Annotated in this window: 53 protein-coding genes, 3 pseudogenes and 1 CRISPR repeat array (1 of these 57 running past the window's edge); of the genes and pseudogenes, 33 read left to right on the forward strand and 23 right to left on the reverse strand. The window is 59.2% G+C overall.

From position 1 onward, the window contains the following. Positions 1-100 precede the first annotated feature (100 nt). The 3 genes from cas3u to E0L29_RS08850 all read left to right on the forward strand — a co-directional run bounded on the left by cas3u (position 101) and on the right by E0L29_RS08850 (position 5,882). Positions 101-2,194: a type I-U CRISPR-associated helicase/endonuclease Cas3 gene (gene cas3u / locus E0L29_RS08835; RefSeq protein WP_131357885.1), complete on the forward strand. Its 2,094-nt coding sequence runs from the start codon at positions 101-103 to the stop codon at positions 2,192-2,194. A gap of 1 nt (position 2,195) precedes the next feature. Next, positions 2,196-2,954 (forward strand): hypothetical protein, encoded by a 759-nt coding sequence (locus E0L29_RS08840; RefSeq protein WP_131357888.1) that lies wholly within the window; start codon positions 2,196-2,198, stop codon positions 2,952-2,954. 81 nt (positions 2,955-3,035) lie between these two features. Then, positions 3,036-4,281: a CRISPR direct-repeat array (repeat unit 33 nt; unit sequence GTTGCAACCCGCGCATGCGGGCTACATTGAAAG). 1,157 nt (positions 4,282-5,438) lie between these two features. Further along, positions 5,439-5,882 (forward strand): JAB domain-containing protein, encoded by a 444-nt coding sequence (locus E0L29_RS08850; RefSeq protein WP_242664344.1) that lies wholly within the window; start codon positions 5,439-5,441, stop codon positions 5,880-5,882. A 48-nt stretch (positions 5,883-5,930) separates the two neighbouring features. Here E0L29_RS08850 and E0L29_RS08855 read toward each other — a convergent pair whose 3' ends face one another. Both E0L29_RS08855 and E0L29_RS08860 read right to left on the reverse strand, forming a co-directional pair. Further along, positions 5,931-6,743, reverse strand: a complete 813-nt coding sequence (locus E0L29_RS08855) for a hypothetical protein (RefSeq protein ID WP_165498866.1) — start codon at positions 6,741-6,743, stop codon at positions 5,931-5,933. Beyond that, entirely contained in the window at positions 6,637-7,407 is a 771-nt protein-coding gene (locus tag E0L29_RS08860; protein ID WP_131357897.1) for a hypothetical protein, read from the reverse strand. The genes E0L29_RS08855 and E0L29_RS08860 overlap by 107 nt, the downstream gene beginning before the upstream one ends. Before the next feature lie 202 nt (positions 7,408-7,609). On the opposite strand from E0L29_RS08860, the gene E0L29_RS11635 reads away from it, so the two are divergent. Next, positions 7,610-7,966, forward strand: a complete 357-nt coding sequence (locus E0L29_RS11635; protein WP_242664345.1) for a hypothetical protein — start codon at positions 7,610-7,612, stop codon at positions 7,964-7,966. A 14-nt stretch (positions 7,967-7,980) separates the two neighbouring features. Then, the gene (locus E0L29_RS08870; RefSeq protein ID WP_131357902.1) at positions 7,981-8,373 is read left to right on the forward strand and encodes a helix-turn-helix transcriptional regulator; all 393 of its coding nucleotides are present in this window, start codon (positions 7,981-7,983) and stop codon (positions 8,371-8,373) included. Here E0L29_RS08870 and E0L29_RS08875 read toward each other — a convergent pair. Both E0L29_RS08875 and E0L29_RS11535 read right to left on the reverse strand, forming a co-directional pair. Then, positions 8,354-8,569 (reverse strand): hypothetical protein, encoded by a 216-nt coding sequence (locus E0L29_RS08875; RefSeq protein ID WP_131357905.1) that lies wholly within the window; start codon positions 8,567-8,569, stop codon positions 8,354-8,356. The genes E0L29_RS08870 and E0L29_RS08875 overlap by 20 nt on opposite strands. Positions 8,570-8,637: 68 nt before the next feature. Then, positions 8,638-8,805, reverse strand: a complete 168-nt coding sequence (locus E0L29_RS11535) for a hypothetical protein (RefSeq protein ID WP_165498867.1) — start codon at positions 8,803-8,805, stop codon at positions 8,638-8,640. Between the two features lie 425 nt (positions 8,806-9,230). Between E0L29_RS11535 and E0L29_RS08880 the strand changes: the two genes are divergently transcribed. After that, positions 9,231-10,583, forward strand: coding sequence for an ATP-binding protein (locus tag E0L29_RS08880; RefSeq protein ID WP_131357908.1), 1,353 nt, complete (start codon positions 9,231-9,233; stop codon positions 10,581-10,583). Next, the gene (locus tag E0L29_RS08885) at positions 10,580-11,179 is read left to right on the forward strand and encodes a hypothetical protein (protein ID WP_131357912.1); all 600 of its coding nucleotides are present in this window, start codon (positions 10,580-10,582) and stop codon (positions 11,177-11,179) included. The genes E0L29_RS08880 and E0L29_RS08885 overlap by 4 nt, the downstream gene beginning before the upstream one ends. A 443-nt stretch (positions 11,180-11,622) precedes the next feature. On the opposite strand, the gene E0L29_RS08890 is transcribed toward E0L29_RS08885, so the two are convergent. Next, positions 11,623-12,735, reverse strand: coding sequence for a DUF4236 domain-containing protein (locus E0L29_RS08890; RefSeq protein ID WP_207387770.1), 1,113 nt, complete (start codon positions 12,733-12,735; stop codon positions 11,623-11,625). Between the two features lie 222 nt (positions 12,736-12,957). On the opposite strand from E0L29_RS08890, the gene E0L29_RS11570 reads away from it, so the two are divergent. The 3 genes from E0L29_RS11570 to E0L29_RS08900 all read left to right on the forward strand — a co-directional run bounded on the left by E0L29_RS11570 (position 12,958) and on the right by E0L29_RS08900 (position 15,807). After that, entirely contained in the window at positions 12,958-13,269 is a 312-nt protein-coding gene (locus E0L29_RS11570; protein ID WP_207387771.1) for an ATP-binding protein, read from the forward strand. 30 nt (positions 13,270-13,299) lie between these two features. After that, positions 13,300-14,538, forward strand: a complete 1,239-nt coding sequence (locus E0L29_RS08895; protein ID WP_207387772.1) for a Fic family protein — start codon at positions 13,300-13,302, stop codon at positions 14,536-14,538. Between the two features lie 486 nt (positions 14,539-15,024). Then, a complete protein-coding gene (locus E0L29_RS08900) occupies positions 15,025-15,807 on the forward strand; it encodes a type IV toxin-antitoxin system AbiEi family antitoxin (protein ID WP_131357914.1) in 783 nt (260 codons plus the stop codon). Between the two features lie 189 nt (positions 15,808-15,996). Here E0L29_RS08900 and E0L29_RS11740 read toward each other — a convergent pair. Beyond that, positions 15,997-16,086 (reverse strand): annotated as a pseudogene (locus E0L29_RS11740) (transcriptional regulator); the annotation flags it as partial. A gap of 9 nt (positions 16,087-16,095) precedes the next feature. On the opposite strand from E0L29_RS11740, the gene E0L29_RS08915 reads away from it, so the two are divergent. Beyond that, a complete protein-coding gene (locus tag E0L29_RS08915) occupies positions 16,096-16,194 on the forward strand; it encodes a type II toxin-antitoxin system RelE/ParE family toxin (RefSeq protein WP_242664350.1) in 99 nt (32 codons plus the stop codon). Continuing rightward, entirely contained in the window at positions 16,169-16,462 is a 294-nt protein-coding gene (locus tag E0L29_RS08920) for a helix-turn-helix transcriptional regulator (protein ID WP_131357917.1), read from the forward strand. Before E0L29_RS08915 ends, E0L29_RS08920 begins: the two co-directional genes overlap by 26 nt. A gap of 393 nt (positions 16,463-16,855) precedes the next feature. Here the strand turns inward: E0L29_RS08920 and E0L29_RS08925 are convergent, their stop codons facing one another. From E0L29_RS08925 to E0L29_RS08935, 3 genes are all read right to left on the reverse strand, one after another. Then, positions 16,856-17,644 (reverse strand): metallophosphoesterase, encoded by a 789-nt coding sequence (locus E0L29_RS08925; protein WP_131357920.1) that lies wholly within the window; start codon positions 17,642-17,644, stop codon positions 16,856-16,858. Between the two features lie 119 nt (positions 17,645-17,763). Continuing rightward, positions 17,764-18,090: a DNA-binding transcriptional regulator gene (locus E0L29_RS08930; RefSeq protein WP_131357923.1), complete on the reverse strand. Its 327-nt coding sequence runs from the start codon at positions 18,088-18,090 to the stop codon at positions 17,764-17,766. A gap of 6 nt (positions 18,091-18,096) precedes the next feature. Further along, positions 18,097-18,339 (reverse strand): type II toxin-antitoxin system RelE/ParE family toxin, encoded by a 243-nt coding sequence (locus tag E0L29_RS08935; RefSeq protein ID WP_131357926.1) that lies wholly within the window; start codon positions 18,337-18,339, stop codon positions 18,097-18,099. Between the two features lie 98 nt (positions 18,340-18,437). Between E0L29_RS08935 and E0L29_RS11640 the strand changes: the two are divergent. Next, a pseudogene (locus E0L29_RS11640) lies at positions 18,438-18,557 on the forward strand (IS3 family transposase); the annotation flags it as partial. A gap of 32 nt (positions 18,558-18,589) precedes the next feature. Here the strand turns inward: E0L29_RS11640 and E0L29_RS11645 are convergent. Both E0L29_RS11645 and E0L29_RS11745 read right to left on the reverse strand, forming a co-directional pair. Then, on the reverse strand, positions 18,590-19,753 hold the full coding sequence (locus tag E0L29_RS11645) for an ABC transporter substrate-binding protein (RefSeq protein WP_242664346.1): 1,164 nt from the start codon (positions 19,751-19,753) through the stop codon (positions 18,590-18,592). Between the two features lie 59 nt (positions 19,754-19,812). Beyond that, a pseudogene (locus tag E0L29_RS11745) lies at positions 19,813-20,358 on the reverse strand (radical SAM protein); the annotation flags it as partial. A gap of 273 nt (positions 20,359-20,631) precedes the next feature. On the opposite strand from E0L29_RS11745, the gene E0L29_RS08945 reads away from it, so the two are divergent. From E0L29_RS08945 to E0L29_RS09000, 11 genes are all read left to right on the forward strand, one after another. Next, on the forward strand, positions 20,632-21,426 hold the full coding sequence (locus E0L29_RS08945; RefSeq protein ID WP_131357929.1) for an SAM-dependent methyltransferase: 795 nt from the start codon (positions 20,632-20,634) through the stop codon (positions 21,424-21,426). A 54-nt stretch (positions 21,427-21,480) separates the two neighbouring features. Beyond that, positions 21,481-23,475, forward strand: coding sequence for a TonB-dependent receptor (locus E0L29_RS08950; protein WP_131357932.1), 1,995 nt, complete (start codon positions 21,481-21,483; stop codon positions 23,473-23,475). Between the two features lie 67 nt (positions 23,476-23,542). Further along, positions 23,543-24,541 (forward strand): iron ABC transporter permease, encoded by a 999-nt coding sequence (locus E0L29_RS08955; protein WP_131357935.1) that lies wholly within the window; start codon positions 23,543-23,545, stop codon positions 24,539-24,541. Beyond that, the gene (locus tag E0L29_RS08960; RefSeq protein WP_131357938.1) at positions 24,532-25,332 is read left to right on the forward strand and encodes an ABC transporter ATP-binding protein; all 801 of its coding nucleotides are present in this window, start codon (positions 24,532-24,534) and stop codon (positions 25,330-25,332) included. Before E0L29_RS08955 ends, E0L29_RS08960 begins: the two co-directional genes overlap by 10 nt. Before the next feature lie 27 nt (positions 25,333-25,359). Further along, positions 25,360-25,983, forward strand: coding sequence for a class I SAM-dependent methyltransferase (locus tag E0L29_RS08965; protein ID WP_242664347.1), 624 nt, complete (start codon positions 25,360-25,362; stop codon positions 25,981-25,983). Further along, a complete protein-coding gene (locus E0L29_RS08970) occupies positions 25,980-27,062 on the forward strand; it encodes an ABC transporter substrate-binding protein (RefSeq protein WP_131357944.1) in 1,083 nt (360 codons plus the stop codon). Before E0L29_RS08965 ends, E0L29_RS08970 begins: the two co-directional genes overlap by 4 nt. A gap of 215 nt (positions 27,063-27,277) precedes the next feature. Continuing rightward, entirely contained in the window at positions 27,278-27,658 is a 381-nt protein-coding gene (locus E0L29_RS08975) for a hypothetical protein (protein WP_131357947.1), read from the forward strand. Positions 27,659-27,669: 11 nt separating this feature from the next. Continuing rightward, positions 27,670-28,593, forward strand: coding sequence for a LysR family transcriptional regulator (locus E0L29_RS08980; protein ID WP_131357950.1), 924 nt, complete (start codon positions 27,670-27,672; stop codon positions 28,591-28,593). A 124-nt stretch (positions 28,594-28,717) separates the two neighbouring features. Beyond that, positions 28,718-29,722 carry a putative sulfate exporter family transporter gene (locus E0L29_RS08985; RefSeq protein ID WP_131357953.1) on the forward strand — a complete coding sequence of 335 codons (1,005 nt, stop codon included), beginning with the start codon at positions 28,718-28,720 and terminating at the stop codon, positions 29,720-29,722. Between the two features lie 914 nt (positions 29,723-30,636). Continuing rightward, positions 30,637-33,684, forward strand: coding sequence for a DEAD/DEAH box helicase (locus E0L29_RS08995; protein WP_131357956.1), 3,048 nt, complete (start codon positions 30,637-30,639; stop codon positions 33,682-33,684). Between the two features lie 4 nt (positions 33,685-33,688). Then, entirely contained in the window at positions 33,689-34,537 is an 849-nt protein-coding gene (locus E0L29_RS09000; RefSeq protein ID WP_131357958.1) for an SWIM zinc finger family protein, read from the forward strand. A 92-nt stretch (positions 34,538-34,629) separates the two neighbouring features. Here the strand turns inward: E0L29_RS09000 and E0L29_RS09005 are convergent, their stop codons facing one another. Together E0L29_RS09005 and E0L29_RS09010 are read right to left on the reverse strand one after the other, a co-directional pair. Continuing rightward, entirely contained in the window at positions 34,630-36,150 is a 1,521-nt protein-coding gene (locus E0L29_RS09005; protein ID WP_131357961.1) for a Fic family protein, read from the reverse strand. A gap of 300 nt (positions 36,151-36,450) precedes the next feature. Then, positions 36,451-36,876, reverse strand: coding sequence for a hypothetical protein (locus tag E0L29_RS09010; RefSeq protein ID WP_131357964.1), 426 nt, complete (start codon positions 36,874-36,876; stop codon positions 36,451-36,453). Between the two features lie 88 nt (positions 36,877-36,964). Here E0L29_RS09010 and E0L29_RS09015 point away from each other — a divergent pair, with 88 nt between their 5' ends. Next, positions 36,965-38,146: an ATP-binding protein gene (locus E0L29_RS09015; protein WP_131357966.1), complete on the forward strand. Its 1,182-nt coding sequence runs from the start codon at positions 36,965-36,967 to the stop codon at positions 38,144-38,146. Positions 38,147-38,222: 76 nt separating this feature from the next. Here E0L29_RS09015 and E0L29_RS09020 read toward each other — a convergent pair whose 3' ends face one another. The 10 genes from E0L29_RS09020 to E0L29_RS09065 are packed head-to-tail and all read right to left on the reverse strand — an operon-like array spanning position 38,223 to position 47,247. After that, a complete protein-coding gene (locus E0L29_RS09020) occupies positions 38,223-38,927 on the reverse strand; it encodes an A24 family peptidase (RefSeq protein ID WP_131357969.1) in 705 nt (234 codons plus the stop codon). Further along, on the reverse strand, positions 38,924-39,853 hold the full coding sequence (locus tag E0L29_RS09025; protein ID WP_131357971.1) for a type II secretion system F family protein: 930 nt from the start codon (positions 39,851-39,853) through the stop codon (positions 38,924-38,926). The genes E0L29_RS09020 and E0L29_RS09025 overlap by 4 nt, the downstream gene beginning before the upstream one ends. A 5-nt stretch (positions 39,854-39,858) precedes the next feature. Beyond that, entirely contained in the window at positions 39,859-40,827 is a 969-nt protein-coding gene (locus E0L29_RS09030; RefSeq protein WP_165498869.1) for a type II secretion system F family protein, read from the reverse strand. Further along, on the reverse strand, positions 40,824-42,293 hold the full coding sequence (locus E0L29_RS09035; protein ID WP_131357974.1) for a CpaF family protein: 1,470 nt from the start codon (positions 42,291-42,293) through the stop codon (positions 40,824-40,826). The genes E0L29_RS09030 and E0L29_RS09035 overlap by 4 nt, the downstream gene beginning before the upstream one ends. Then, on the reverse strand, positions 42,269-43,414 hold the full coding sequence (locus tag E0L29_RS09040; RefSeq protein WP_131357977.1) for an AAA family ATPase: 1,146 nt from the start codon (positions 43,412-43,414) through the stop codon (positions 42,269-42,271). The genes E0L29_RS09035 and E0L29_RS09040 overlap by 25 nt, the downstream gene beginning before the upstream one ends. Before the next feature lie 6 nt (positions 43,415-43,420). After that, positions 43,421-44,458, reverse strand: a complete 1,038-nt coding sequence (locus tag E0L29_RS09045) for a pilus assembly protein TadG-related protein (protein WP_242664348.1) — start codon at positions 44,456-44,458, stop codon at positions 43,421-43,423. Then, positions 44,455-44,856, reverse strand: a complete 402-nt coding sequence (locus E0L29_RS09050) for a TadE/TadG family type IV pilus assembly protein (protein ID WP_131357980.1) — start codon at positions 44,854-44,856, stop codon at positions 44,455-44,457. Before E0L29_RS09050 ends, E0L29_RS09045 begins: the two co-directional genes overlap by 4 nt. Then, entirely contained in the window at positions 44,853-46,256 is a 1,404-nt protein-coding gene (locus E0L29_RS09055) for a pilus assembly protein N-terminal domain-containing protein (RefSeq protein ID WP_131357983.1), read from the reverse strand. Before E0L29_RS09055 ends, E0L29_RS09050 begins: the two co-directional genes overlap by 4 nt. Next, positions 46,253-47,041 (reverse strand): Flp pilus assembly protein CpaB, encoded by a 789-nt coding sequence (gene cpaB, locus E0L29_RS09060; RefSeq protein ID WP_131357986.1) that lies wholly within the window; start codon positions 47,039-47,041, stop codon positions 46,253-46,255. Before cpaB (E0L29_RS09060) ends, E0L29_RS09055 begins: the two co-directional genes overlap by 4 nt. 20 nt (positions 47,042-47,061) lie before the next feature. After that, on the reverse strand, positions 47,062-47,247 hold the full coding sequence (locus E0L29_RS09065) for a Flp family type IVb pilin (protein WP_165498871.1): 186 nt from the start codon (positions 47,245-47,247) through the stop codon (positions 47,062-47,064). A gap of 1,005 nt (positions 47,248-48,252) precedes the next feature. On the opposite strand from E0L29_RS09065, the gene E0L29_RS09070 reads away from it, so the two are divergent. The 8 genes in view from E0L29_RS09070 to E0L29_RS09105 are tightly spaced (at most 46 nt apart) and all read left to right on the forward strand, a layout consistent with a single transcriptional unit that may run on beyond the window. After that, a complete protein-coding gene (locus E0L29_RS09070; protein WP_207387775.1) occupies positions 48,253-48,450 on the forward strand; it encodes a Flp family type IVb pilin in 198 nt (65 codons plus the stop codon). A 46-nt stretch (positions 48,451-48,496) separates the two neighbouring features. Then, positions 48,497-49,282, forward strand: coding sequence for a Flp pilus assembly protein CpaB (gene cpaB, locus E0L29_RS09075; protein WP_131357989.1), 786 nt, complete (start codon positions 48,497-48,499; stop codon positions 49,280-49,282). An 11-nt stretch (positions 49,283-49,293) separates the two neighbouring features. After that, a complete protein-coding gene (locus E0L29_RS09080; RefSeq protein ID WP_131357992.1) occupies positions 49,294-50,742 on the forward strand; it encodes a pilus assembly protein N-terminal domain-containing protein in 1,449 nt (482 codons plus the stop codon). Next, positions 50,739-51,167 carry a TadE family protein gene (locus tag E0L29_RS09085; RefSeq protein ID WP_131357995.1) on the forward strand — a complete coding sequence of 143 codons (429 nt, stop codon included), beginning with the start codon at positions 50,739-50,741 and terminating at the stop codon, positions 51,165-51,167. The genes E0L29_RS09080 and E0L29_RS09085 overlap by 4 nt, the downstream gene beginning before the upstream one ends. Beyond that, a complete protein-coding gene (locus E0L29_RS09090; RefSeq protein ID WP_131357998.1) occupies positions 51,164-52,201 on the forward strand; it encodes a TadG family pilus assembly protein in 1,038 nt (345 codons plus the stop codon). Before E0L29_RS09085 ends, E0L29_RS09090 begins: the two co-directional genes overlap by 4 nt. Positions 52,202-52,208: 7 nt before the next feature. Then, complete coding sequence (locus tag E0L29_RS09095; RefSeq protein ID WP_131358001.1) at positions 52,209-53,357, forward strand: AAA family ATPase; 1,149 nt, start codon at positions 52,209-52,211, stop codon at positions 53,355-53,357. Further along, positions 53,333-54,787, forward strand: coding sequence for a CpaF family protein (locus E0L29_RS09100; RefSeq protein ID WP_131358003.1), 1,455 nt, complete (start codon positions 53,333-53,335; stop codon positions 54,785-54,787). The genes E0L29_RS09095 and E0L29_RS09100 overlap by 25 nt, the downstream gene beginning before the upstream one ends. Positions 54,788-54,801: 14 nt before the next feature. After that, positions 54,802-55,403, forward strand: partial view of a type II secretion system F family protein gene (locus E0L29_RS09105; RefSeq protein ID WP_131358006.1) — the 5' portion only. The gene runs 367 nt beyond the window's last position; 602 of the gene's 969 nt are visible here — the first part of the coding sequence; the start codon lies at positions 54,802-54,804; the stop codon falls past the right edge of the window.

Raw genomic sequence — 55,403 nt, forward strand, 5'->3', positions numbered from 1 at the left:
ACATGAATCGGCGGTATCGAGGTGCAAGGTTTTTGGGGCTTTTTAAGGCTTTTCCTTGCACTCAAGATACGGAAAATACCGCTTAATTCATTGCTATAGAATGATTTGGCCATTATTCAGCAAGCCCTATGTGATTGACCGTCGCCTCATAGTCGATAGTGCAACCGACTATGCCGAGCGGATTGGTGCGCACGTCATCAAAATGCGAGGTGGCATCACCGTTGATAACAGCTGGTTGATGGAGCCGAACAAACCGACGGTGATTGTATCGACGGTCGACCAGGTAGGATCCAGGCTGCTTTGGAGAGGTTACGGTGTGTCGCCGAACGCGGTACCGATTCATGCTGCACTTGTTGGCAATGACGCCTTGATCGTTCTTGATGAGGCGCACCTGTCGACTCCTTTTGCTTCCACCTTGGACGATGTGGCTCGCTTGCGTGGTGCTGGTGGCCGACCATGGCGGGTGGTGTTGATGACGGCAACGCCAAAGGACCGGACCAACTGCTTATTGCCCGATGAAGAAGATCTGCGTCATCCCCTGCTGGTACGTAGACTCAACAACAATAAGCGCGCAACGCTGGCTAAGGCTTCTCCTGAATCGTTTGTGACCCAGGTTGCAGGCAAGGCTAGGTCCTTGCGTCGTTCAGGGAACGATGTTGTCGGTATTGTCGTCAATACGACCAAGGACGCGCAGGAGGTGTTTGCCGCTCTGGATGGGGAGAAAATTCTGTTGACGGGGCGGGTCCGCCCCTACGATAAGGATCGGATACTCGCCGATGCGATCCCACGTATGGAATGCGGGAGCCGGAACCGGCGGGAGGCGCTTTACATTGTGGCGACCCAAACCATTGAAGTTGGGGCGGATCTTGATTTCGATGCCCTGGTGACGCAGTCAGCCCCAATGGATGCCCTCCGTCAGCGATTCGGTCGTCTGGACAGGCTCGGAGAACTTGGCGAGAGTTCAGCGGTGATTGTTCACAAGGATTTAGGTAAGGATGAGGACTGCCCAATTTACGGCAAGCAATTGCTCAAGGAGACATGGCAGTGGTTGAACAAGCAGCAGCAGGGGAAAGGGAAGGACAAGCATGTCGATTTCGGCCCTGCTGCGATGGATGCGACGCTGGCAATGAACCTACCGCCAGAACGCGACGTCGAACCTGTACGCGAGCTGACGGCAGCAGATTTGCTCGTATTGCGCCAGACGCAGCCAATGCCGATGATAGATGTTTCTTCCTGGCTACACGGTGAGCGTACTCAGTTGTCGACGGTGAGTGTCGTGTGGCGGGCGGATCTGGACGATTTAGAGCGGAAAGAATGGGTAACGGCTGTGCAGGCATCGTACCCGGTTGTTTCAGAAGCCTGTCCAGTTCCGCTCTATGCCGCTCGGTCTTGGATGCGAAAACGCCCTGCGGTTGCGGCGGATCGCGTGGTATCGGGGATGGCCCTGCGTCCTGGCGACATGATCGTCGTTCCCGCTTCTTACGGTGGTTACGGGCCCTGGGGGTGGGATGAATCGTCAATGGAACCAGTCGCCGATATCGGCAATGTTGCCGGTGCGTGCGTGCGTTTGCTGGGTGCCGACGAGAAAACGGAGATTGTGGAGGAGTTGGAACGGTTGGGCCTCAAGATTGAAAATCCGGTGGCTACTCCTTATCCGGGCGGTCTGGTCGTTTCGCCATCCAATCGTCGAGTCAGAGCACGCGCGGTAAGGTTGCGCGATCACCTGGAGGAGATCGTTGCCGTTGCCCACGAACTGACAGACGATCCGGTGGTTATTGAGGCGGCGCAACTTCATGATATCGGCAAGCAGGACGCGCGGTTCCAAGTGATGCTGGGCGCTCGGGAAGAGCTTCTTGCCAAGTCGGGGCATGCATCACCGTATATGGCCTCTCAGGCGTGGGCGTGGTCCGGGTTGCCGGCTGGATGGCGGCATGAGGTCGCATCCTTGACGATGCTGCCTGATGCGGCGTCTGATCTCCTGAAGTATCTGGTTGCTACCCACCACGGATATGGGCGTACGATCTTGCCGGTGGGTGGCGATATCGATCTATGGTATCGGGCGGGGGGCCCGCGATGGGGAAAAATGACTGATGCTCTGAATGCTGCTCATGGCGCCTGGGCTCTTGCTTATCTTGAGGCTTTGGTCCGTTTGGCCGATTGGATCCAAAGCCGGCGTGAACAGGAGGATGTGTAACATGGATGAGGTTTTTTTGATCGGCCTGAGGGCCGACAACCTTCAGGGTTGGCTGGCTGCGGTCGGAACGCTGATGATTCTTGACCGACAGGGGTTGGCGGCCACGATGCATTGGTCCGGTGTTACTCCCGTCTTGCGGAGCGCGTCGAAAAATGAGGTTATCGATGTTCTCTGGGATTACCATCCTTGTAGCGATATCCTCACGAACCTGCCTGCCGGCTACGGTGGGGAAAAAACTAGTCTGGATGTCACGGGGGGGACTGTGATTTTTGACAAGGTCATTGAAAAAACGCATGCCGCTGTGACCAAGGAGAGCATCTCTCAAGCTTTGGTGCATCCTTGGCGCAATGGGGATGACGTCACCTCGCTCGGCTGGGATATCAATGCATTGAAGCAGGGATCACGCTTGGCTGGAAACAAACCGCCGGACAAGGCCCGACACCAGGGTGTTGTTGCGGGTCAATGGCTGGCAGCGGAATCCCTTCCTCTCACCAGTTATCTGCGCCGTGATCGCCGTAAACAGCCTTATCGATGGACGACATGGGGTTTGCCTTTGGACCAGGCTGGCGTACGTGCGGTTGTATTGGCACAGCCGGGTGAGTTTGAGGGAGTCCAATACGAGGCCGATGTGTATCGGAACGGGCAGGTTGGTTACTTTGGACTTGCGCGAACCTTAAGCGGTACTCAAAATCCCGGGAGGCTCGCGCAGGAGGGAACTGCTTATTTTCAATCAGTTTACAGTGGGCATCATCCTGTGTGATTGATAAAGATCTGCTGGCCGAGGAAGGTTCGCGCAAATGGGCCGACTGAGCCAGTAATGACAACTGCTTGGAAAGCAAGAGTTGCAACCCGCGCATGCGGGCTACATTGAAAGGTGCTACCAAACTGTGCGTAGTTTGTCGTGGTAGTTGCAACCCGCGCATGCGGGCTACATTGAAAGAAAGGTCTTGGATTTCAGCGCAAGCCTACTTCTCGGTTGCAACCCGCGCATGCGGGCTACATTGAAAGAGGCTGTCAGCAAACCACCTGGCGAAGCGGTCAGCCGTTGCAACCCGCGCATGCGGGCTACATTGAAAGCTACTATGACTGCTCCTGCTGGTGGATATGTTTCCGTTGCAACCCGCGCATGCGGGCTACATTGAAAGACGAAAGCCTCCGCGAAAGACAGGTCAAGCCCGAGTTGCAACCCGCGCATGCGGGCTACATTGAAAGAACAAGAGCCCAGGCAGACTTTTCATCGCGACCCTCGTTGCAACCCGCGCATGCGGGCTACATTGAAAGCTGGGAACTCCATGATATTAGGACCAGTGCTTAGAGTTGCAACCCGCGCATGCGGGCTACATTGAAAGAGGTCGTTATGCTTGGTCTGCTTATCTCTATGGCTGTTGCAACCCGCGCATGCGGGCTACATTGAAAGTCGTCTCCAGAGGCCCGAATATCTTGGCGGTGGTAGTTGCAACCCGCGCATGCGGGCTACATTGAAAGTGACCGTTATCATTGTGTCGGCATTCAATGCGCGTTGCAACCCGCGCATGCGGGCTACATTGAAAGAAGGGCATCGGGAGCTTCGAGCTCGACGTCGACGGCGTTGCAACCCGCGCATGCGGGCTACATTGAAAGTTGGTGCCATGCATCCTCACCACTGGGTGAAACAGTTGCAACCCGCGCATGCGGGCTACATTGAAAGACCGTGTCTGACCTCGGCACGGCATCGGCTGGTGTTGCAACCCGCGCATGCGGGCTACATTGAAAGAGGGTGGGAGGGCTTGCGTGATGAAGTCTGTCACCGTTGCAACCCGCGCATGCGGGCTACATTGAAAGATTGAAGATCGTCCCCCTGTTGAGCGTGTCGTTGTTGCAACCCGCGCATGCGGGCTACATTGAAAGTACCCAGAGACCATCAACGAAGCACTGGATAAGGTTGCAACCCGCGCATGCGGGCTACATTGAAAGCGCGACTGGCTCAAGGATACCATCCAGGTCAACAGTTGCAACCGGCGCATGCGGGCTACATTGAAAGACAGCTTGATGAAATTGCTCTACATCACGAAGTAGTTGCAACCCGCGCATGCGGGCTACATTGAAAGCTTGAGACGTAGGGGAATCATGAGCCGGCCCGTCGGCTTGAGCCAGCTGTCACGCTCCATGCGGGGGCTTCCCCATATCCTCTGGCGTCACCCAATTGATGTCGCCACCCCAGTACTCATCAACACCACTAGACGGAGCGGCACCCGATTTCGTGTCAAAACAGAAGTCGGAGTCGTCGAGTCTCAGGACTTCGTGTCTTCGTGCTTTCGTGTGAGGCCATTATTTTACCCCGGATTCATCGTTTTTCCTTCTTCTGTTTAAGGAGTTTTTCAGTTTGCTCTAACTCCGAGATCTTCTTGGTATCGGCATGCCTGCCTCGGCGATGCGGCGGTTTTCGTTGTGTCGAACTGACAAGGATTCCTTGACAGTTGCTGTCTCGGACAGTTTCAGCGACAACCTCATGGCTCGCGTTTTCGCCGTTTGTGCTTTGCTAGTCAAGCAACGGTCAAACAAAACTCGCTTTGTCATCATGCCGGCATCGGCAAGTATTTTCTAGCCCTGCTTCCGACGGTTTAGTCATGGCTGCGAATCAGACCGGCTTCGACAGTATCCCTGATTGATGCGGGAGACCGTGGAACTATTTTTCTCGTCGATTCCGAAACGTTCGCGTAGGGTGGCGTTGGTCACGTTGTCCCGCTCCCGCTCATTCCTGATCCAGTCTACCTGTTCGGCAAAGAGTCGATATCGAACATCAAATCAGCATAACCCAATACCACAACCATTTACGTCCATTTCCAAGCAGTGGCCAACGGGCCCTCCTTGGGTGTGTGGCGGTTCCGTTTTGTGCGAATACTCTGTCGTCATGAAGACAGGTATGCCTGCTGTCATGTTGACCTGACGACATGCCTACATGTAAACATGTTTGCGTGAAAGCATCAAGAGGCGTGATGTCATGCCGCTTCGCGGATTGAGAATGCACCCATCCCCGGAGGGGGGCCGGCAAGATAGGCCAGTTTGCCTTTTTGCTCAAGGGCCGTTCGCTTCCGCTCTTCGTTTGTGCAGCTCTCTTCCTCCCTTGCCCAAAAAGTTTGCCTGTCCTCGGGGAAGCCTCTGTCCCCCCGGGGAATGATGTTCAAAGACAAACTCCAGGCAACTCTCAACGATGACGACCATGACACACTCTACCACTCTTCCGCTGTTCACCGCAGAGGCTCCAATGGTGACAATTCCCCAGTACGGGGTAAGGCTGGTTAAGGAAAGCGAGTTCAAGTATTTCAGCAACAAAGTCACGGGGGCGCCTGCGGTCTGCGACCTGCTTCGGGCCATCGGGCTCGATGAGAAGGCGAACGAGGAGTTCTACAGCGTCTATCTCAACACGAAGAACCATGTGCTTGGTATCGAGATGATCAGCCGGGGAACCCTGAACTCTTCGCTGGTGCATCCGCGTGAGGTGTTCAAGGGTGCGTTGCTTGCCAATGCAAACTCGATCATCCTGGCCCACAACCATCCCTCGGGGAGTGTTGAGCCGAGCGTGGCCGACAGGAGCGTGACGAAGATTCTGGCCAATGCGGGCAACCTCCTTGACGTGAAGGTGCTCGACCATGTGATTATCGGGAGCAAGGGCGGGTTTTTCAGCTTTGCCGAGAGCGGCCTCTTATGAGGCCGTTCCGGTAAGGTGCGGCGGGCCCGGCTGAGCCGGGCCTCTGTTTTACTGTTCGGTGGTGAGCGGAGAAGTGGTGCGGGGGGCAGTGGCAGTGGTATCCTGCTTGTTTTGCGAGTAGAGGCGTGCATATGCGTCAGAAGTTGCCTTTTCGCGCTCCATAGGGCCGCGTAGAGTCATTATCTCGGCTTTTTGAGTCTCGGGTAGGCTGGCGAAGAATTCGAGTCTCAGGGCCTTCGGAAGCTCGTTCCAGCCGAGGACCGAAAGGACCTCCTGGCGGAGTTCCCCGTCGAGCAGGTTCCACATGCCGAGCTCGATGGCCGTTTTGGCTGCTTTGGGGGTTATCCTGGTCGAAGGCTGGGGGAGGAGCTGCCGGCGGTGGAGCGAGAGCAGGTCCTGGGCAGCGAAACTCATGGGAGTGAGTTTCTGGCGGACGACCAGGAAGAGCGACCATGCATCGGCTTTGTCAGGCAGGGGCTGGAAGATGTGCCCTTCGAACCGCTTCTTCTCGGCCTCCTCGAACCAGAGCTCCAGTTCCGCATGGGTCATGCGGTTCTTTCGGAGCATGAGCCCGATGCCGATGTCGAAGGAGACGTCGTTGAGGATCTTTCCGTTCTCCTTCAGGAGGGCTTTGGCATAGGTTTTACCCTTGATGACCTGCAGGGTGCGTATGGCTCGCTCGATTTCAAGCTCCTCTGCCTGGGAGAGTAGTCCTGTCGCCTTTTGGATGGCGTCGTCGAGGTTGCGGCCAAGTTTACGGACGGCCTGGTCGAGCATGAAGTTCGAGCCATCGGATGTTGTCGGCGCCAAAGTGCTCGTTGCTTTCTGCAGGGCGGCTTTGATGGTTGACGGATCGGTCATGGCTCTGGGGTTGACGGTTGTCTAAGGATTTGAAGCACCATGAAAAGCTTTGTGCCTGGGCGGCTATGGCTGCCCTCAGGCCGTTGGCCGCGATGGCCTCGTCGCCGAGTGAGAGGGCGTGCAGTTCCTCCAGGGCGATCGATTCGATTTCGGGACTCCGGTAGGGTCCGCCCTTTTTCAGGCGCGTCCATCGCTCCCAATGTTCCTTCATGAAGGAGTCGGAAAACACTCTTACATTTTTCGTCTCAGTATGGGTATCAGTATCAGTATCTATAGTAGTGTCCCTCGATCTGTCCCTCATCTGCTCCCTATCTGTTCCCGGTCTGCTCCTCTTGGCTGGTAAGTCCTTATTATTTATGAAGCTGATCTGCTCCTTATCTGCGCCTGATCTGTCCCTTATCTGTACCCCGATCTGTCCCTTCTGATTCTGCTGGATTGCCGTGCTGGTTGCGTAGTTTATGGCGATGCCGAGCTCGTTGAAAAAGTTGATCACCTTCTTCCTTCCCCAACTCCATTGCTTTGCATAGCCGGCAATCGATACCGCCCTCTCGTTGTCGAAATCGACCTGCAGGGCGAACGCCGCCTCGACCTTTGAATAGGGTCGGTCGAGCGGCAGCTCTTTGGTCAGGGCTTTGGAAAGAGGGATCCAGTTACCGTGTTTCATGAGGGGGGGATGGCTGATTCCCTGAATGGCGGGGCTGGATTTTTTTACGGCCAGGGAGCGTTTATAACAAAAATCTTTCTATTCGTGATGTAGGATTGTGCGGGTTTTATTATTAAGTTGTTATATTAGAACCCAGTAAGTATTTGCTACCATGTGAACGTATCTGGCTTGAACTGGATGGCGAGGCAGGTTTTGGGTATCGGTGAGCGAAAATCTCCTGAAGAAGTTCCTGCTTAGAGAAGTAGAGTTTACCCCCGGATTTGTAGTAGGGGATAATGTTCCGGTAGACCTTCGAGTAAATGCCCCCTTTACTGATTCCGAGCAACTTTGCGGCTTCATCAACCCCTATGAGCGTGTCGTCCGGCTTCTGGGCTTGACTCGTGATGGTGTCAATCTTGGCGGCGATCACCTCAAGTTTCTGGTGAAGCAGCCGCACTTCCTGAGGGAGGTTGTCGAAAGAGGATGCCGTATTCATGGGGGCACAGGTTTTACAGGGGTTCTCAAAATCTTCCTCTGGCTGAAATATAGAAAGATTTTTCTCTCTACAAATAAAAAATAGAAAAACACAAGAAGTTGGCGACTCCCAATGATGGCCACACTGAAATGGCCGAAAGATTCAGGCAGGTGATCAAAGACCAGTTCGGCACCCAGATTGCGCTCGCAAGGGCGATCGGGGTGAAGGACGGAAGTTATTTGACGCCTTATGTGACTGGTCGGAGTATGATCGGCGGGATCCTCAGGAAGAAACTTGAGGGCGTGGGTATCGATGTCGACTACATCATGACGGGACGAAAGCAGGAGCTGCTTTTGGGTGAAGACGGGCAGGACGATTCAGACTCGAACGACGTCATCTGCGAGCAGTGCGCCAGCAAGCTCATGGATATCCAGAGCAAGCTTGTGGAGCTTAATGCCGCAGTTCTTGAGGTCAACAAGATGGTCGCCCATCTCAAGAAATCTTTACGATAGAGAGCGGGCAGCTCCCTACCATCTCCATACACTCCATTAGGCCCTTGTTGCATTCCATCGCAATGGACGTAGCGCGGGCGGTTTTCTCCAGGATGGCGTCCAGAGCTTCAATCAGCTCGGCCTTCTGGCCGGGATTCTCCTCTGCATATTTTGCCATGGCGTCCATGAGGACTGCTTCAGCTCTCTCAGTGTTCATCGGGGGGCGTGCATTCTGATTCTCTGTCGTGGTCGTGTGTCTTCTGTAAGGTAAGAAGAAAAATTTTATTACAAACAGTGGGCCTGTCTCTGTATTTTTCTTCTTGTGCTGTTGAGCGCATTCGCCGCCTTTTTTCTGAGGCGTGAGTTGGTGGGAGGAGCTTCGTCAGGAGTTGGCATAACCGCTTCTTCCGGCATGGCCAAAATACCTTGATTGTGTTTTTGCTGTGCTGACATGATTACATGTCAGCATGACGGCTTGTCAGCATGATGGTGAATTTGCAGAAAAGAAATCCAGCGACTGGGTATGGTGTGTCCGTAAGCAATCCAGCGCGGTGAGTGCAAAGCTCGCATTCATACTACAGGTGAAGCTATTGCGTTACTGAGAGGGGGCAGGCCCTGTTTGAAAAGAACGCCTGATGACGGATGCTTGAACGAGCTGTTCTATAGTATTCAGGAGCGCGACGTTCGAATCATCCCATGTGCACTCGTTCGGCAGCTCAGGTCTCTTGGCAAGGGGTTGCAGGTGATTTGTTTTCTATTGTAACTTCCAGTCAACGGTTCGATAGGTTATACGTGTTCCCGTTTGGAGGGTTTTGTTTGCTGTCGTGGCTATATCGTTGCTGCTACTAGGCATAAAAACATCGAAGAGAGAGCTTTTTATGATTAAACATCTCAAAATCGTCAATGTCGGACCCGCTCCTGAAATGGAGCTGGAGTTTGGTCAGAGGCTGAACTTGCTGACAGGCGATAATGGACTGGGGAAAAGCTTCCTGCTCGATATCGCCTGGTGGGCCATGACTCGTAAGTGGCCTGCTGAACTGAATGAAAAACTGACTTCCGGTAAGGTGGCATTGCCCACCAGTAAGAAGCAGCCGGCTGAAATTGATTTTTCATTTTCAGCTGCCTCCAAAACCAAGGTGTATACCAGTACGTTCGAGCCTCGTCAACAAAGCTGGAGCGTCTCGCAAGGTCGTCCGGCAAACCCGGGTCTGGTTTTTTATGCCCTGGCAGATGGCAGTTTTGCCGTATGGGATCCGGCAAGGAACTACTGGAAATCGAAGGGGCATGACGACAGCCAGAAACGCCCACCGGCATATGTCTTCAGCCCCAAGGATGTGTGGGATGGGCTGCAGAGTAAGGATGGGACATGGCTATGCAATGGCCTGATCCGTGACTGGTCGAGTTGGCAAAAGGAAAATGGAAGAGCGTTTGACTCCCTGATTTCCGTTCTTAAAGTCTTGTCACCATCACCCGAAGAACCTATTGTCCCAGGTGCATTGACACGCATCAGCCTGGATGATGTTCGAGATATGCCAACCCTGAAAATGCCTTATGGTCCGGACGTTCCGGTCGTGCATGCCTCATCAGGGATGCGGAGAATCATGTCGCTTGCCTATTTCCTTGTCTGGTGTTGGGAGGAGCATGTCAAGGCGACAGACCTGCTCGGCGAGTCTTCCTATGGCGCCATGTGGAATGAGGAGTCTGATGCTTACACAGTCGTTCCGGGGCAGGTCCCCAGCGTCAATGCGACCAACGCGGTATTCCTGATCGATGAAGTCGAGTCGCACCTGCATCCAAAATGGCAACGGACCGTTATTCCTGCTTTGATGAAGGTTATGGACACTTTGACGGAGGCTCCCGGTATTCAGCTGATTGTCGTGACCCATTCACCCCTCATCATGGCTTCGGTGGAGACCCTGTTTGATAAAAAAACGGATGCCTGGTTTGACCTTGACCTGGTAGATAGCAAGGTAGAGCTGACGAATCGGCAGTTCATCCGTCGCGGCGACGTCCGGAATTGGCTAACCAGCGATGCATTTGACATGAAATCAGGCTATTCAGTCGAAGCTGAGGCGGTGCTGGATCAAGCTGCAGATGCGCTGAGTAACGAAAATTTTGGTAAAGCCGAAGCCTCCAAGCTGGATAGGCGGCTGCGAGAAGTCCTTTCCGATACGGATCCCTTCTGGATGCGTTGGCGGTATGTTGCCGAAAAGAAAGGGTGGCTCGCATGATTCATGTCGACGAGCAGCCCGAGCCGCAATCATTTGATGCCGAGGTTCGCAGCAAAGGGGTCGCCTGGCTTCGGAAGAACCGTATTGCGCTTGATCGTGCACTGCCCAAAGGAGCAACGCTCAAACCATTCTGGAGGTCTTGCCTTGATGATCTGCATGTCAGCTACAACCATTACTGCGCCTACCTGGCCATATCCATTGAGCGGGTTACCGGTGGAGGATCGGTAGACCATTTCATCGCCAAGTCAAAACGTGTAGACCTTGCGTATGAATGGAGCAACTACCGTCTCGCCTGTTCATTGATGAACAGCAGAAAGCGAGATTATGAAGATGTCCTTGACCCATTTGAGGTAGAGAACGGCTGGTTCCGCCTTGAGTTGGTTTCAGGCCGGATCTATCCCGATCCCGGCTTGCCAGTGGAGCGGAAGGAAACGGTGCGGGCCACCATAGACAGGCTTGGTCTTGATGATGCCCAGTGCCGGGCAACCCGTGCCAGCCATTTTCAAGAGTATCTTGAGCTGCTATATCCTGAAGCCTACCTGAGGAAACGTTCGCCGTTTGTGTGGCATGAAGCGTCAAGGCAGGGGCTGCTCTGAGCTGGCCACTTTGCCTGTTCGAATTGCTTGTTTTGTGCCGTGTACTTGCCGAAAAGACGGGATTACTGTTGCCTTACGCCAACCCCGTCTTGCTTTGTTTTTTTAATGAGGTGTGATTTTTTTTGCCCGTTTTTGATGGTGAATTTGCGACGCATATGCGACGGGCCTTGGTTCGGGAGATTACTTAAGTTATTATTATAAAGTATTTTACGGATTTCATTGCATCTCTACACTGTAGAGGTCAGAAGTTCGAATCTTCTATCGCCCACACCCCATATAAAGCCCTGTAAGATAAAGACTTACAGGGCTTTTTTCTTGCCCGGAAATCCTTTCCGGATGCCCCGATTTCCGCGTTTTTGAGCCTTTTTATATTGATTTGCAGAAAGAGACAGCCCAGGGTAAGCTGTGGCAGTGCGTCGGGCATTGTTTGTCCGGGAAGAGCTTTATTCTGCCAGTTTCGCGGCAACGTCTCCAAAATCAGGATTCTCGGCATAGATGCGTTCAAAGTCCGTGCGCATGCGGGCTTTTTGCCCGAGCTTGCCGTATGCCAGGGCGCGTTCGTACCGGAGGCTATGAAGGAGCTCCCGGTTTCTTCCTTTCGTTCGTCTGAGTGCTGCGCTGAGCGTGGTGCGGGCAGCCTCATGCATTCCCGCGGTGTTCAAGGCTCGTGCTTTATAGAGCAGCAGTCCGGCATGGAGTTCACTGTCGTTTTCCACCCCGTCTGCCAGCCTGATGATCCGTTCCGGCGTTGAAGCCCCGTGCTGCTCAAACAGCAGTTCTGCAAGGGAGAGCCTTGCAAGGATGTCCATCGGCTCGATGGCATGGAGCTGCTCGATGGTGCGCAGCGCGTCGGCCAAACGTTCCTGCCGCTGGTAGAGTTCGCCGAGGGCAAGCAACGTGCCGGAGCGGTTCGGCCGGATCAGCACGCTGATTTCTCTTGTCACCGGCAGGGTCAGTTCGGGCTTGAGGCCGTACTTCGTGAAGAGGGTTCCAAGCTGTTCCTTGCGGGCAACTGCGGAGCGGAGGCTGTTTTCAGCTTCTTCAAGTAATCCCATGCGGAAGGCAAGGACACCGGCAAGCCAGGCCCCGTCGGCAAGGTGCCTTGTCTTGCGGAGATGGTCGAGCGCTTCGCGTTCCCGGCCTTCGAAGAGCTCCTTGCAGCCGTCAATCAGAGCTTCTTCGTCATCAGGAGTGACCAGCCGCTTGAAAAAGCCCATCGAGGGGTTCGCTGAGGTGTGCGGCGCCGGGCAGGAGGAGCCGGATTGGGGCTTCAATGTTTTCGTATAAAAGAGTCCGGTTCCCGGGATTCCGGCGGTGACTCGAGCTCCTTTTGGGCCGATGGTGAACTTTGCTCCACGTGGGCCGACTGAAAGCGAGCCGCCTGATTTGCTGAGGTTCAGCGTAACGCCGGGGAGGATTGTGAGTCGTCGCCAGAAACGTAAGCTCATGGGGGTGGTGTGTGGGTGTTGTTCCGTGAGGAGTTGGCTGTGCTTTTTAGTATAGTCAAAATACGTCAAATGCCCTGTTGCCATATCGACATGATTGCATGGCAGCATGGTGGCTTGCCAGCATGCTGACGGGATACTTCGGCCCCTCGCGTGGACATGGAGGATGTTTGTATGGTTTGGTGGATGCTCTGTTCGTGGCATGATTTCAGAAAAGGGCGCCGGATTCATTAGATTTCCTTCAGTCCTCTGGTTCTGGACGGTTGTGGTTCGGCGCTGAAGTCATACAGAAAGGATCCGCTTGAAAAACGGATCGTGAAGGAGAATTGTGGAATGAATGCTTTGGGTTTACCGATTGATGTTGAGTCTCTCTTGCATGGCCGTTCGGTCGAGTGGGAGCGGCTTGAGTTCAAAAAAGGCTGGAACCCGGAAGGCGTTCTGCACACCATGTGTGCGTTTGCCAACGATTTCCATAACCTCGGCGGTGGGTACATCCTGATTGGTATTGAAGAGCGGAACGGCCGACCGGTGCTGCCCCCGGCTGGCATTGATCCTGAAACAATCGACTCCATCCAGAAGGAGATTCTCGGCCTGGGGAACAATGCCATGTTGCCGGCCTATCATCCCCTCACTCTGCCTGCATGAGTCAAGGACAGGGATATCCTTGTTATCTGGGTGCCTGGAGGAGAGAGTCGGCCTTACAAGGCAAAGGTCGGCCTGTCGGCTAAATCCAGCGACTGGGCATGGTATATCCGGAAGCAATCCAGCACGATCAGGGCAAAGCAAGCTGATGAGCAGGAGCTGATCAGCTTGACGGCCAAGGTTCCCTTTGATGACCGGTACAACCAGTCGGCCTCGCTGCAAGATCTTTCCTTGCGGTTGATTGAGGAGTTTCTCAGGGAGGTCGGGAGCGGATTGGCTGACCAGGCACATGATATGCCTGTCGAGCAACTCGGGCGAATGATGAATATTGTGGGCGGTTCATCAGAGAGGGCATTTCCCAAGAATGTCGGCTTGATGTTTTTCAACCCCAAGCCGGAGCAGTTTTTCCCTGCGACGCAAATTGACGTGGTCTGGTTTCCCGATGGGCCTGGCGGTGATGTGTTCGAGGAAAAGAGCTTCACGGGCCCGTTGGACCGCATGACTCGGGATGCCCTCAGCCACATCGAAAGGAACTACCTCAAGGAAACGGTTATTAAGCATCCGGATCGAGCGGAAGCCGAACGGCTGTGGAACTACCCTTACTCAGCCATAGAGGAGGCTGTCGTCAACGCGGTGTATCACCGTTCCTATGAAGATCGCGAGCCTATTGAGGTTCGTATAACGCCTGACGAGTTGATCGTGGTGAGCTACCCTGGGCCGGATAGGTCGGTGAATATGAGCGACCTCGTTGCGGGAAAGGCTGTGAGCCGTCGCTATCGCAACCGGCGGATCGGCGAGTTTTTCAAAGAGCTGGATCTGACCGAGGGGCGGTCGACCGGGATTCCCAAAATCCTGCGGGCTGTAAAACGGAACGGCTCCCCTGACCCTGAGTTCGAGACAGATGAGGAACGGAACTATTTCCTTGTGAGATTTCCGGTACACCCGAAATCGGTTCGCCAAGCCGAGACATCTGTCAATCAAAATGATCACGATGGTCATCGCATGACAGGTGAAGCTACAGGTGAAGCTACAGGTGAAGCTGCAGGTGAAGCTATTGCTTTACTGAGGGTTCTGGCGAATGCTCCGCTATCAAGGAGTGCATCTCAGAATGCTCTCAATCTGAAAAGTCAGGCCTATTTTAGGGAGCGCTATCTTGAACCGGCCCTTGCCGGCGGTTTGGTTGAGATGACTCTGCCTGATTCACCCCGCAGCCCAAATCAGCGTTATCGTTTGACTGACAAAGGACTGATGCTACTGGAAAAGAAAGTCTGACGGGGAGGGTAAGCTATTGCGCATTTCTGCGTTTTTCTCAAGTCGATGCTTGATGAAACGGGTTGCCCTGCGTGCAGCATTTCAGCTTCTGCTGCCATGAACTGCACGGTGCGGTTCATGGGGCATGATGCGGATGTCCGGTACAGGGCGTACCATGCCCCCTTTATGGCATTCTACCTGGCTGAAGCTTAGTTCCGCGGAGAGCCTCATCTCTCCCGCACCACGATTCCGACCTACGGCAGGCTGATTTGCCTTGCTGGTATGCTGATCGGCTTGATCTTTGTCGGGCGGGCGATGCCGAAAGCCGGGTACATGAGCACTGAACCGGGGCATCTTATCTGGTGTTGTGTGACTGCTTGGCTGTGGAGAAATGTTTAGAAGCTATCAGGGCGGTTCCTCTTGATTGCCATTTTTTTACATGATGATTCAGTTGCCGAAAGTAACGAAAAGTGTTGCTTTTGTTGATCGATTCATGTAATTATCAGTATGAAACTCTCCACCTACATAGATGGGTTGCTGGAAAAAGGTATCTGTTCCTTCAGCGGTGTTGATGCTGTTTCAGCTCTTGGCTCCGGCGAAAGTGCCGTTCGCGCTGCCTTGCGTCGGTTACGGCATAAAGGCGAGCTCGCCATGCCCGTACGTGGCTTTTATGTGATTGTTTCCCCTGAATATCGACAGATGGGATGCCTGCCGGCGAGCCAGTTTATTCCTGCTTTGATGCAGTATCTGAAAGAGCCCTATTATACCGGCCTCCTTTCTGCTGCCGAGTTCTATGGCGCTGCCCATCAACGCCCTCAGGCCTTTCAGGTTGTAACGGAGCATTCCCGACCAGGAATTATCTGTGGTATGGTCAAAGTGGATTTCATCAAGCGCAAAAATGCCTCCTTGATGCCGACTCGGGACTTTAAAACTCCGCGTGGCTACCTGAAGGTGTCTACCCCGGAAGTAACCGCTTTTGATGTGGTGGGCTATCCTCACCATGCAGCAGGACTTGACAATGTCGTTACTGTTCTGGTGGAATTGGCAGAATCGCTTGATCCCGCAGCACTGGCTGCTATAGCCGATCTTTCACCAGTATCCTGGGCTCAGCGCCTGGGTTATCTTCTTGGATTTATCGGGGAGACGGAACTTGCTGAAGGCTTGGCTGGCTATGTTGCCGAGCGTAAGCCTGTTCCCGCGCTGTTATCCCCATCGCACCCATCTCATGGCGTTCGGCAGGATCCAAAATGGCGACTATTTCCGAATCAAAGTGTTAATCCTAACATATGATATGATCCCTCTTGATTATATCGCCGAATGGCGCGCCCATGCGCCATGGCAGCAGATGTCCCGGATTGAGCAGGACTTGATCATATGCCGTGATTTTGAGCTATAGGGTTTAGCCCCCAACCTGAATCTCAGCAAGGAGCCTGCCTTCCAGTGGGGGGCGGGGAAATTCGTTCTAGGAAATTGACCCTATCAAGCACGTGCTCCCAATCCCTTACGTTTCACCAGAGATAGCAATTTCAGGGCCGGTCCGGCAGGTTTCTTCTCTCCACGTTCGCACTTCTCCTGACCATCGGCTTTTCGAAGAAATCACAAAAGACACCGGCGCAGGAGATCGCGCTGGCCGAACAGAGAAAAAAAGATTATGAGAAGCGACTGGAAAAGGGATGAACTGCAGGTGTTCATCGATGAACAAAAAGCCACCCGCCCCGGCTTCGCCGAAGGCTATGGCGAGGGGTACCGGAATTTCCGCATCGGCGTCATGCTCAAACAGGCCCGACTCAATACCGGCATGTCACAGGTCGAGGTGGCAGAGAGGCTGAAAACCAACAAGTCGGCAATATCCCGCATAGAGAACCATGCCGAAGACGTCAAGCTCTCCACCCTCGTCAACTACTGCGAAGCGCTTGGCAAGAAACTTGACCTCCTCATTCATTGAATGGCCGCCAGCCTTGAAACAGGGCTGGCACCCATACCTCTCCCCTCTCATTACAGCAAAGCCCTATTCAGTGTTTGAATAATCAGTCATTATGTGCCGGGAGTGATTGTAATGCATGATATATCATTCCATCATGCATGAGGCTGGCTTGGGTATTGATTGTGTCGCCGAAGGCCCGGGACGCCCTGTCGAAAAGGGGAACGCTGTCTTGATTGGCACCTCTTGCCGGCGGTTTGATCCGGATGACTCTCTCTGGCCCGATTGAATCGGGTGCGGCCCATGATGAGGCTCATGATCAGGCCCATGATCAGGCCCATGACCTGAGCGCTTCCGGGGGCAAATCCATGCCGGCCCGTGCCGATGGTTTTCAGCGCACGCCGCCGTGTTTCGGGCTTACGGCAGACAGAGCGTTTTAAGGGGGTCGAACCCGTTGCCCGATTCATGGGGATAGCCTTTCGGGTTGCAGACCACCCTGGTCTGGCCGATGTGGTACTCCATGGCGGTATGGCAGTGGCCGCAGATCCAGCAGGCGATCCTGCGCTCCAGTATCTCCTTTTCGAGATCGGAGACATAGGCCGCATTGAGCGGATCGTTCCTGTACATGGGCGCTATTCCCTGCAGCGAGGGGTGGTGGTGGGTCACCACCGCCACCGTGTAGCCGAGCTTCGCGTACGAGTCGACATCCTCGAACAGCTGCCGTTTCTGGCGGTAGTGCAGGGAGAGCAGGTATTCCGGCCTCAGCCGACGGTAGTCGGCTCCCACCCTGATCAGGCGATAGTCGTTCAGCCCCTGGCCGACGTCGAACATGGCGATCGGGTTGGCGCCGAAATAGTCGGTCCAGAGGGTCGTGCCGACGATGGCGATCTTCTCCTCCTCGATGATCAGCCTGTCGGTACGGACGTTCTCGAGCCTGTGTTCACGGGCGGCGTTCCTGTAGGAGTGCTTCTCGATGTTGCCGTGGTACCACTCGTGGTTGCCTTCGACGAGGAACACGCTCCTGAAGCGCGCGGCGCACTCCCCGACGAATCCGAGCCACGTCCGCGTCCTGTTGAGCTGGCCGATGTCGCCGGCAAGGATGAGCATGGACTCTCCGTCTTCGGGAAGCTCCGGCACCCGGTAGTCCTCTCCGTAACTCTCTCGGTGGAACTCGTTGTGGATGTCGGACATGATTCTCAGGCGCATCGTCTCTCCTGTGGCTTGTTTTTGCAGTATAGCAAATACTTTCGCCAATGGTGACGCCTGCGTCCATGTATGGTGGGCGCACCGCTGCCGCCTGCGGGGTGGCGGCGCTCCCCGTGACCCTACCAGGCAATCGCTCCCAATCCCTTGCGCTTCACCAGAGAAAGCAATTTCATGGATGGTTCGGCAGGCTTCTTCTCCCCACGTTCCCATTGGCTGATGGACTCTTTCGTCACGTTCAGGTAGCGGGCGAAAACAACCCGGCTCACCTCTTCCCGGTCTCGTAATACCCTGATTTCTTCGGGGGTGAACTGGTGAACAGGAATCAGGCACGATCCATCAAACCGGAGCATGGTCTGCTTGCCGACAGCTCCCGCTTCGTGCATATCGGAAACGGCCTGATGGATCGACGCAAAGGCGTCGCCCTTATGAATCCTTGCTTTTTTCATCACGCTTTATAGGCACAAAGGCCCCCTCGTTTGATTACCGTCTGAAGAGTGGTTTCTGACAGTGACCGATCTGTAGTCGCCGGATTTCCCCTCATCGGGGCGTGCAATTCGCTGCTTGATAACCCCACCCCCATAATCGGCATCAATCAAGCCTCGTTCAGCAGCATCGATTGCCTCCGGTAACGCACTATCCGAAATGCCCTCATGCTTGGCAAACTTGTTGAACCACTTGTTCTTGAAAATCTCCACGCTCGGTTCGCTGGTGGTTTCGTCTCTTATTCAACACTCGATATATAGTACTTGGTTTTATGTGCCAGGTAAGGCGGACGGTATTACATCTGGAGATGGCTGTCCTGCATCGGCAGCCACCGGAAGGAGTCCTTTTCCATTCTGATCGTGGCGTGCAACATGCCAGCAAATCCTTCAGGAAGAAACTCTCCGAGTACGGAATGATTCAAAGCATGAGCGACAAGGTATACGCTAATGCTGTCTTTCTGGCTCATGACACTGTTTGCCACCACCGACTGGGTTTTGCGAACGACCGGTTGATGTCGGCCAGGCAGAACTCCATGCCGTAAAATTTTCTGTAGAAGGCTTTCGCTTCGGTTTCAATGTCGAAGCTGAATGTTTCGGGGTGCAGGCAGTTTGCGATGTACATCAGCCCAAGTATCCATCTGGGGCTCCCGAAGTCGGTGCAGGGGATTGGGGGCGTGTGGATGCGGCTCTTCGTCACGGCTTCGGCCGTGATGCCCAGCTCAGTGCAGGAACGGTAGAACTCGTCGAGCGGGCTTTGCATGAATGATGATATGAAGATGATTTCTGGATTGTGCTCGTTCACCTGTTCCGGGCTGACTTTCATGCCCGGTCGGCCAGTGCCGGCCAAAGCCTTGTTGATGCTCGTTCCTCCTGCCAATTCAACAAGCGTATTCTCGAGCCTCTGGTATTCCAGCGAGAAGAGGGGCGTTCCCATCACGTAATAGGTTCTCGGCTTCTTCTCTGTTCTCCTGGCCTTTTCCCGGATATCCTCAACGCGTTCACGCAGGTAGGCTAGGAGTTCTTCCGCTTCTTGTTCCCTCCGGGTCAGGGTGGCGAAGTGGCGTATGCTCCCGGCATATTTCTGAAAGTCCTGGATGTTGCCGTGCAGTTTCTGCCGGCCGTCTTTCTGCAACACGCTTTCCCAGCATTTGACGATTGATTTCCTGTCCCTGACGCCGATGGCCGCAAGGGTGCCTTCGATGATCTCGAGCGCGCGGGTGAACGGATAGCCGCCTTCGAAGTCGTTTTCGTCGAAGGTCCGTGCAGCAACGCTCCCCGTGACGGGCAGCTGATGGCCGCATTTCGGACACCGATTTTCGTTTGCCTTGATTGCCGACCGCCGGAGTTTCGAACCCATGGGCCCGTAAAAATCGCGTTCGTAGATGAGCTCCCCGCATTTGGGGCAGTAGGTGTTGATGCAATTCGTGCCCGGAGAGTTGAAGAGGTAGGTGTAGTGCAGGATGTCCAGCGTTTTTTTCTGGGCCTGTTCGGATTCCCGTATCGAGGGTTCTTCTGCGATGCTGGCCCGATCGAGCGGGAGATTTGCAGCGGAATCTCCTTCGAGATCCCTGCAATGGCCGAGGCGATATCCAGGAGCTTCCTGTCTTCTCCTTTCTTGTGTATGCACGCCACTTCGACATGGATTCCCTGGTCGTGGAAATAACGGATGTTCCTCATGACGGGTTTGTGGCCGGCGACTCCGCATCTGCTGTAGTCGGTATCGGTCAGCCCTTTTACTCCGACGTTGATGAAGTCGAGGTAGGGGGCGATCCGGCCTGCTGATCGTTCAGTGAAATAGCCGTTCGACGAACATCCGACAAGCAGCGCGTGCTTTTTTGCCGTTCTTGCGGTTTCAAGGAAGCTGTAATAGGACGCGAGCGGATCGTTCATCATGAATACTATCCCGTCGCATTCCTCGGCCAGCGCTTTCTGAACCACCTGCAGGGGCGTCAGTTTCCTGAGTGCCCTGCTGTTCGAGTCCATTTCCCTGGCTACGACGGTTGCCACGCAGCCGGGGCAGTCGAAATTGCATCCGGTGGTGCTGATCTGCAGGAATTTCGATTTCGGGTGGAAGTGCAGAACCGGAATCGTTTCGGCGGAGATGGGGCAGGCGATAAGGTAGCTGTCGGGGTGGAGTTCCCTGATCGTGCCGCGGTCGTTCATGTATCGGCCGCATGCGCCGGTTTCGGACTCAGGGATGATGCATCTCTTTTCACAGATCGGGCATCGCATGGTTTCGTCCTTTTTTCGTTTTGATTTTGTCCGGGTTGCCGTTATCGTTATATACTTAGTTTTATAGCGATATTCCTGCGCATATCCGCGTTTTTTTTATTGGGCCTTTTTTCTTTCATGGCCTTACTTGATAAGACGTTTTTGTTGTTTATCCTAAAATATTTGGATCTTCCGATGGGGAGGGCTACCTTGCATCATGCGCCGAGGGTCGTTTCCCGGCTTTTTGGACGCTCTGCGTTATGTTTCTTGATAAATAACGATTCGGGGGGGGGGATGGTAGCAAGGGAACTGTATCCGGTCTCTATCGTAGGGACCGGGCCTGGAAATACGGATTTTCTTGCCGTCAGGGCGGCCCGCGTCATTCGTTCTGCGGATGTCGTCCTCTATGACTGCAAGACCGCAAGCCTTGCGCTCAGCCTTGCTGATGCAAAGGCGACGATACGCTATGTGGAGCGTCCCGCAGGAGGGTGTGTTCCGGGTGAACTGTCGGAAATGCTTCGCATTGTCCGGGATTTCCATTATGAAGGCCTTCGGGTCGTCAGGCTGAAAGTGGGGGATCCCACGCTTTTTGCCGGGGAGGTCGACGAGTGCCGGTTCCTCGGGGAGATGGCCATCCCCTATGAGATCATCCCCGGCATTACGCCGGCAGCATCCGCAGCAGCAACATATGCGATTCCGACCAGCCTCAAGTGCCGGACGAACGCCGTCATCTCCCTTATCGTCAATTCGCTCGGGGAGGGTGAGGCCGAAATCCGTGATGCGCTGCGAATGCTGCGCCACGGTGCAACGCTTGTCCTGTACATGGTGGGTCCGAATCTTGAAAAGGTCATGCATCTCATGATCGAGGCGGAGGGCAATCCGGCTACGCCTGTCGTGGCGGTGAGCAAGTCGGGATGGCCGGATGAGGCCATGGTATCTGCCAGTATCGGCACTGTTGCGGCCTCCATAGCAGAGCGGGGGCTCAAGGAGCCTATCATCTATTTCATCGGCAGCCACATCGAGGTCCGGTCCGTGCGAACCGGTTCTGCCCTGGCGTTTGTCTCCGGAACGGCCAGCGGTTGCCTGTGAATTTTTTTTCTCAGGCGATATGTAGTTCTTGATATAACGAAAACCATGCCCCCTATGAAAACGAGAACCTTCAGACAAACGGCCCTGCTGGTCATGCTGTTGGCCATCCCCGCCATCGCATCCGCAGAAGATGCCGCGTCGGAACCGACGCTTGCCGATGCCGGGGTTTTTACCGCAGGCGAAATCACCGTTACCGGCCAGCGTGAGCTGACAAGCCAGACGGTTACAGCCGAGGAGATGGCGGCACTAGACCGCCAGAATCTCGCTTCCGTGGTCAACATCCTGCCGGGAGTGAACCTCGGCAATGCCGGATCGCGCAATGAAGGCCTCATTTATGTGAGGGGATTCGATATCCGACAGGTTCCCATCTATCTCGATGGCGTTCCCCTCTATGTTCCCTATGACGGCTATATCGATCCCAACCGGTTCACGACGTTCGATCTTTCGGGGGTGACGGTTTCGAAAGGCTACACCTCGGTGCTCTACGGGCCGAATACGCTCGGCGGCGCGATCAACATGGTCAGCAAGAAGCCTGAAAAGTCGTTTGAGGCGACCATGCAGGGAGGTATGACATATGGCGACGACCAGATTGCCTCGACTTTTGGTTCGATCAATGCCGGTTCCAACCTGGGAAACTGGTACGTGCAGGCCGGCATTTCGAACATCGACAGGAATTTCGTTCCCATGTCGGACGAGTTCGTTCCGACAGCGACCGAGGACGGAGGGCGGCGTGACAACTCGGGTACGGAGGATTTCAAGGGCTCGATCAAGGTCGGCTACACGCCGAACGACACTGACGAGTACGCCGTTTCCTTCAGCGGACAGCATTCGGTAAAGGGCGTGCCGGTCTATACGGGAAATCAGTCGATCACCCCACGCTACTGGCGCTATACCGACTGGGACAAGGCCAGCCTCTATTACATCGGCAAGACGGCTGTCGGGGTGAAGAGCTATCTGAAGACGCGGGCATTTTACGATGGATACTATAATGTTCTCAAGAGTTATGACGATGCCACCTATACTGCTCAAACAAAAAAATATGCCTTTACGAGCATTTATGACGACAAGACGTTCGGGGGGTCGGTAGAGTTCGGAACGGACATCGGCGGCGGCAATACGCTTAAAGTGGCCGTGCATGACAAGTATGATATGCACCGTTCCTACAATGTCGGTGATCCGGCGACTGAGATGGCGGACAATACCTTTTCGCTGGCGACTGAGAACAGTTGGAAGGCTGCCGGCAACCTGACCGTGGTCGCGGGAGTGCGGCAGGACTTCCGTACCACCCTCAAGGCGGAGGATTCGGAGCATAACAATGCATCATTTGAGCTCGACGACAACCAGGCAACGAATTGCCAGCTCGCCCTTGTTGGAAAGATTGACGAACGACAGAAGCTGACGGCCTATGTTTCCAGGAGCACCCGGTTCCCGACCTTGAAAGACCGCTATTCCTACAAGCTCGGCACGGCAGAGCCAAACCCGGACCTCGATCCTGAGCAGAGCTGGAACTACGGTCTTGACTATGTGCTTACGCCATCAGTTGGTCTTCAGCTTTCAGCGTCAATCTATCAAAGCAGGCTGAGTGACGTTATCCAGCAGGTCAACATAACGTCGGATGTCTCACAATATCAGAATACCGGCAAGGCCACGTTCACTGGATTCGAATGTGCTGCGGACTGGCAGGCTGCGGACTGGCTGAAGGCCTATACAGGGTACAGCTACATCGACCGGCAGAACGACAGCAATCCCGATCTGTATTTCACCGATGTTCCCAGGCACAAGCTGAACGGGTACCTCCGGTTCACGGTGGCCAGGGATGCCTGGGCCATGGTGGAAGGGGAGTACAATACCAAGCGGTACAGTACGAGCGATGGCCTCTATACGGCCTCGCCCTACGGATTGCTCAACCTTCGGGTGCATGCGCCGCTGGTTTCCTCCCTTTCGATGCAGGCTTCCGTCGAGAACCTCTTTGACAGGATGTACGAGGTGTCGGAAGGCTATCCGGAGCCCGGCCGGACGTTTGTCATGTCGCTTTCGTATTCGTTGTAACCGTTTTCCGAACAATGTGCCCGGTCACCGCTCATGAGCGGCTGCCGGGCATGCATGAATCGTGTGGATGAAGACAACCGCTGCAGTACTGGGCGGACTGGCCGTATTGCTGGCCGCTGGCCTGTTCTCGCTGTTCCTCGGCCGGTATCCGGCAGGGGTTCATGACCTGCTCGTTTTTTTGCTGACCGGCAGGTATGACGATCCGAACCTGCCCCTTGTAATCACCGGCATAAGGCTGCCCCGCCTGCTTGCGGCAATGGCCGTCGGCGGCGCCCTGGCTCTTTCCGGAGCGGCCTATCAGGGGATGTTTCGCAATCCGATGGTCAGCCCGGGCATTCTGGGAGTCAGTTCGGGCGCAGGGTTCGGTGCGGCTATGGCTATCCTGTTTTCGCTGCCGGCGGCGGGGGTGCAGCTCTTTTCATTTGCTGGCGGGCTTGCGGCGGTGCTTTCGGCCGTTGCCATCAGCCGTTCAATACGCGGCGGGCATGATCCGCTGCTGGTGCTCGTGCTTTCGGGCATCATCATCTCATCGTTTTTCGGCGCCCTGCTTTCGATTCTCAAGTACCTGGCCGATCCGGACGACAAGCTGCCGGCTATCGTATACTGGCTGATGGGAAGCCTTGCCGACGTCCGTATGGGCGATCTGGCCGTCGTTCTTCCGCTGGTTGCCGTGGGCGCCGTTCCGCTCCTCTTCTCCGGCTGGCGCCTTAATGTGCTTTCCTTCGGCGAAGACGAGGCCCGCTCGCTCGGGGTGCATACCGGAAGGCTCCGGATGCTGGTGATCCTGTGTGCGACGCTGGTCGATGCGAGCATTATTTCCATCAGCGGCATCATCGGCTGGGTCGGGCTCGTTGTTCCCCATATCGCCCGGTTCGCCGTTGGTCCCGACCACAGGCGCCTGCTTCCGGTGTCGTTTCTTTTCGGAGCCGTGTTCATGGTGCTGGTCGACAACCTTGCCCGAAGCATGGCGTCGGTGGAGGTTCCCGTGGGAATCGTCACGGCGATTGTCGGCGCTCCGTTTTTCATCGTGTTCCTCAAACGTTCACAGGCAAGGCCATGGCAGTAACCGGGGGAGAGGCGGTGCTCGAAGTCCGGGGCGCTGATATGGGATACGGGGGGAAGGCCGTGCTCCGTAATGTCAGTTTCTCCTTGAACCAGGGCGAAATCCTGAGTCTGCTGGGGCCGAACGGCGTCGGGAAGACGACCCTTTTCAAGTCTGTCATGGGCTTCATTCCGCTGCTTTCCGGCAGCCTGATTCTCGGGGGGAGGGATATCGGGCGCCTGAAGCCGAGGGATATCGCCCGGATTGCGGCGTATGTCCCCCAGTCGCACGGGACCCCCTTTCCGTACAAGGTTGAGGATGTGGTGCTGTTCGGCCGGACGGCCCATCTGGGGCCACTTTCATCACCGAGCCGGCAGGACAGGATGATCGCGGCCGGGTGCCTCGAGCGCCTCGGTGCGGGCCATCTTTCCGGCCGCACGTTTACCGAGCTCAGCGGCGGGGAGCGCCAGATGGTCATCATCGCCAGAGCACTGGCGCAGGAGGCCCGCTTCATCATCCTTGACGAGCCCACCTCGAGCCTCGATTACGGCAACCAGGTGCGGATTATCAGGAAGCTCCGAGAACTGCGGCTCCATTCGGTTGCTGTCCTGATGTCGACCCACCATCCCGACCATGCGTTCATGCTCGGCTCGAAGGTGCTGGTGATGAAGGAGAACCGGCAGCTCCGCTGCGGCAGTCCGGATTCGGTCCTGACGGGTGAAACGCTGCACAGCCTCTATGGGGTCGAGGTCGACGTGGTCAGCTTTTCTTCCGGAGGCGGTCCCGAGAGGAAGGTTTGTGCCCCTATACTCTGAACAATAAAGAAACGAAACCGCATGGTCATGAACGCAGATGAATTCAACGAGAAATTCATGAAAGGGCGCTTCAGGAAGATCTACCCGGCCATAGCCGAACAGATCGTCCAGTGGAGCGGAAAGGAGGGCGGCCTTTGCATCGATCTTGGAGGCGGGCCCGGCATGCTGGGTATCTCCGTCGCGCTCATCACGAAGATGCATGTGGTGGTCTGCGATCCGCTGAAGGAGTGCATTGATCTGGCCATGGAGAACATCCGGGACCATGGCCTCCAGTTTCGTGTGACGGCTGTCAGCGGCAAAGCCGAGGCGATGCCCTTTTCGGACTCCGTCGCAGACTTGGTGGTCAGCAGGGGATCGATTTTTTTCTGGGACGACCAGCCTAAAGGGCTTTCCGAGGTCTACCGGGTTCTCAAACCCGGAGGCCATGCCGTCATCGGGGGCGGGTTCGGGAGCGTCGCGCTCCTGCAGGAGATACGCGAGGCCATGGCTGATGAACCCGATTGGGAGGCCAGGCGCAGGGAACGGGTCGAAAAGAATCCTCCGGCCCGGTTCGAAGCAATCCTCAAAGATCTGGCAATACCCGGCTTCATAGATCAGACCGAGGCCGGAACCTGGATTCACATGCGCAAAGATCCAGGGAGGGCAGCATGATGGAGGGAGTCATTAGACTGCATGTCCTGCGCTGGCGCCTTTTTGTACCGCTGCTGTTCTTGCTGCTGGCTTCGTGTTACCAGAAGGCGGAGCCTCCTGCCGACGCTTCGCGGACGGTCACCGACATGGCGGGCCGCACGCTGCCGGTGCCTGATCGGATTGAACGGGTCTACGTCAACCGGCCCGGAAGCGTGCTGATGTATGCCATGGCTCCCGACTTGCTTGTGAACCGTCCTTTTCGACATTCTCCGGCGGAGCAGGAGTTCCTTCTGGATTCGTATAACGGGCTTCCCTATGTCGACGGCTCTGCAGAGGAGATTATCCGGCTGCACCCCGACGTCATCGTCTCGGTTTTCAGCATCAATGCGGCATCGATCGAAGCCGCCGACAAGCTTTCAGCAAAAACCGGGGTGCCGGTCTTCATGCTTCCTATGGCCGTGGAGGACTATCCTCGGGTATTCCGCCTTCTTGGCGAGCTGCTGGATCGCCGTGAGCAGGCCGAAAGGATGACAGGCTTTGTCCGCCAATGGCTGAATCCCCTTATGGCGCGTGCGAAGGCCATTCCAGATTCCCTCAGGAAACGGGTGTACTATGCCGAAGGGGACCGGGGCCTGCACACCGATCCTTCCGGTTCATTCCATAGCAGGGCCATTGCCGATGCCGGCGGCGTTAACGTTGCCGATGTCAAGGTGATGCCCGGGGTGGGGCTGAGTCCTGTCTCCATGGAGCAGGTTCTGCGGTGGGATCCTGATGTCGTCCTGGTATGGACGGGCATGGGGGGGAAGATGACGACGATGGAACATATCGGAAGCGACCCGCTCTGGTCAAGAGCTCGCGCAGTGCGTGACGGGCACCTGTACCAGATTCCCTTCCTTCCGTTCGGATGGTTTGACCGCCCCCCGGGGGTCAACCGCATCCTCGGTACCATCTGGGCGGCAGAAATGCTCTATCCGGACCGGTTTGCCATTGACCTCGACAAGGCAACGGGGGAGTTTTTCAGGATCTTCTACCATCGCAATCTGGACGACGGGGAACTGAAGCGGCTCCTGCATCCGGAGTCAGCACCGCCTGGCAGGTAGTAACGGCAATTTTTTCAACGCAATATTCTCATATACTTATCATGGCGACATTTTATTTCTTCCGGCGTTTCGTCCCGTGTGCAGTCTTTGTTTGTGCGCTGCTATCGGGTATTGCCGTTTCTTCCTCATCGGCGGCAACTCCCGAACATCGTGCCATTGCCGTAACAGGGATGGTACTCCATCCATTCGTTGTTGATGCAAAGGGTATCCGGGCCATGCGTGTCGTTGAAAACGAGAACACGGCCATCGTCTGTGATTCGGGGCAGACGAAGCACCGGTACAGGACGTTCAGGGGGGTCCTGCTGAAGGATTTCATCGATTCAGCCGGGGTGGATATGCCTAACCCGAGACGTCGTGGCGAGTATTATGTGCTGGTGCGCTCAACGGATGACTATAATGTGATCTTCGCCTATAACGAACTCTATTATGGGCCGGCTGGCGAGCACACCTGGGTGGTGTTCGAGACGGACGGGGAGCCCCTTGGTGAAAATGGCCCGTTTTTGCTGCTTACCGCCGGCGACCGGGTCACCGGCCCCCGCTACGTCAAGTGCGTGAATGCCGTCGAGGTATCGAAGGTTGCCGTTCCGGCTCCCTGAGCTTTCCTGTTATGCTTGATTACCGTTTTGAGGTATTCGCCGCTGCAGCGCGCAAACTCAGCTTCACCAGGGCAGCGGCAGAGCTGTGTATTACCCAGCCTGCGGTTTCGAAGCATATCAGGGAACTCGAGCGCACGCTCAAGGTTCAGCTGTTCGAGCGGAAGGGGAATGCGATCGTGCTCAGCGAGCCGGGAAAACTTGTGCTGCGCTATGCTGAATCGGCACGGAATCTTTCCCGTGAAATGCACTCCTGCCTCGGCCGATACCAGCGGGAGGATTCCGGTATACTTGCCCTGGGGGCGAGTTCGACAGTCGCCCAGTATGTGCTCCCTCCCGTGCTCGCCCGGTTCCGCCAGGCCTTTCCCCAAATCCGGCTGAAGATGGCGACCGGCAATACCGGACAGATCGAGCGGATGCTGCTGGACCAGGAAATCGGAATCGGCGTGGTTGAAGGCGCTTTCCGGCGCAGCGAAATCCGGTATACCCCTTATACGAAGGATGAAATCGTTCTTGTCGTCCGAACTGATTGCCGGCTTGCTGCAGGCGGAGAGGTCCTGCTTGAGCAGCTCAAAACCCTTCCCCTGCTTTTGCGGGAACAAGGTTCCGGGACGTTGCAGGTAATCGAGCGTTCGCTGCGTGAAGCGGGGTTGAGGCTCGGCGAACTTTCCGTTGAAATGTCCCTGGGCTGCACCGAGGCCATGAAGTCCTATCTCCTCAATGCCGACTGCCTGGCGTTCATTTCCCGCCATGCAGTCGCCAGGGAGCTGGCAGAGGGACGCCTGAGGATTGTCAGAGTGAGGGGCATCGGCCTGTATCGGCAGCTCTATTTCGTGACCCCGCAGGGAAGGAGCGGAGGGCTTGAGGTCCGGTTCATGGAGTTTGCGCTTGCAGCCGATGCTGGATGCCATCGCTCTCCCGTCCCCTCGATAACCTGAGGTAATGACCCATCACCAACGATCGCTGGCATGATGTTTTCCCGTTGATGATCTTTCCTGTGAAATCCCCGGTCGGGCATATCCCTCGCCGGGACAGTCTGCGATATCATCAGGAGCTCATCACATGGAAACATCCACAACGACACCGCGCACGTCGGCCTCTCCCGACCCCTGGCCCAGGAGGGTTTCCTCCATCCTTGAGCGGCGCCTGTCCCTGCGCCAGCTGCTTTTTGCCGCCATCGGCCTGCTTTGCCTCTCTTCACCGGTATCCGCTCCGCTCGCTCTCTTGCTCGGCCTGCTCGTGGCATTGACCATCGGCCACCCGTTCATCCATCTCAGCAGCAGGATGACCAGCAGGCTTCTGGAGTTCTCGATTATCGGCCTCGGGTTCGGCATGGACTTCCATCATGCAATGGCGTCAGGCAGGACGGGGTTCATGCTGTCGACAGGGTTTATCCTTCTTACGCTGGCACTCGGCCTTCTTCTGGGCAGCGCGCTTGGCATCGACAGGAAGACATCCCTTCTCATCTCTTCGGGTACGGCTATCTGCGGCGGCAGCGCCATCGCCGCCATCGCTCCGGTCATCGATGTCCGCGAGCACCAGATGTCCGTCGCGCTCGGAACCGTCTTTGTCCTGAATGCTCTTGCGTTGTTCATTTTCCCTCAGGTTGGCGTGATGCTCGGCTTGAGCCAGCACCAGTTCGGCCTCTGGAGCGCCATTGCCATCCATGACACAAGTTCGGTCGTCGGTTCCGCGGCGAGTTTCGGTGCGGAGGCGCTTGAGACGGCCACGACCGTCAAACTCGCCCGCAGTCTATGGATCATTCCCCTGGCCGTTTTCAGCTCGATGCACTTCGGCCGAAAGGCGTCAGCCATCCGCATCCCGTGGTTCATCGTGATGTTCCTTGTCGCCATGGGCGTCCATACGTTCTTTCCTGCAAGCGCACCGGTTACCGATTATGCCGTCCATGCTGCCCATGCCGGCCTGACGCTGACCCTGTTCCTTGTCGGCAGCGCCCTGGCGCCTGGGCGTATGGCGCAGGTGGGATGGAAGCCTTTCGTGCAGGGAGGGATCCTCTGGGCGGTGATTTCGATTGCCGCCCTGGCCGCTGTGGTTATGGTAGGGTAGGGTTGTGAGAGGAACTTGCGGAACTGACCAGGGCTTTCCAATGGCCAGCCTTTCGTGTTCCCGATGGTTTTATCGGGTTTATGCTCCGATGCTCTCGATGGCGGCAACCGGGCCTGTAGAGCTGAAAGACGATCGGGCGCCATTGAGTTCGTCAATCTGACCGATCAGCCTCAGGATCGCCGGGGTGACTTGACGTGACCCGGTTCGAAGCATAACCCGGCACCACAGCCGTTTAATCCGTTTCCGGGCCATTGCCAACGGCCCCCCTGGCTATGCGGTGTACGGAATAATCCGGCATCATGATGACCGGCCTGCATGCATGCATGCATGCAGGCAAGCAAGCAAGCAAGGCGGCAGCCAGTAGCGTTGCGGGTAGTAAGGCAGAACGGATCCCCTGACCCTGAGTTCGAAACGGATGAAGAGCGCAATTATTCTGGTACGCTTTCCCGTACACCCGAAATCTGTTCGCCAGGCCTAGTCACCTGTCAATCAAAATGATCACGATGGTCATCGCATGACAGGTGAAGCTGCAGGTGAAGCTATTGCTTTACTGAGGGTTCTGGCGAATGCGCTGCTATCAAGAAGTGTCGCTCAGAAGGCTCTCAATCTCAAAAATCGGGCCTGTTTTAGGGAGAGCGCTATCTTGAAACGGCCCTTGCCGGCGGTTTGGTTGCGATGACTCTGCCAGTGGGCGAAAACAACCCGGCTCACCTCTTCCCGGTCTCCTAATACCCTGATTTCTTCGGGGGTGAACTGGTGAACTGGTGAACAGGAATCAGGCACGATCCATCAAACCGGCGCATGCTCCGCTTCTCGCTTTACAGGCACAAAGGCCTCTTGTCTGATTAGAACGCCCTCGACGGGGCGGAACTTACCGTTCCTATTCCTACATTCTTTTATTTCAGGATTCGTTGATGATCGTATTGCATTGTTCGGTGCTCGACGGAGCGCCGGTGCTTTGGAGCGAAGGCGGGGAGCCGGGCGATATCCGGGACGTGCGTCGGGCGCTCAGGGCGATCGGCCTGAGGGTTCCGGTCCGCAGGCCCATGCTCAAGGAGTGCCTTGCCTGGCTGCCGCATCGCGGCCGGGAGCGGATTCCCTCTTCGCCCCTGCTTGGCGAAGAACCGGACCGGCGCCGGAAATCCATCCTCAGGCCGCTGGCCGTTACCGCCCTTTCTCTCGATATCGGCCTGTGCTATTCCTTCTTTTCTGTCGTGCGCGGGGAGCAGACGCCGGGTTCCGGGGTCGTTTTCGCTCCTTCCGTCTTCTGGACGATGGAGCTGTTCGAGACGGCAGTCCATCTTGTCGCAACAGAGCGGTTCCTTCCCTCGCTGGTTCACCGGAACCGCCGGTGGCTTGGCCGCTGGGTCCCTTATCCCGAACCTGCCGTCGCCTCGCGCCTCGACATCCTGGCCGGCACCATGCCTCCGGTATGCCGCTGCCTTTCCGGGGAACGGAAACGTCCTCCGCAATCCCCGGGAAAAGAGCTTCAGGAGGAACTGCTGCAGGGGCTGGTGGACTCGCTGGTCAGGTCGTCCTTCGTTTCCGCGCGCGGCAGGACGCCGAAGCCGCCGACGATCCATGATGCATGGATGCAGTCCCTTTCAGGTTCCGATCCCCAGGTGCGGTGGGAGCGCCGGGCGGAGGTCGTGGCGTTTTCACTGGAGCTTGCCGGGTGGCGCCGTCCGCTCGACGTGTATGCCGCCTCGCCTTTCGGTTTCTGTTTCCGGCTTGCCGAGCCTTCCGTGCCTGCCGGACGCGGCCGGGCTTCAGGGAAGGGCAGAAAGGAGGTGTGGCGGCTCGACTGCCTGCTGCAGCTGAAGCGCGACCCCAGCCTGCTGCTCGATGTCGGAGAGCTCCGGGACCCGGAAAGCGATGCTTCCCGGCAGGCTCGTCGTTCCGGGGGAGAGTATACGGAGTTCATGCTCATGGCGCTCGGGCAGGCGGCAGCCCTGTATCCCGATATCTCCAGGGCGCTGAAGCAGAAAAATCCGGGCGGACTGAAGCTCGATACCGAAGAGGCTTTCCGGTTCCTCTCCCACTATGCCCCCATCCTGCGTGATGCCGGATTTGTCGTCATGCTTCCCTCCTGGTGGGTCGGCAGGGGGCCGCTGCACCGGATGGGGATTACGGTACGGGCCAAGGCGCCGGCCATGAAGGCCGGCGGGGCCGGCATGGACCTCGGTACGCTGCTATCCTGCGACTATGCGGTCTCGCTCGGCACGGACGAAGTCGATCTTGACGAGCTTCGGCGTCTTGCGGCACTGAAAATGCCGCTGGTCAGGGTGCGCGGGCAATGGCGGCAGCTCGACCGCCAGGAGCTTTCCGAAGCGCTCGGCTTCCTTGAAAAGCAGCAGTCGGGAGTGCTTACGGCGCGCGATCTGCTTGCGACGGCCTTTGGTGCCGGCGCGCTCGAGACCACGCTGGCGGTGCGCGCCGTCGATGCCGACGGGTGGATGAAAGAGCTGCTCGAAAAGCTCAGGGGCGAGGCCCGTTTTGAGCTGCTTCCCCAGCCGGAGGCTTTTCATGGGAGGTTGCGCCGGTATCAGCTGAAGGGGTATTCATGGCTTGCATTCCTGAGGCGTTGGGGGCTTGGCGCCTGCCTGGCCGACGACATGGGGCTCGGCAAGACCGTGCAGGCGCTCGCGCTCCTGCAGGAGGAGCGGAACCGCGGGGAACGGCGTCCGGTGCTCCTGATCTGCCCCACCTCCGTGGTCAACAACTGGAAAAAAGAGGCGCGGCAGTTCACCCCGGAGCTGCCCGTCCTTGTCCACCATGGCGCCGACCGGCTCAGAACGGCTGCCTTCAGCAAAGCGGCAAAGGCTTCGGCGCTGGTGATTTCCAGCTACGGCCTGCTGGTGCGCGATGTGGCCTCGCTCTCGAAACTGGAGTGGGCGGGCGTGATCCTCGATGAAGCCCAGAACATCAAGAACCCCGAAACCAAACAGGCAAAAGCGGCCCGCGCCATCCCTTCGGATTACCGCATAGCGCTGACCGGTACACCCGTTGAAAATCATGTCGGCGACCTCTGGGCCCTGATGGATTTCCTCAATCCGGGTTTCCTCGGTACGCAGCGCTTGTTCAGGGAGCGCTTTTTCAACCCGATCCAGTGGTACGGCGACAGCGGGGCCTCCGAACGGCTGAAAGCCATGACGGCACCCTTCATCCTCCGCCGGCTCAAGACCGACAGGACCATTATCTCCGATCTGCCCGACAAGATCGAAATGAAGCAGTACTGTACGCTGACCGGTGAGCAGGCATCGCTCTACAAGGCGGTCGTCGACGACCTGCAGGAGCGCATCGAGTCGGCGGAGGGCATCGACCGTCGGGGCCTTGTCCTTGCCCTTCTCGTCAAGCTCAAGCAGGTATGCAACCATCCGGCGCAGTTCCTCGGCGACAGCTCCCCGGTGGCACATCGTTCCGGAAAGCTGCAGCGCCTTGAAGAGCTGCTGGGCGAAATCCGTGAAAGGGATGAACGGACGCTGGTGTTCACCCAGTTCAGGGAGATGGGCGCGCTGTTGCAGCACCATCTTCAGGAACTGTTCGGCGAGGAGGTGCTGTTTCTGCATGGTTCGCTCGGCAGGAAGCGGCGCGATGAACTGATCGAACGCTTTCAGAACGGCGAGCACGCCCCGCGCATGTTCATTCTTTCGCTGAAAGCGGGCGGCGCGGGCCTGAACCTGACCCGGGCGAACCATGTCATCCATTACGACCGCTGGTGGAACCCGGCCGTTGAAAACCAGGCGACGGACAGGGCGTTTCGTATCGGGCAGAAGCACAATGTCGAAGTCCATAAATTCATCGCCGCCGGTACCCTCGAAGAGCGGATCGACGAGATGATCGAGAGGAAAACGGCCGTTTCAGGGACACTCCTCGGCAGCGGGGAGCAGTGGCTTACCGAACTGTCGAACATCGAGCTGAAAAAACTCGTCATGCTCGGACGGGAGGCAACAGAGGCATAATCGTATGGCCAGATTCCATTATTTCTATGAGCCGACGACCCCGAAAAAGGTCGATAACGGCATCAAGGCACAGAGCAGGCGTGGCGCCTTTGCCCGGCAATGGTGGGGGAAGGCGTGGATTGCGGTGCTCGAGCGCTTCAACGACGCCGCACGCCTTGCCCGCGGCCGGGCGTATGCACGCAAGGGGCAGGTGACCGATCTGCAGTTCACCGGTAAAGGCGTCGTGGCAAAAGTCCAGGGGTCACGCTCCAGTCCGTACAGGGTCACCGTCAGGCTCAGGCCCTATGCTGAAGGGGAGTGGCAGCGGCTTGTCGGGGTGTTCCGTGAAAATCCCGTGCTTGTCGCCCGGATACTGGGCGGTGAGATGCCCGAAGAGATCGAGGCGCTCTGCCGGAAAGCGGGCCTTCCCCTCTTTCCGGCCGCATTCGGCGATATCGAGGCATCATGCTCCTGCCCTGATTACGCCCATCCCTGCAAGCACCTCGCCGCCGTCTTTTACCTGCTGGCCGAGGCTTTCGACCGTGATCCGTTCCTCCTCTTCGCCCTGCGGGGCATCGAAAGGGATGCGCTCTTCACCGCCCTCGGCGCGAACCGGTCCGGCGGGCCGGAAACGGACGAGGAGCACGGGAAGGGGCTCGCCGAACCCCTGCCGGCCGATCCCGCCCTCTTCTGGTCTTCTCCGGACGGGCCGCCGCTTCCCGGCCTGCACGAAGAGAGACCGGCAGACTCGGCAATCCTGGCACGGAGGCTCGGGCCGATTCCGTTCTGGCGGTCCGAAAGGGATTTCCTTGCTGAAATCCATTCCATCAGCAGGGCGGCCTCGGAGTACGCGTTCAGCAGGGGAGGCAGGTGACAGCGGCGACGGATCGGCCGGAACCCGCTCGACGGCATGCACTCCATCCGAGTTCCTGACTCCGGTCGAAGATGTGTGTTGAGGGCTCTTTTTCAGCTTTGGACATTCTGCCCGGGAGACGTGTCCAAATCCGAAACGTTGAGCAGCCGGTACTGTTTGCGGGATTTTTCGAATGCATTGCAGGCCTTCATCCGGCTGATCACCCGGTCCAGGTCGGTGTAGTCGAATGCCGCAGTCCATTGCCGGATATGCTGCATGGCCTCAATGAACGGTTCGGGCCTGCTTTGCCGTGTGAGGACCCGAAGACAGTCCAGATACTCTTCCCTGAAAAGCGTCGGGACGATGATTCTGCCGGCGTTCACAACGGACAACTCCGCGTTCATGGCGAGGCGTGCGAGTCGTCCGTTCCCGTCAATAAAGGGATGCACTTCCGAGACAATGAACATCGCCAGCAGCGCACGGGCCATACCCGGCGGGACCGAGGGCAACAGCTTGCTGCCTTCGATAAGGGTCCCACGTACGTTTCTTGGTGATACGAAGGTTGTGTTCCCGGCAAAATTCTCCCTGTCCTTGAAATCGCCGGGAGACGCTTCAGGGCGTTCTTTCATGAGGTCTGCATGACGCTGTCGCAACTGGTGTAGCACCGCTTCGCCGATTGCCATCGACTGGTTTGCCCATCCGGGATTGATCGCCTGTCGGAACACGCCGAGAATGTCGTGCGAATCTTTCGGGCGCTGATCGATGATTTTTCCCTCAAGTACGATTTGCCGTGCCTCTGAGACGTCGAACTCCGTACCCTCGATGAAGTTGCTGAAATAGGACTCAAGGAATGCAAAATTGATGCGGGCGGCTTCGCTTCCGGTCGGTGACGCGTTCTCCGGGAAATCCATGACCCGCAAAACAGCTGCCAGCGCTTCAAAAAGCGCAAGCCGGCCGGCGTCAACAGGCGTACCCGCAGCCAGGGCTTTTCCGGCAACGGTCCCAAGTCGGGCGCTTTTTGTCCCGAGAATGGTGCCGATCAGCTCGTTCAACACCTTGTATTCCTTGTCGAATCCCAGGAGCGGCGCAAGGCCAAGAGCTTCATCCCTGATCCGGTTGAGCGCTTCGATGCCTCTGGATTCGTACATGTTTACCAGGCGCTCTTCAACGGCGGTGCGGCCCATGGCTTTTTTGATCGAACCACGGCTTGCCGCAAGATTTTCCAGGAGCATCCTGGCCGGAGAAGGGAAGTAGATATCTCGCCCGGACATGGGCAGGTCACCCGCAACCTGTCCATGCCCCCTGACGAGGATCACGTTGAGCCCGGGCAGCTTGACAGCCCTGTTGTAACTATAGCTGAGGTGTATGACTCCATCCACCGGGATGCCGCCCTTGAAGGCGCTTCTGAAACCAATCACCGCCCCCGGAAACAGTGCGGCAAGGAGCCTTGTCCTGTGCAGTGCAACGATGGCAGGCCACTCGTTTTCAGGGCTGGCACTGAGAACCCCGGGGACAATTCGTGCCAGCTCACCTCTTTTCAGTCGCCGCTGTGCCGCTCTTATTTCAGCAGTATTGAGTTCGGCGTAGATGATCAGCGAATCATCGGTTGTCGTGTTTTTCAGCGATCTCTTCATTGATTCGATATGGGTGTCGCAAGTTTCTCTTTATAGGTAAGGTTTTGTCGTAAAAAACAATTTAGCGGGAATCCGGGGAAATGGCAAGAGGATGGAAAAACTCTCTGCCCGACTTGCGTCTTTCAATTTTCGGCAGCTGAACCGACAGCCAATGACGGTATGGTACGGCCGGAAGGCGGCTCTCTTTTTGATCGTGTTGTCTCCATTCAGGAACAGGCAGGGGGGAGTGTGCTGAGAGCAGCCGATACCGGCTGATTGGCGGGGACGTCGTACAAGGAACCACAGGGGTGGACATCGGGCTTAATATGGCCTGCCTGCCATATTGGGCGTTATCCGTTCGTCTGAAACCCCGACCTGCTTCGGCAGAGGGTTTCCCACGGACGATCCGCTTCGTTTCCGGGCGCTTGTGCCGTTGATCCGGATCGGACCCACGGGATTCGCCGGACCCGATCCGGCGTTTTGGATGAGCTCCGCTCCGGCCAGCTTCACATCCCCCCCTGCATCGAGCACGATCCTCCACGTCAGCGCCGCCACGGCGATCGCCGGTCCGAACGGCCACTCGGCCGCTCTGTCGATCTTCCCGAGCCTCTGCCACAGGAACTGCCAGAGCGCGGTGCCGAGCCGGGCCCACGCCACCACGTACCGTACCCCGGGGTCTGCGCCCATACGCCATGGCGGCAGATATCCTTGATTCAGCAGCCCTTCGCTTTTGCATGGAATCGGCATTGCTCAGTTGTTTATATCGATTTATAGCGAATTATTGTTATAATGCGTTATAAGTTGATATAAATAGCCTCTTGCCGGGATTAATTTTATGGATAAAATCAGGAACCCGTTTTCACCGGGGGCCGGGGCTCCGCCGCCAGAACTTGCTGGCCGGGATGGCGTATTGGAGCAGGCGTCCGTCCTGTTCGCCCGTGTTAGGAACCAGCGAGCTGAAAAGAGTTTCATCATGACTGGTCTTCGAGGTGTAGGCAAGACCGTGTTGCTCAATGAAATGGAGCGGATGGCCCGGACAGAGGAGTATCGCACAATATTTCTTGAGGCTTCGGATCAAAAGCCGCTTGCCGTTCTTCTCGTGCCTCAGTTGCGCTCCCTTTTGTATGATCTTGATCGTATGGCGGGTGCTGGGAAGAAGGTCCGGCGCGGGTTGGCTGTATTGAAAAGCTTTGTGGCGGCCATAAAAGTATCTTTTGGAGATATCGAGCTTGGTCTTGATATCGAGCCGGAAAAAGGTACAGCTGACAGTGGCGACCTGGAGATTGATCTTCCTGGTTTATTTATCGCCGTCGGTGAGGCTGCTGAGGAGCGGCAGGCGGCTGTAGCCATATTCATCGATGAAATTCAGTTTTTTACGAAAGCTGAACTCAATGCACTTATCATGGCCATGCATAAAATGCAGCAACGTCGGCTTCCTATTGTGCTTGTTGGCGCAGGGTTGCCGATTTTGCCCGGTTTGGCCGGTGATGCCAAGTCCTATGCCGAGCGTCTTTTCAGTTTCCCTGAAATCGGACCCCTTGACCGGGATGATGCAGTTAAAGCTCTTCAGGGGCCGGTTATGGGTGAGGGGGTGAGTTTTGAGAAATCGGCATTGAACGAGATCTTCACATGGACCAAAGGGTACCCGTATTTTCTTCAGGAATGGGGCTATCAGGCTTGGAACCAGGCTGATGCCACGCTAATCACGCTACGTGTCGTAAAAGATTCTACCATCCATGTGGTCAATCGTCTCGATGAGAATTTTTTCAGGGTGCGTTTCGACCGGCTTACCGATGGTGAGAAACGATATCTGAGGGCAATGGCTGCTCTGGGGCAAGGGCCTTATCATACGACGGAAATTACCCGGCAGCTGGGAGTTGAACGGAGTACGGCGTTGAGTGCCGTACGTTCAAAACTTATAAAGAAGGGAATGATATACAGCCCCGCACATGGGCAGCTGAGTTTCACGGTTCCGCTTTTTGATGAGTTTATGCGACGTGCGATGCCTGTTGCATGATTTTATAGGGGGGGGGAATACCAATGCCACTGCTGTCGGTGGATCCGATTCCATCGGGCGCCTCATGTTCCCCGCCTTACAGCGCCATCATCCGGAACAGCGCCGCCACGGCGATCGCCGGTCCGAACGGCCAGTCGGCAGCTCTGTCGATCTTCCCGAGCCTCCGCCACATGAGAAACCACAGCGCGGTGCCGAGCCCGGCCCACACCACCACGTACAGTACCCCGTAGAGTCCAAGCCAGGCCCCGAGCGTCCCGAGCAGCTTGATGTCCCCTCCGCCGACTCCCGTCTCCCCCCTGAACCGGCGGTAGAGCTCCCCGAGACCTCCTACGAACCCCGCCGCCAGTGCGGCCGATGCGGCTGCTGCCGCCAGACCCTGCCCGGTGAGCCCGAGGTGGCTCGAGAGGAGGCCCCCCGCCCCCAGCGGCAGGACCACCGCGTTCGGCAGCATGGTGGTGTCCCAGTCGATGAGGGCGAGCAGGAGCAGCGTGCCGGAGAAGAGCGCGAGCGCGAGCGCCTCCTGTGGCGTCGCGGCGATCCACGCGCAGCGCACCGAGAGGAGCGCGGCGGCGACGGGTACCCAGATCTTCCGGGCCGGCGGCACGGGAGCGGCGATGCCGCCGCCGGGGCCGATCCACCCTTCAGGGGAGGCGCCCGTTCGCTCGAGCCGCCGGGCGGGTATCCGACGCGCGAGCGGGACGAGGGCGATGCCCGCCAGCAGGCCCATCGCCGCCCAGAGCGGGAGGAGCACGAGGCGGGGGAGGGGGAGTTCGGGGGTCATCTCTGCAGCGCCTCCAGCATCTGGATCATCGCCGGGCCTAGGAGCACGAGCATGAGGGTGGGGAAGATGAAGAGGATGAGCGGCAGGACCATCTTCACCGGGATCTTGGCGGCCAGCTCTTCGGCGCGCTGGGTGCGGCGGGTGCGCATCATCTCGGCGTGCACGCGGAGCGACTCGCCGAGGCTCGTGCCGAAACGGTCGGCCTGCACGAGCATGGAGACCAGGTCGTCGAGGTCCTCGAGGTTCGAGCGCAGCGCCAGGTTCCTGAGGGCGTCGATCCGGCTCGCCCCGGCGCGCATCTCGATGGAGGCCAGGTAGAACTCCCCGGCGAGCTCCGGGCAGCTCGCGGCCATCTCGCGGGATATGCGCGAGATCGCCGAGTCGATGCCCATGCCCGACTCGGTGCAGGTCACCATGAGGTCGATCATGTCGGGGAGCGTGTCGCGCATCTTTCCGCTCCGGCGGGAGGTGAGGAGGCGGAGCGCCGTTTCGGGGAGGTAGTAGCCGAGGGCGGCGGTCACGACGACGAGCATGAGGATCCGCATGGCGGGGATGTGGGGGTGGCCGACATACAGGAGCAGCCCGAGCCCCAGCGGCAGCGCCAGCGTGAGCAGGCTCTTCAGGGCGTAGTAGTAGAGCGGGGCGCTCTTCTGGCGGATGCCCGCCCGGAGGAAACGGAGCCGGACGGCGGAGTCCTGCCACCCCTCCTCGGGCAGCGAGAGGCGCGAGAGGGCGGTGACGAGGGCGGTGACCCTGTCGCTCCGGGCGCCCTCTGCGAGGGAGCGCTCCCCCGGGCTGCCGGGCCTCATCGCCTCGATGCGTTCCCTGAGGGCGCCTTCTCTCCTCCAGTGCCGGGCGAGGAAGACCAGCGAGGCGGCGGCGGCTCCCGTGAGGAGGACGGAGAGGATCTGCAGTGCGGTTTCCATCGGCCTTACACCTTGATCTGTACGATGCGGTTGAGCAGAAAGAACCCCACGCTCATGAGCCCCCCGCCGATGAGGAGCAGGGTGCGGCCTTGTTCGGTGGTCCAGAGCAGCGAGACGTAGCCGGGGTTGATGAGCATGAGGATGGCGGCGAGCGCGAAGGGCATGCTGCCGAGCACCCAGCCGGAGGCCCGCCCTTCGCTCGAGAGGGTGCGGACCTTGCCGCGCAGCTTGATGCGCTCGCGGATGGTCCCGGAGAGCCCTTCGAGCAGCTCGGTGAGGTTGCCTCCGGTCTCGTGCTGGATGACGAGCGAGATGACGAAGAAGCGCACGTCGCTCGAGGGAATGCGCAGGCCGAGCTCCGTGATGGCCTCCCTGAAGGGGATGCCGAAACCGATCTCGTCGAAAACGGTCTTGAACTCCTCGCCTATCGGGTTCGGGAACTCCCGGCCGACCATGCCGATGGCCGAGGTGAGGCTGTGGCCCGCGTGCAGGGCCCGCGTGACGTAGTCGAGCGCTTCGGGGAGCTTTGCCGAGAAGAGGGCGAGTCGCCGCTCCGCCCTTCGCCGGAGCCAGAGGAGGGGCAGGGCGCCGGTCGCCGTCGACGCCGCAAGGAGCGGCAGCGGGCCGCTGCCGCGCATGAGCCCGAGCAGGAGGACCGAGAGAAAGAGCGCGAGCATGAGCAGGAGGAGCTTGCCGGCCGTGAGTCGGCTGCGGGCCCGCTGTATCAGCGCTTCGAGATTCCTGAACGCGGCCGAGCGTTCGTGCAGCAGGATTTCCAGCTCATGCTCCCCGAGGGCGCGCTTTCTTCCCGTCTCCTTCGCCACTCCGGCCTGCACCTCGCTCCGGATGCTCTCGATGCGCCGGTGGCGGGCATGGCCGCGCCGGTCGAAGAAGTGCGCCCACACGCCGTAGGCGACGAGCATCAGGAGCACGACCCAGAGGAAGACGAGGATGGAGAGAAGGGTCGGGTTCATGGCCGCTGGGGGGCTTGGTCGTTTGGCGGGAGCCCGGGTTCGAACATCCCCTCGCTGAGGGTTATTCCGTAGGCCCTGATCTTTTCCGATACCCTCGGCCGGACGCCGCTCGCGCTGAAGGCGCCCTGCACCGTCCCGTCCGGGGAGGTGCCGGTGTGTGTGTAGCTGAAGATCTCCTGCATGGTGATCACCTCGCCCTCCATGCCGCTGAGTTCCTGGATGCTGGTGACCTTGCGCGTGCCGTCGCTCATCCTCGAGATCTGCACGATGAAGTGGATCGAGGAGGAGATGAGCTGGCGGAGCGCCTTCGAGGGGAGACTGATGCCGGCCATCCCGACGAGGTTCTCCAGGCGCCCGAGCGCGTCGCGCGCGCTGTTGGCGTGGATGGTCGAGAGCGAGCCGTCGTGGCCGGTGTTCATGGCCTGCAGCATGTCGATGACCTCGGCGCTTCGGACCTCGCCGAGCACGATGCGGTCGGGCCGCATGCGGAGCGAGTTCTTGACGAGCGCGCGCATGGTGATCTCCCCCTTTCCCTCGATGTTGGGAGGGCGGGTCTCGAGGCGGATCACATGGTCCTGCTGCAGCTGCAGCTCGGCGGTGTCCTCGATCGTGACGATGCGCTCGTCGTGCGGGATGAAGCCCGAGAGGATGTTGAGCATGGTGGTCTTGCCGGTGCCGGTGCCGCCCGAGATGAGGATGTTGCACTTCACTCGGACGAGCGCCGAGAGCAGCTCGGCCATGGCGGAGGTCAGGCTGTTTTTAGGAATGAGGTCCGCCATCTGCAGCGGCACGACGGCGAAGCGCCGTATGGTGAGGACGGGGCCGTCGAGGGCGAGCGGGGCTATGATGGCGTTGACGCGGGAGCCGTCGGGAAGGCGGGCGTCGGCCATCGGGCTGAACTCGTCGATGCGCCGGCCCACCCTCGAGACGATCTTGTCGATGATCTTGAGAAGATGCTGGTCGTCGTTGAAGCGGATGTCGGTGAGCTCGATCTTGCCCTTTTTCTCGACGTACACCTTCCCGTGGCCGTTGACCATGATCTCGGAGATCGCCGGATCGGCGAGCAGCGGCTCGATGGGGCCGAGCCCCATGATCTCGTTCTTGAGGTCCGAGACGAGTCGGGCGCGTTCCTGCACGTTGAGCGGAATCGACTCCTCCGTGAAGAGCAGGCCGAGCAGCCGTTCGAGCTCCTGGCGCAGCTGCTCCGGGCTCATGCTCTCGATCGAGTTGAGGTCGATGCGGGTGAGCAGCTGCTGGTGCAGCTTCTTTTTCGTGACGTAGTAGTCGGCCCCCTGGTACTCTCCGCCGCGCGCCTCCTTTCCGGGAGGCGGCGCCTGGGGCTCCGGCTCTCCGCTTTCGGCCGGCGGCTGGGCCTTTGCGTTCATCTTCCCGCCGTTTCCGGAGGAGCGAGCGGGCGGCGCGGGAGCCTGTTTCCAGCGCGCTATCTGATCTTCAAGAAGTCCCATGGCGATGGCTGTTTTGGTGCGTTGCCGGTGAGTTCCGCGGCCCAGTCCAGGAATGCGCGGGAGAGCTTCGAGCGGGGGAGCAGCTCGACGAAGGGCCGGCCGGCCAGGAGCGATTCCTGCACGGCGCCGTGGTCCGAGGGGAAGCGGCGGCCGACCGGCCGCTGCACCACCGATTCGATCTCCGGGCAGGTGACGCGCGCCTCTGCGTCGGCGCGGTTGAGGATGATGTCGATCTGCGAAATGGGTTTCTCGAACGCTTTCCAGAGGTTGAGCAGGAGGCCCGCCCTCCTCAGCGAGGGGAGCGAGGGGGTGGTGACGACCAGGAGGTCGTCGAGGTGCTCGAGCACCTGGATCCCGACCCGGTCGAGCGAGCTGCCGAGGTCGATCAGGACGAAGTCGTAGAAGCAGGTGGCCACCTGGATCAGCTCGCCGACACGCTCGGGTTCGACGGCGACGGTCTTCTCGAAGGTGGAGGGCGAGGGTATGAGGTCGAGCGTCTCCGAGAGCCGGTGCACCATGCTCTCGAGCAGCGACTGGTCGAGCCGGTCGCTCTCTTTCGAGATGTCGGCCAGGTCCTTGGGGTGTTTCTCGGCGGTGAGGTACATGTCGAGGTCCCCGAAGGGCAGCGAGACGTCGATGGCAAGCACCCTCGTCCGGGGCTGTTCCGAGAGCGCGGAGGCGAGGTTGGCCGTCGTGCAGGAGCTGCCGTCCCCGCCCTTCGAGGAGACGAACCCCAGCACTCTGCCCGGGCAGGCTCCGGAGCCTTTCGTGCGGAGCTCGGCGCGCTCGACTACCGTTCCTATCGTCGCCGGCAGGTCGTCGGCGACGACCTCGCGCACGCCTGCCTGCATGAGCTGCAGGAGCAGCTCGGGCCCCGTCTGGGGGTGGAGGACGACGACGGCCGCCTGGGGCAGCGTGATGCAGAGCTTCTCGACCGCCTGCCGGAATCGGATCTCCGAGGGGTCGAATCCTTTCAGGAAGACCAGGTCCGGCTTGCGGGAGGAGAGCTGGCGCAGCATGGCGCCCGCCTCGCCTGTCAGCCGGACGAGCTGGTGGCGGCTCTCCATGAAGGGGGCGTCGGGGATGTCCCAGGGTTCGGGGGAGTAGAGGGCGATCTTCATGGTCTGTTATTGGACGAGTATGGGTGGAGTGCGGGCGCCGTAATCGATGCCCTCGCCGCTGCCCGGATCCAGGCCCGCAAACATGGCCATGTCGATGAAATGGCCGGTGATGTACTTGCCGCCCTGGTTGAATCCGTCGATATGGAAGCCGGCGATGGCGACGATGGGTTCGAACGAGTCGGTATCGACCTCTTCGACGACGAATATGGCGACATCGGTGCCGACAGGAACCTCGCTGTAGAGCGTGGCCTTTGCTCCCGGCTGGATATAGGTGTCATCGCCGATCGAGAGCGCCGTCGTATTGCCTCTTTCGATGAGATCGCGCATGAAGGGGACGTCGGGATTCTTCTGGTCGGACTGGAAGGTGGTCCACTGGCCGGAGAGCACGTCCTGGCCGTCGAAGGTGTAGACGGAGCCGAGCCTGATGGAGGGCGCTTCGCCGTCCGCGTCGAGGACTGGAGAGCCGCTGAGGGTGTCCCAGTAGTGGTCGAGCATCTTCTTGCCGATGACGAAGGGGAAGAGGCCGGAGCCGCCGGCGGGAGCCGCGATTACGGCAACGGCTTCGGCCCGGACCTCGGAATCGGCGATGTCGAGGATGGGGGCGAAGAAGAGGGGGAGGGGACCTCCGTTCCGGCCTTCGGCCAGCGATATCCTCGCCCGGACCGCCGGCACGTCTCCCGCCGCGGCCGCACCGTGCAGCCCGAGCGATGGGTCCGGGATGTTCCAGTAGCCGGTCTCGATCTCGGCGTCGAGGATTGCTTCGCCGTTGGCGACGTTCCTTCGCGCAAACTCGAGCGCCACGGTCTCGGCCGCCGTCCAGTTGTAGGGGTCGCCGCCCGGGTCGTCGAGCGAGCGGGCGCCGGCCATCGCCGCCGCGTCGGCTGCGTTCTGCAGTTCGATCCTCGTCAGTTGCACGCGCGCCAGGTCGACCGCCAGTGCGGCAAAACCCAGCAGCACGGGGAGGAAGAGCGCGAAGAGCAGGGCGGCCGAACCCCGCTGGTTCTCGAGCTGGCTGTGCCTGCAGCGCGGCGCATTCATGCTCATTCTATCCTCATGCTGGTTCGCGAGGAGATCTGCATGTCTCCGAACAGGTAGATCCCGGTGTAGGTGCCGCTGACCTCCACGGTCAGGATGTCGCCAGAGACGGTGGATGTGGCCGAGGGCGTCATGGTGCCTCCGAACGAGATCAGGTTCTGCCGGCAGAGCTCGAGAGCGGCGGCGTTGGCGCTGCCCGTGATGCCGGCCTCCGTCCTTCCGGCCACGTAGCGGATGCCGGTGCGGGCGCCCTCGCGGCTCGCCATGGTAAGCACGGTCTTGTCGTAGAGGGCCACCGAAACGGTCACCATGCCGAACGCGAGCAGGAGGAAGAGGGGCAGGATGAGCGCGAACTCGACGATTACGCTGCCCTTCTCACGGCGGCACTGTTCTTCGGGCGCGTTCATTCCTTCTCCCTGGTCCCCTCGAGCTTTCCTTCGAGGAGCAGTTCGTTTGCTGTGGGCGCCGTGAAACGGTCGGTGGGGAGCTCCGGCTTTTCGCCGCTGGCCGCGACCAGCGTCGGGCGCACGACGACGAGGAGCTCCGTCGTCTCGGAGCTGGTTTCGGTGTGGCGGAAGAGCGCGCCGAGCAGCGGGATCTGGCCGAGCAGCGGCAGGGACCGCTTGATTTCGGTGAGGTTGTCGCGGAGCAGGCCTCCGATGACGAGGTTCTCGCCCTCCTTCATCTGGACGGTGGTCGAGGCGTAGCTGGTCTTGAAGGAGGGGAGGGTCGAGGTGGTGCCGGCCGTGACGGCCTCCTGCAGCGGTTCGGAGACCTCCGGGGCGACCTTCAGCCAGATGCGCCCGCCCTCGAGCACCTTCGGGGTGAAGCGCAGCCCCACGCCGTAGCTGCGCTCGACGTAGTCGACCGCGCCGGTGCCGGTGGCCGTCGGCGTATAGACCTTGCCGCCGACGAGGAAGTACCCCTCCTCGCCGCTCATGGCGACTATGGTCGGTTCGGCGAGGATCTTGATCGCCCCCTCCTTCTTCTCGGCGTCGAGCCTGAGCTCGTTGCCGACTGCTCCGGTGGAGGTGGCGGTGGCGTTGAAGAGCATGTCGACGGTGGCGCTGCTGACGAATCCCGTCATGATGCTTCCCCGGGTGCCGCCGTGGTTCTGGGCCCAGCTGAGCCCGAGGGATTCGATATGGCTTTTGGATACCTCGGCGATGCGCACCTCGAGCCGCACCTGTTGCGGGTTGCGGATCCTGAGGAGGTTGACCACCCCTTTCATGGCCTGGGGTTCGGTCGCGCCGGAGCCTGTCGTTGCGGCCGCCGCAGGATCAGTACCGGCGGCGTCGCTCCGGGTGAGGGATGCTTCGGGGCTGGGGTCGGGAGCCCTGCCGCCGAGCCAGGTGCGTACGATCCTCCGGACGGTCTCCGCGGCAAGGGCGTCGGAGACCGAGCCGGAGACGACGATGGTGGGTCCTGAGGTGACGACTTTGATGTCGCGCTCTTCGGGGAGTACCGTGCGGAGCAGCCGCCTGAGGGGGGCGACGTTGCGGCTTACCTCGAGCGGCCTTGTCGAGACGCGTCCTCCCGTCTCCCAGAGGATCAGGTTGGTCGATCCGCTCTTCTTGCCGAGGAGGTAGAGCTCCGAGGGCCTGAGCATGATGAAGTCGGCGATGTCAGGGTCGCCGACGGCGACGCGCTCGACCGGGCGGTCGAGCCGGTAGACCCTCGACTCGCCGGCCGGAACCCGGTAGAGGGCGGGCGCGGCGGCGGAGGCGGCGGGCAGGAAGAGGGCGAATGCGAGGAGTGCGGCCGTGCGCCGCCGCGCGCGTTCGGGGGGGGCGGGGCATTTCTTCATGGCGCGGGGGTGTGTGCTGGTTTGCGGCCTATGCCGCGGATCTCCTCGGGCGAGTACCATCCCTGAGCGAATCCGGCAGGCGCCGTGGAGGCTTCTGTGCTCGAGATGATGTCGCCGAGGCGTACGCCCGACGAGCGGACATTGCCGGCGTCGAGTTCGTTGCGCAGCACGAGCGAGAGCTTTCCTATGCTTCGGGCGAGGTCCAGCTTCTCGGATTCGCGCGGGGTGAGTTCGAGCGTGACGGCCTTGACCACTTTGGGCTTGTCGGGCTCGGCCGTGGTCTCCTGGGCCGCGGCGAGCACCTTCACCCTCGAGAGTACGATCCGTGCGAAAGGCTTGCGGTTTTCATCCCTGCCCCGGACGAGCACGTCGACGTAGCTGCCCGGCAGGGCGAAGCCCGCCACGGCGACCACGTCGTTGACGCGGACCGTGATGGCCCGCTTGCCTTCGGGAATGATGGATGAGAGTCCGCCGGTGGCCTCCTTCGGGGCGAGCTTGCAGGGGAGGACGGGTTCACCGGTGGCGATGGAGGCGCGGGCGATGCGGCCCACGATCTCTTTGGTGTTCGAGAAGGCCCCCTCGGGAACTTCGGACTCGGGCCAGCGTGCGGCTTTGACCTGGGGCGCCTCAATGGCTTTGCCGGCTTCGATGGGCCGGGCCGCGACGACGACGCTCGGTCCCGTGGCTCGGGCGTCGTCCTTCGTGGAGCCCACCCAGCGGGCGGCGACGACTGAGGCCATCGCCCCCACCGTGAGGGCGATGGCTGCGTAGACTGGCAGTTTCACTGTAATGGGGGTTCGAGAGTTCAGCTGCCGGACGTGGCACCGCTGAGGGCGGTGGTGATGTCGGTGAAGATCGCGACTAGCTGGTCGCCGACGGTGGTCAGCGTAGCGATCACGACGACCGCGACGAGGGCCGCGATGAGGGCGTACTCGATCATGGTCACGCCTTTTTCCTGTTGTTGCTGCTGCTGCATGGTGGGGGTCAGCATAGTGTCACCTCATGTGTTTTTGTTGGGGACCGGATGCGTGTCTCTTTCCGTTTCCGTTCGCCCCGCCGTGTAGGCGGAGCGCCTCCTCACAGGGCGGGGCCCTGTCCGGTGACGCGGGAATGAGGTGGGTCGGGCGCTCCTGCGCTGCGCAGGCCCATGCCTTCGCTGTCGAAGGTCGGTTGCTGCGTGCCGGCAATGCGGAATCGATGCGGGAGGGGTTTCTGGTGAAAAAACCTTCCGTGCTCTCTTCGATAAGCCTGCGTGCAAGGTGCTTCGGTATCACTGTTCGGGGGCTGTTTATGGGAGGCGTTCGGAGTTTCAGGGGGGTCTCCCATACCCATCGTATGCGATTGATTTATATAAAAAGTACACAAAGTGGGGCCGTGTTGCAAGGAAGAATAGTGGGTCTATAGGGCGTTATGGAGGTATATCTATATATGGGGTATATGGATGCTTTGTGGCGGGCAATTCGCGAATGATGATCGTATCCGCGCATAAAAACGTGCCGAATACGCTTTCAATATGTCGGAAGGTATTGGATTTATTGCGGAGTGATCGGGTCTTGAATCGACGGGACGGGTGGTTTTCGGATGTTTTGAGAACGTCGTTTCGGCGGGGGTGTGCATTGCGGGTTCCGCCGTCTCTTCCGTCTCGGCCTGGCGGACTCCCGGTGCATTATGACGCAGCTTCCGGCCGCGGCGGTTCGGCTTTTCGGCGATCTTCCCTAAGCATTATCCGCAGGGAAGCAGACGAGAGCCTTTGTGTTGTGTCATTATGGCGCAGCGTGGGGTGCTCGCTGTGGCATGATGACGCAGAGTGCGCAGAATATGGCTTTTGGTGATTCCGGCGTGCTGTCCCCCAGGTGCGCCGGTAACCTTATTGATACAAGCAGGATGCGTGATCGGTCTCCGGTTTGGCACGCCATGTGCATTGTTGATGGTGAGCATTCAATGAAATGCTGAAGTAACCGTCAACAACCATCAACAAAACTCTCTGGAGGAAACCATGTTAAACAACATCGTCGCCATGATCATGGCAAAAGTCATGACCGTCAAGTCGCAGAAAGGCGTGACCATGATCGAGTATGCCTTAATTGCCGCACTGGTTTCAGTCGTTGCAATTACAACAGTTGGTCTTGTTGGAGATAATGTGGAAGCTGTTTTCGATAAAATCAAAACAGAGCTTGCAGCGGCCTTGGCCTAGTCCGAGTAAATGCACTCTGAAGAAAAACACCTTGACTAACAAAGCCGTGAAACAGCCAATCATCGCTGCCGTCGCACTCACCATGGGTGCGACGGCGGCCTTCATCACCGCCCGCTCGTTGCAGACCGATGCGTCCTCCGGACACACGGTCGTCATCGTCGAGCAGCCGATCGAAGCCGGAAAAGCCATTGCCGCCATGCAGGTCAGGGCCGTCGACTGGCCTGGTTCGACCGTGCCGCATGAAGCCAAGAGCCGCACCGCGGACGTGGTGGGCCGGATCGCCCGGGTCTCGATGATTCCCGGCGAGCCGATCCTTCCCGGCAAGCTCGCACCGATCAACGCGACCGGCGGCCTTTCATCCATCATTCCCGAAGGCAAGCGCGCCATTACGGTGAAGGTGAACGAGGTGATCTCGGTCGCGGGCTTCGCCCTGCCGGGCAGCTACGTCGACGTGCTCGTCAGCGGCAAGGACGCCAGCCGCCAGCCGTTCTCGCGGACCGTGCTCTCGCGTGTCAAGGTGCTGGCTGCAGCGCAGGAGACCACCGCCGAACCGGACAAGCCGAAGGTGGTCAGCGCCGTCACGCTCGAGCTCTCTCCGGTCGAGGCCGAAAAGCTCGACCTGGCCCGCAGCATCGGAGACCTGTCGCTCGTGCTCCGCAACGAACTCGATACCGGAGAGGTGAATTCCGCCGGTGTCCGCCTCGGCGACATCGTCTACCCGAACGGGCCGGCAAAGTCCTCTCCTAAGGTTGCCCGTGCCGCGCCGGTGCGCAGGTACTCCGAGCCCGAAGAGATCCGCGGAACCGTCCGCGGCCGCAAGTCAACTCCCTAGCCAACACGGACATGAAAAAGACATTCCTGAAGCGCATGGCCTGGACAACGGGCGCCCTCGTGGCGCTTGCAGGCGCACTCCCCGCAGCCTCGATGGCGGCGGTTTCGACCTACTTCGTGCCCGTGGGGGAGTCGAGGGTCTACAAGCTCGACCGGCCCGCCAGCCGCGTCGCCGTCGGCGACCCTAAGGTGGCCGACTACATCATGATCAACTCCTCGCAGCTCTACCTGTCCGGCAAGTCGGCCGGAGCCACCAACCTCATCATATGGGACAAGAGGGGCGGGTTCTCCTCGACGCCGCTCAAGGTCAGCAACAATACCGCTACGCTCGAGGACCTCTTCTCGGCCGTGCTGCCGAACGAGACCGACATCCAGATCTTCTCCGGAGGCCCGGCGCTGGTCCTGACCGGTTCGGTCGCCAACACGCTCGTTGCCGACACGGCCTGCAGGCTCGCCACCGGGTACTATGGGGGTTCGGTTCCCGTGCTGAGTCCCGAGGCCACGCTCCTCGCCAGCAGCGTCGCCGCCACCGGCACGGCGATACCGTCCAGCATATCCAATTCAGGAAGCAGCGCTTCGGGCTCGACCGGTCCCATGAGCATGACCACCAACCCGGCCGGCATGAAGGCCGATTCCAAAGGTCCGCGCCTCATCAACCTGCTCAAGATCCGTGATCCGCAGCAGGTCCGCCTTGAGGTACGCATCGCCGAGGTCTCCAAGTCCTACATCGAATCCCTCGGAGTCGGCTGGACCCAGGGGCTCGGCAACGTGCAGGGCAGCCTCATGACCGGCTTCGTCAGCAACGCCACGCTCGATCTCCTGTTCCAGGCCCACCGGTCTCCGGGCAACAGCCTGTCGGCCGATGCCGAGCGCAAGGAGCGGGCGATCAAGATCCTGGCGGAGCCGACGATGGTTTCCATGAGCGGACAGGAGGGGTACTTCCTCGTCGGCGGCAAGGTCTATACGCCGACCATCACCGGCAACGGTTCAGTGGATTATGTCGAGCGCACCTACGGCGTTGGCCTGCGCTTCACGCCGACCGTGCTCAACGAAGGCCGTATCGCGCTGAGGGTCGCGCCGGAGGTCTCCGAGCCGCTGCAGGAGGCGATCACCGCCGGGACGATGACGTCGCTGCCGGCCTTCAAGACCAGCTACGCCTCGACCACCGTACAGATGCAGGAGGGCGAGAACCTGGTCATCGGCGGACTGCTGCGCGACAACCTCAACGAGGTTATCCGAGCCGTGCCGCTGCTTGCCGACATCCCGATCCTCGGCGAGCTCTTCAAGCACAAGGAGATGACGAAGGAGACGACCGAACTCATGGTCATCGTGCGCCCGACCCTCGTGAAGACCGGAAATAAGGAGATGCCCGAACTGCCGACGGAGCGCTTCAGGACGCCGACGCCGAACGAGTTCTTCCTGGAAGGCAAGCTGCAGGGCTCGACGGGGAGGACGAAATGAACACCCGCACCGGACATGACGCGCCCGCGCGTGCAGAGCGGAGTGGCCGCAGCCAGAAAGGCGCGGTGCTCGTGGAGTTCGCCTTCGTCCTGCCGGTGTTCCTGCTCCTGCTCTTCGGCATGATCACCTTCTCCGTCGCGCTCTACAACAAGACGGTGCTGACCATGGCTACGCGTGAAGGAGCCCGCACCGGGATCCGCTACGTGGCGGACCGGACCGACGCCACCATCATGAGCAGCGCCAATGCAGCCGCCTCGGCTCTCTGCAGCCAGAACCTGATATCATTCGGTGGTTCGATCTCACCCTCCATCACTTCTACGGTATCGGGGGATATACTGACCGTGGCCGCCAGCGGCACCTACACAGGCCTCTACATATTCGGTGATATGCCCATGTCGGCACAGACAACCATGAGGATCGAATGACCATGAAGCATCCACACCACAGAGGCAGGCGGATCCGCCGGCAGAAGGGCGGCGCGGCGATCATGTTCGCCATCATGCTCCCGGTTCTCATCGGTCTCACCGCACTGGCGGTCGACCTGGCGCGCATCCATCTCACGAAGGTCGAGCTGCAGAACGCGGCCGACGCAGCATCGATGGCCGGAGCCCGCTCGCTTTCTGATGCGGGCGGTACACCCTACAACTGGTCCGCCGCTTCGGCAAAAGCGCTCGAGGTCGCCCGGCGCAACGTCGCCAACGGCGAGCTCATCCAGGCCGCCCTGATTGAAACGGGCTACTGGAACATCCCGAATCCATCGCTGGGCATCCACGCTACGGCCATACCGGGCGACGTGCCGGCGGTCAGGGCCACCATCACGATTTCCTCGTCCGAGAACAGTGGCCCGCTGGGGCTCTCGTTCGCGCCGATCTTCGGCATTGACGACACCGATGTCCGGGCAAGCGCTATTGCCGTCATCGCTCCGCCGGCCGGCGGAACCGGGCTGTTTCCGTTCGTCATCGGCACCGCGATGCTGGACCATTTCTGGAATAAAAACGATGGCACACCCGTCCTGGATGAACATGGCGATGCCCCGACCATACATCTCGGTTCCATCTACACCTTCGACGGTACCAAAGAGCTCTCCGGACAGTGGACCACGTTCCAGTCTTCCCAAAAGAACCCTGACGTTCCGTTCATGCGCGATCTCATCGAGAACGGCAACTCTACCAGGCTCGGCATCGATGACCTCACCTATCTGCAGCCGGGAGCCAAGGCCACGCTCTACAGAGAGGTTCCTGTCGGCACGGATGTGGCCATGTTCATCGTGGACGATGTCGATACCAACGACTTCGAGCCCATCAAGGGTATCGTAGCGTTTCATATCGACGGGTACAGCCAGGGCGGCAAATACATCTCCGGCCATTTCATCGACATGGCCATGTTCCCCAATCTTGATCCCGGCAACGGCAACGGCGTGGATTACGGCGCCTACACGCCTCCCATCCTGGTCCAGTGAGCAAGCCATGAAGATTGTCGTCTACAGCCCGGAGCCCTGCAGGGCTCCCGTGATCTCGCCCGAAGCGGGCCAGCACCGGCTGACGAGCCTTGAGGGCGACGTCGGCGCGATGGTCCGCCAGCTCTCCGTCCAGCAGCCGGATCTCGTGATCCTTTCCGGCTTCAACGCGGCAGGATCCAGGTACGTCGAGGAGGTCGAGAAACTCTGCCTCGCGCTGCCGAAGGCCGCCGTCGTTTCGGTGCACCCGCATACGGAGCCCGAGCTGCTGCTCTCGCTCATGCGCGCCGGAGTGCGCGAGGTGGTCGCAGACACCGGCGACGAGACCATCCGCCAGCTCATCATGCGCACGCAGCAGCGAACCAACGGAGCCGCTCCGAAAAAGAACGGAAGGGTGCTCGCGTTCGTTTCCGCAAAGGGCGGCGACGGCAGCTCCTCCCTGGCAGCGAACATGGCCTTCGCGCTCTCCCGGATTCCCGGCAAGAGGGTGCTCGCCGTCGACGTTTCGCTGCCTTTCGGCGATCTCGACATGTACCTCACCGGAGAAGAGCACGAACAGGACCTGGCGGACATCTCCGCCGAGTGCGAACGGCTCGACCGCTCGCTCCTCGACAGCATGGTTCAGCATGTTTCGCCTTCGCTCGACCTCATCGCCTCGCCAGCCAGATTCGACAAGATCGTCGAAATCGAGCCCGAGCGGGTGAGCGAACTGACCGGCGTTGCCGCCGGGTGCTACGACTATGTTCTGCTCGACCTCGGCTCCTGCCTCGATCCCGTCGGGATCTGGGTGCTCGAGCATGTCGACGAGCTTGCGGTCGTCATGACGCCTTCGCTGCCTTCGCTGCGGAGGGCGGGCCAGCTGCTCAACCTTTCCGGAGAGTTCGAAAAGCCCGTTTCGCGCATCGACGTCATCCTGAACCGGGCTGACGCGAGCAGCCGCATCCAGGCGTCCGAAATGGAGAAGATCGTCGGCCGTCCGGTCGACCGCCGCATCCCCTCCGACGCCGCATCCCTCGAGGAGGCCCTCCTCGTCGGCCGGCCGCTCGTCGAATCGGCACCCGCTTCCAAGCTTTCCAGAACCATCGTCGACTGGGCCGCAGGCCTGGCCGGTAGCGAACAACCCAAGGAATCGCTATGGCAACGCTTAAAGATCAGATAGGGCGCTGGAGCCTCTCCCAGCGACGCAGGGTGGTCCCCGGAGCCGCTCCCGAAACGGCTGCCCGTGAACTGCCCCGTCCGGAATCGAACGGCAACGGAACCAGCGGGAACGGCCGTCAGCCGGCACCCGAGCCGGCGGTGAAGCCGAAGTCCGGCCCCAGTGTCGATTACTACGTGATGAAGAAGAAGCTGCACCAGCAGCTGCTGACGCGCATCGACCTGGCCTCGATCGAGACCATGAGCCCTGACCAGCTGCGCCGCGAGCTCGAGACCCAGCTGCAGGCGCTCATCGCAGAGGCTCCCGTTCCTCTCAACGAACAGGAGCGCACGCGCCTCGTCACCGACCTCAAGAACGAGATCATGGGGCTCGGGCCCCTGGAACCGTTGCTTGCCGATCCGGCGATCTCGGAGATCATGGTCAACGGCTCCGGCAACGTCTACGTCGAGAGGAACGGGCGCATCGAGCACTCCGACGTCCGCTTCAACGACGACCAGCACCTTCTCAAGATCATCGACAAGATCGTCTCGAGGGTGGGCCGGCGCATCGACGAGTTCAGCCCGATGGCCGACGCGCGCCTTCCCGACGGTTCGCGCGTCAACGCAATCATCCCGCCATTGGCGCTCGACGGTCCGTCGCTGACGATCCGGCGCTTCGCGGTGGTTCCGCTGCAGATGCCGGACCTGATCGAAAAGAACACGCTGACGGCCCCGATGGCCGAGCTGCTCGCGGCGCTCGTCCGGGTCAAGTGCAACATTCTCATCTCCGGCGGCACCGGCACCGGCAAGACCACCCTGCTCAATATCCTTTCCGGGTTCATCCCGCACGACGAGCGCATCGTCACGATCGAGGACACGGCCGAGCTGCAGCTGCAGCAGGAGCATGTGATCCGGCTCGAGACCCGCCCTCCGAACATCGAGCACAAGGGGGAGGTCACCATGCGCGCGCTCGTGAAGAACTCGCTCCGCATGCGGCCCGACCGCATCGTGCTCGGCGAGGTGCGCAGCGCCGAGGTCATCGACATGCTGCAGGCCATGAACACCGGCCACGACGGTTCGCTCTCGACCATCCACGCCAACAGTTCCCGCGACGCCCTGGGGCGGCTTGAGAACCTCGTCGGCATGGCCGGCATCAGCCTGCCCTCGAAGGCCCTGCGCGAGCTCATCTCCTCCTCGATCCACTTCATCGTGCAGATCTCCAGGATGAGCGACGGCACGCGCAAGGTCACCAGCATCCAGGAGCTGAGCGGCATGGAGGGCGAGGTCATCACCATGCAGGAGATCTTCAGCTACAAACGAACAGGAACCGCTCCGGACGGCACGGTGCTGGGCTCGTTCCGCGCCAACGGCATCCCGCCGAAATCCATCGACAAGATCAAGGCCTACGGCATTACGCTCGGCGAGGGGATGTTCGATCCGGACATCAACGACTAACGGGAGGTGCGACCATGACCATGCTGCTCTATTCCTTTGCGGTGTTCCTCCTCGTGGTCTCCGCGGTCTTCCTCGGCTACGGGATATGGATCCGGTTCTTCGATCCCGATGCCCGCGCCCGGAAGGAGCGCCTGCGCACCGTCCGAAGCGCCGTCGAGGCGGGCGCCCAGTCGTCCGAGACCAGGAAGAAGGTCCGCCAGGACAGCCCGGTCGAAATCTGGCTCAGCCAGAACGCCCCGGCGTTCCGCTGGCTCGAGCGCCTGGTCCGCCACGCCGACAGCCCGCTGAAGGCAGGACAGGTGGCCGCGCTGATCCCTGTGCTCTTCGGTACGGTGCTCTTCATCGGTTCGCTTCGCTACGCCGGGACGCTCCCGCTTCTCGGCCTCTCCGCCGGTGTGGCTTCCCTGCCGATCTTCTGGCTTATGTGGCTTGCGGCCAAGCGACGCAAGGCGTTCGACGACAAGCTTCCCGAAGCGCTCGACCACATCACGCGCGCGCTTCGCGCCGGGCACAGCCTCACCTCGTCGATCGGCATGGTCGGCAAGGAGTATCCCGACCCGATAGGAGGGGAGTTCAGGGTCGTCTTCGACGAGATCGGCTTCGGCATCCCCTTCAG

It is taken from the genome of Chlorobium sp. N1 (assembly GCF_004332115.1).
In the GTDB taxonomy this organism is placed as follows: domain Bacteria; phylum Bacteroidota; class Chlorobiia; order Chlorobiales; family Chlorobiaceae; genus Chlorobium.

What these genes read in the sequence shown, in the direction of transcription:
- E0L29_RS08890 (WP_207387770.1), bottom strand. Translation starts at nt 12,735, where the DNA reads ATGCTGCCATGCAATCATGTCGATATGGCAACAGGGCATTTGACGTAT.
- E0L29_RS09095 (WP_131358001.1), top strand. Translation starts at nt 52,209, where the DNA reads ATGAAGATTGTCGTCTACAGCCCGGAGCCCTGCAGGGCTCCCGTGATC.
- E0L29_RS09050 (WP_131357980.1), bottom strand. Translation starts at nt 44,856, where the DNA reads ATGAACGCGCCCGAAGAACAGTGCCGCCGTGAGAAGGGCAGCGTAATC.
- E0L29_RS08980 (WP_131357950.1), top strand. Translation starts at nt 27,670, where the DNA reads ATGCTTGATTACCGTTTTGAGGTATTCGCCGCTGCAGCGCGCAAACTC.
- E0L29_RS08855 (WP_165498866.1), bottom strand. Translation starts at nt 6,743, where the DNA reads ATGACCGATCCGTCAACCATCAAAGCCGCCCTGCAGAAAGCAACGAGC.
- E0L29_RS09030 (WP_165498869.1), bottom strand. Translation starts at nt 40,827, where the DNA reads ATGAACCCGACCCTTCTCTCCATCCTCGTCTTCCTCTGGGTCGTGCTC.
- E0L29_RS09020 (WP_131357969.1), bottom strand. Translation starts at nt 38,927, where the DNA reads ATGACCCCCGAACTCCCCCTCCCCCGCCTCGTGCTCCTCCCGCTCTGG.
- E0L29_RS08885 (WP_131357912.1), top strand. Translation starts at nt 10,580, where the DNA reads ATGATTCATGTCGACGAGCAGCCCGAGCCGCAATCATTTGATGCCGAG.
- E0L29_RS09010 (WP_131357964.1), bottom strand. Translation starts at nt 36,876, where the DNA reads ATGCCGATTCCATGCAAAAGCGAAGGGCTGCTGAATCAAGGATATCTG.
- E0L29_RS08975 (WP_131357947.1), top strand. Translation starts at nt 27,278, where the DNA reads ATGCGTGTCGTTGAAAACGAGAACACGGCCATCGTCTGTGATTCGGGG.
- E0L29_RS08995 (WP_131357956.1), top strand. Translation starts at nt 30,637, where the DNA reads ATGATCGTATTGCATTGTTCGGTGCTCGACGGAGCGCCGGTGCTTTGG.
- E0L29_RS11570 (WP_207387771.1), top strand. Translation starts at nt 12,958, where the DNA reads ATGAATGCTTTGGGTTTACCGATTGATGTTGAGTCTCTCTTGCATGGC.
- cas3u (WP_131357885.1), top strand. Translation starts at nt 101, where the DNA reads ATGATTTGGCCATTATTCAGCAAGCCCTATGTGATTGACCGTCGCCTC.
- E0L29_RS08930 (WP_131357923.1), bottom strand. Translation starts at nt 18,090, where the DNA reads ATGAAAAAAGCAAGGATTCATAAGGGCGACGCCTTTGCGTCGATCCAT.
- E0L29_RS11535 (WP_165498867.1), bottom strand. Translation starts at nt 8,805, where the DNA reads ATGTCAGCACAGCAAAAACACAATCAAGGTATTTTGGCCATGCCGGAA.
- E0L29_RS08965 (WP_242664347.1), top strand. Translation starts at nt 25,360, where the DNA reads ATGAACGCAGATGAATTCAACGAGAAATTCATGAAAGGGCGCTTCAGG.
- E0L29_RS08880 (WP_131357908.1), top strand. Translation starts at nt 9,231, where the DNA reads ATGATTAAACATCTCAAAATCGTCAATGTCGGACCCGCTCCTGAAATG.
- E0L29_RS08920 (WP_131357917.1), top strand. Translation starts at nt 16,169, where the DNA reads ATGAGAAGCGACTGGAAAAGGGATGAACTGCAGGTGTTCATCGATGAA.
- E0L29_RS09035 (WP_131357974.1), bottom strand. Translation starts at nt 42,293, where the DNA reads ATGGGACTTCTTGAAGATCAGATAGCGCGCTGGAAACAGGCTCCCGCG.
- E0L29_RS09040 (WP_131357977.1), bottom strand. Translation starts at nt 43,414, where the DNA reads ATGAAGATCGCCCTCTACTCCCCCGAACCCTGGGACATCCCCGACGCC.
- E0L29_RS09080 (WP_131357992.1), top strand. Translation starts at nt 49,294, where the DNA reads ATGAAAAAGACATTCCTGAAGCGCATGGCCTGGACAACGGGCGCCCTC.
- E0L29_RS09015 (WP_131357966.1), top strand. Translation starts at nt 36,965, where the DNA reads ATGGATAAAATCAGGAACCCGTTTTCACCGGGGGCCGGGGCTCCGCCG.
- E0L29_RS08860 (WP_131357897.1), bottom strand. Translation starts at nt 7,407, where the DNA reads ATGAAACACGGTAACTGGATCCCTCTTTCCAAAGCCCTGACCAAAGAG.
- E0L29_RS08875 (WP_131357905.1), bottom strand. Translation starts at nt 8,569, where the DNA reads ATGAACACTGAGAGAGCTGAAGCAGTCCTCATGGACGCCATGGCAAAA.
- E0L29_RS08960 (WP_131357938.1), top strand. Translation starts at nt 24,532, where the DNA reads ATGGCAGTAACCGGGGGAGAGGCGGTGCTCGAAGTCCGGGGCGCTGAT.
- E0L29_RS09100 (WP_131358003.1), top strand. Translation starts at nt 53,333, where the DNA reads ATGGCAACGCTTAAAGATCAGATAGGGCGCTGGAGCCTCTCCCAGCGA.
- E0L29_RS09070 (WP_207387775.1), top strand. Translation starts at nt 48,253, where the DNA reads ATGTTAAACAACATCGTCGCCATGATCATGGCAAAAGTCATGACCGTC.
- E0L29_RS08900 (WP_131357914.1), top strand. Translation starts at nt 15,025, where the DNA reads ATGAAACTCTCCACCTACATAGATGGGTTGCTGGAAAAAGGTATCTGT.
- E0L29_RS09000 (WP_131357958.1), top strand. Translation starts at nt 33,689, where the DNA reads ATGGCCAGATTCCATTATTTCTATGAGCCGACGACCCCGAAAAAGGTC.
- E0L29_RS09090 (WP_131357998.1), top strand. Translation starts at nt 51,164, where the DNA reads ATGACCATGAAGCATCCACACCACAGAGGCAGGCGGATCCGCCGGCAG.
- E0L29_RS09045 (WP_242664348.1), bottom strand. Translation starts at nt 44,458, where the DNA reads ATGAGCATGAATGCGCCGCGCTGCAGGCACAGCCAGCTCGAGAACCAG.
- E0L29_RS08985 (WP_131357953.1), top strand. Translation starts at nt 28,718, where the DNA reads ATGGAAACATCCACAACGACACCGCGCACGTCGGCCTCTCCCGACCCC.
- E0L29_RS08945 (WP_131357929.1), top strand. Translation starts at nt 20,632, where the DNA reads ATGGTAGCAAGGGAACTGTATCCGGTCTCTATCGTAGGGACCGGGCCT.
- E0L29_RS09005 (WP_131357961.1), bottom strand. Translation starts at nt 36,150, where the DNA reads ATGAAGAGATCGCTGAAAAACACGACAACCGATGATTCGCTGATCATC.
- E0L29_RS09025 (WP_131357971.1), bottom strand. Translation starts at nt 39,853, where the DNA reads ATGGAAACCGCACTGCAGATCCTCTCCGTCCTCCTCACGGGAGCCGCC.
- E0L29_RS08850 (WP_242664344.1), top strand. Translation starts at nt 5,439, where the DNA reads ATGGTGACAATTCCCCAGTACGGGGTAAGGCTGGTTAAGGAAAGCGAG.
- E0L29_RS09065 (WP_165498871.1), bottom strand. Translation starts at nt 47,247, where the DNA reads ATGCTGACCCCCACCATGCAGCAGCAGCAACAACAGGAAAAAGGCGTG.
- E0L29_RS08955 (WP_131357935.1), top strand. Translation starts at nt 23,543, where the DNA reads ATGAAGACAACCGCTGCAGTACTGGGCGGACTGGCCGTATTGCTGGCC.
- E0L29_RS08840 (WP_131357888.1), top strand. Translation starts at nt 2,196, where the DNA reads ATGGATGAGGTTTTTTTGATCGGCCTGAGGGCCGACAACCTTCAGGGT.
- E0L29_RS08950 (WP_131357932.1), top strand. Translation starts at nt 21,481, where the DNA reads ATGAAAACGAGAACCTTCAGACAAACGGCCCTGCTGGTCATGCTGTTG.
- E0L29_RS08925 (WP_131357920.1), bottom strand. Translation starts at nt 17,644, where the DNA reads ATGCGCCTGAGAATCATGTCCGACATCCACAACGAGTTCCACCGAGAG.
- E0L29_RS09055 (WP_131357983.1), bottom strand. Translation starts at nt 46,256, where the DNA reads ATGAAGAAATGCCCCGCCCCCCCCGAACGCGCGCGGCGGCGCACGGCC.
- E0L29_RS09085 (WP_131357995.1), top strand. Translation starts at nt 50,739, where the DNA reads ATGAACACCCGCACCGGACATGACGCGCCCGCGCGTGCAGAGCGGAGT.
- E0L29_RS08970 (WP_131357944.1), top strand. Translation starts at nt 25,980, where the DNA reads ATGATGGAGGGAGTCATTAGACTGCATGTCCTGCGCTGGCGCCTTTTT.